Origin of the sequence: Micromonospora sp. NPDC048887 (assembly GCF_040649715.1) — a bacterium.
Classification (GTDB): domain Bacteria; phylum Actinomycetota; class Actinomycetes; order Mycobacteriales; family Micromonosporaceae; genus Micromonospora.
On the sequence record NZ_JBEZGA010000001.1, the window covers coordinates 169,236 to 226,195 of the forward strand.

Genomic DNA, 56,960 nt, shown 5'->3' on the forward strand with positions numbered 1-56,960 from the left:
CGCGCCGGCGGCCCGGCCACGCCGCGAGTCGCGGCTCTAGCGGACCCGGATCCGGTGCTCCGAGGCCGGCAGCAGCTCACCGATCACCGTGCCGCCCGGCACCTCACCGGCGACCAGCAGGCCACCGGAGGTCTGCGCGTCGGCCAGCAGCAGCCGCTCCCCCTCGTCGGCGCCGCCGAAGTCGGTCCACGGGGTGACCCATTCCAGGTTGCGCCGGGTGCCGCCGCTGACGAACCCGTCGCGCAGCGCCTCCCGCGCACCCGGCAGGTACGGCACCGCCGCCGCGTCGATCGCCACCGTCAGACGGCTCGCGCGGGCCAGCTTCGAGGCGTGCCCGAGCAGGCCGAAGCCGGTCACGTCGGTGCCGCAGCGGATGCCCGCGGCGATCGCCGCGCGGGCCGCGTCCCGGTTGAGGCTGGCCATCGAATCGACCGCCTCCGGGAAGCGCTGCCCGGTCTGCTTGTGCCGGGTGTTGAGCACGCCCACCCCGAGGGGCTTGGTCAGCGACAGCGGCAGGCCGGCCCGCCCGGCGTCGAGCGTGATCAGCTCGTCCGGCCGGACCACGCCGGTGACCGCCAGTCCGTACTTCGGGCCGTCGTCGTCCACGCTGTGCCCGCCAGCCAGGTGGCAGTCCGCCTCCCGGGCCACGTCCAGACCGCCGCGCAGCACCTCGCGGGCCATCTCCGGCGGCAGTACGCCGCGCGGCCAGCAGAGCAGGTTGAGCGCGACAAGCGGGGTGCCGCCCATCGCGTACACGTCGGAGAGCGCGTTCGCGGCGGCGATGCGCCCCCAGTCGTAGGCGTCGTCGACCACCGGGGTGAAGAAGTCGGCGGTGCTGACCAGGCCGGTCCGCTCGTCCAGCCGGACCACCGCGGCGTCGTCGCCGTTCTCCAGGCCGACCAGCAGGTCGGCCGAGCCGCCGGTGGCGCCGAGACCGGCGACCATCGCCTCCAGTTCGCCCGGTGGGATCTTGCAGGCGCAGCCGCCACCGCGGGCGTAGTCGGTCAGCCGGATCGCGTCGGTCATCGCCTCATGATCTCCCGCCTGCGGCGACGGCGCCAGTCGGCCCACCCGACGGTGACGAAATTCGGACGGGCCGGTACGCCGGTGATCGGTGTTACCGCTCCGTGACCATCTGAGTTGCGTTCTGCCACATCACGCCGCCTACAGTTGCCCAACCGGGGGTCGACCGACACCCGAATTCCGCCATGGACGACAGGGACGGTGGACGACGTGACGACGGGCGACCCGCTGATCGTGCTCGACGGGGTCAACAAGTGGTTCGGGCCGCTGCACGTGCTCGACGACGTGTCCCTCTCCGTCGAACGGGGCGAGGTGGTCGTGGTCATCGGCCCGTCCGGCTCGGGCAAGTCGACGCTCTGCCGCACCATCAACCGGCTGGAGCCGATCGACAACGGCACCATCACCTTCGACGGCCAGCCGCTGCCGGCCGAGGGCAAGCCCCTGGCCAAGCTGCGCAGCGAGGTCGGCATGGTGTTCCAGTCGTTCAACCTCTTCGCGCACAAGACCATCCTGGAGAACGTCACGCTGGGGCCGGTCAAGGTCCGCAAGGAGAAGCCGGCCGCGGCCCGTGAGCGCGGGCTGGCGCTGCTGGAGCGCGTCGGCATCGCGAACCAGGCCGACAAGTACCCCGCGCAGCTCTCCGGCGGCCAGCAGCAGCGGGCGGCGATCGCCCGCGCGCTGGCGATGCAGCCCAAGGCGATGCTGTTCGACGAGCCGACAAGCGCCCTGGACCCGGAGATGGTCGGCGAGGTGCTGGACGTGATGACGTCGCTGGCCCGCGAGGGCATGACCATGGTCGTGGTCACCCACGAGATGGGCTTCGCCCGGCACGCGGCCAACCGGGTCATCTTCATGGCCGACGGCAAGCTGGTCGAGGACGCGCCGCCGGCCGAGTTCTTCGCGAACCCGCGCAGCGAGCGGGCCAAGGACTTCCTCTCCAAGATCCTCACTCACTGAGCGCCCGTATGTGGAGCCGCCACGTCGGCCCCATCGAAGAAGGAGAATGAGTATGCGTTTCAAGCGCGTGGCGGCGGTGGCCATGATGGCTTCGCTCGCCCTGTCCGCGGCGGCCTGCGGCAAGGAGGGGGACCCCGCCCCCAGCGGCGGCGGCAACGCCAGCGGCGGCGCCCAGGGCGACAGCTGCAGCAGCTCGGGCGTGACCTTCACCCCCAAGGCGGACGCCAACGTCGCCGGCAGCCCGGCCTTCGAGAAGATCAAGTCGGCCGGCAAGGTCGTCATCGGCGTCAAGTTCGACCAGCCGAACCTCGGCTACAAGGACGCCCAGGGCAAGCGCTGCGGCTTCGACATCGAGATCGCCCAGTACGTCGCCAGCACGCTCGGCGTCGACCCGGCGAAGATCGAGTACAAGGAGATCGCCTCCGCCAACCGGGAGACCGCCATCAAGGGTGGCGAGATCGACTACTACGTCGGCACGTACTCGATCACCGACAAGCGCAAGAACGACGTCTCCTTCGCCGGCCCGTACTTCGTCGCCGGCCAGGACCTGCTGGTCCGCAAGGACGAGTCGTCGATCACCGGCAAGGACACCCTCAAGGGCAAGAAGGTCTGCTCGGTCACCGGCTCCACGCCGATCCAGAAGATCCGCGACGAGGGCCTGACCGAGGGCGAGAACATCGTCGAGTTCAAGACCTACTCCGAGTGCGTCTCGCAGCTGCTCGACAAGAAGGTCGACGCGGTGACCACCGACGACGCCATCCTCAAGGGCTACGCCGCGCAGAACCCGGACGAGCTCAAGGTCGTCGGCCAGCCGTTCAGCACCGAGAAGTACGGCATCGGCCTGCCCAAGGACGACAAGGCGCTGCGTGACTACGTGAACAACCAGATCGAGGCCGCGTTCACCGACGGCACCTGGAAGAAGATCTACGACGGCACGCTCGGCAAGTCCGGCTCGCCGGCCACCCCGCCGCAGCTCGAGCGGTACTGACGGTCCGCACCGACGTCGGGCCGGGCGGGGAGGTCGTCCTCCCCGCCCGGTCCCGTCTGGAGAGAGTGAGAGCGAGGTATGGGCGAGTTCTTCCGCGTCCTGACGGACAACGCGAGCCTGTTCCGCGACGGGTTCTACAACACAGTCAAGTTGTTCCTGATCGCCGGCGTGGGCAGTCTCGTCCTCGGCACACTGCTCGGCGCGATGCGGGTGTCCCCGGTCCCCGCGCTGCGCGCGTTCGGCGCCACGTACGTCAACCTGGTCCGCAACACCCCGCTGACGCTGGTGTTCGCGTTCCTCGTCTTCGCGGTGCCGAAGCTGGACGTGAACATCGACTACTTCAACAGCGCCTGCATCGCCCTGATCGCCTACACGTCGGCGTTCATCTGCGAGGTGATCCGCTCCGGCGTGAACACTGTGGCCACCGGGCAGGCCGAGGCCGCGCGGGCGCTGGGCATGACGTTCGGCCAGGTGCTCACGCTGATCGTGCTGCCGCAGGCGCTGCGGGCCATGGTCCCGCCGATGATGAGCGTGCTCATCGCCATGCTGAAGAACACCACGATCGCCGCCGGCTTCTCGGTGCTGGAAGCGGGCGCCATCCCGGCGTACATGTCGGAACGGGGTGAGCCGCAGTTCGTCGTGCTCACCTGGATCGTGATCGGCTTCCTCATCCTGATCCTCCCGCTGGTGGTGCTCCAGCGGTTCCTCGAGCGCAAGTGGGCGGTGGCCCGATGAGCAGCAGCAGCGTCCTCTACGACATCCCCGGCCCGAAGGCCCGGCTGCGCAACCGGATCCTCGGCATCGTCGCGATCGCCGCGATCGTCGCGCTGCTCGCCTTCGTGGTCTACAAGTTCGACCAGACCGGCCAGTTCGAGGCCCGCAAGTGGGAGCAGTTCCAGTACGCGGCCGTGCAGCGGGAACTACTCAACGGCCTCTGGGCGACGCTGAAGGTCGCCGCCGTCGCCACCGTGCTGGCGCTGCTGTTCGGCGCGTTCTTCGCCAGCGCCCGGCTCAGCGACAAGGTGTTGTTCCGCGCTCCGGCCACGTTCGTGGTGGAGCTGTTCCGCGCGATCCCGCTGCTGATCCTGATCTTCTTCGGCTACTACGTGCCGTTGCAGTACGGCTGGCCGATCGACAAGTTCTGGGCGCTGGTCATCGGGCTGACCCTCTACAACGGCTCGGTGCTGGCGGAGATCTTCCGCGCCGGCATCAACGCCGTGCCGTACGGGCAGTCCGAGGGCGCGTACGCGGTGGGCATGCGCAAGAACCAGGTGCTGCGGCTGATCCTGCTGCCGCAGGCGTTCCGGTCGATGCTCCCGGCGATCGTGAGCCAGCTCGTCGTGCTGCTCAAGGACACCGCGCTCGGCTTCATCATCACGTACCCGGAGCTGCTGTTCGTGGGCAAGCAGATCGGCGGCCGGCTGGCCTTCGGCCTGCCGTACGTGCCGACGTACCTCATCGTCGCGGCCATCTACATCAGCATCTGCGGCCTGCTGTCGGTGCTGGCCTGGTGGCTGCAGAAGCGGCTGACCCGGCTGCCGCGCAGCGCCGCCAAGCCGGTGGCGTCGACGCAGACCGACGGTGGGACCGGCGCCACGCGGCTGGTCTGAGCCGGCGGACGCGAAACGGGCGGGTGGGGTTCTTCCCCACCCGCCCGTTTCCCGTCCTGCCGCTGGATCAGCGGGCGATCTCGGTGACCCGCGACTCGCGCACCACTGTCACCCGGATCTGCCCCGGGTAGGTCAGCTCCTCCTCGATCTGCTTGGCCACGTCCCGCGCCAGCACCGCCGCGCCGATGTCGTCCACGTCGTCCGGCTTGACCATCACCCGGATCTCGCGGCCCGCCTGCATGGCGAAGACCTTCTCCACGCCCAGCTTGCCGGCCGCGATCTCCTCGATCCGCTCTAGCCGCTTGACGTACGCCTCAAGGCTCTCCCGCCGCGCCCCCGGCCGCCCGCCCGAGCAGGCGTCCGACGCCTGGGTCAGCACCGCCTCGATGGTCTGCGGCGGCACCTCGTTGTGGTGCGCCTCGATGGCGTGCACCACGTCCTCGCTCTCGCCGTACTTGCGGGCCGCGTCCGCGCCGATGATCGCGTGGCTGCCCTCCACCTCGTGGGTGAGCGCCTTGCCGATGTCGTGCAGGAACGCGCACCGCTTGATCGTCGGCACGTCCAGCCGCAGCTCGGCGGCCATCACCCCGGCGATGTGCGCGCTCTCCACCAGGTGCTTGAGCACGTTCTGCCCGTACGAGGTGCGGTAGCGCAACCGGCCCAGCAGGGTGACCAGCTCCGGGTGGATCTCGGTGATGCCCACCTCGACCAGCGCGTCCTGGGCGGCCCGGTGGCACAGCTCCTCCACCTCCTGCCGGGCCAGGTCGTACACCTCCTCGATCCGGTGCGGGTGGATCCGGCCGTCGAGGACCAGCTTCTCCAGCGTGACCCGGCCGACCTCCCGGCGTACCGGGTCGAAGCAGGACAGCAGCACGGCCTCGGGGGTGTCGTCGATGATCAGGTTGACGCCGGTGACCGACTCGAAGGCGCGGATGTTGCGCCCCTCCCGGCCGATGATGCGCCCCTTCATCTCGTCGCCGGGCAGGTGCAGGACGCTGACCACGCTCTCGGCGGTCTGCTCGCTGGCGACCCGCTGGATGGCGTCCACCACGATGTTGCGGGCGCGCTGCTCGGCGCTGCCCCGGGCGTCTGCCTCGATCTCCCGGACCAGCAGCGCGGCCTCCCGCTTCGCCTGCCCCTCGATCGACTCGACCAGCTCGGCGCGGGCCGCGTCGGCGGTCAGCCCGGCCACCCGCTCCAGCTCCCGGCGGCGCTGCTCCTCCACCTCGGTCAGCGCCCGCTCCCGCTCGGCCAGTGCGGCCTCCCGGACGGCCAGGGCCGCGGTGGCGGCGGTGAGCTGCCGCTCGCGCTCGGCGAGCCGTTCCACCTCCTCGGTGTGCAGCCGCTCCCGCTCGTCCATCCGGGCGGCGCGGCGTTCCACCTCGGCCGCCTGCTCCCGGGTGGTGGCGGCCAGCACCGCCACCTCCCGCTCGCCGCTACGCCGCGCTGCGGTACGCAACTGCTCGGCGTCCGCCTCGGCCTGCTTGTGCGCCCGCTCCAGCACCGTGTCGGCCTCGGCCCGGGCGTCGTCGAGCACCCGCCGCGCCTCGGCCCGGGCGGCCTTCGCCTCGGCCTTGGCGGCGGCCGCCTCGGCCCGGGCCGCGGAGGCGGCGGACTTCGCCACGTCGATCGTGCTGTTCACCTCGTCGGCGGCGGTCCGCAACGCCGCGAGGGACTGCTCCTGCCGGTCCTTCTCCGCGATGAAGGCCGGGTCCTCCGGCGCGGGTGCCAGGCTGAGCCGCTTGAGGGTACGCACGCCGAACAGCACGGCGCCGACCACCACCGCGACGAGCAGCAGCACGACCACGAGGAGGACGATGTCGAAGGCGCTCATCCGGCCGCTCCGAACCGGCACGCGGACACGCCCGCCCGCCGGGTGTCGCCCGCCCGCCGGGGCCCGGTGGCGGTACGGGGCGTGTCGCCCGTCGCGGAGGGGCCGTGTGGCAGTCCGCCGGTGAACCTGTGCCGCCCTGCCATGGCCGCCTCCCCCTGAACGTCGGCGCCGCAGCACGCGTGAAGGACACGCGCCTGCGGCTCTGGACGCCCGACCGGAGCGGCTGGCTGTGGGCAGCTTTCCGTCGGCGGTGTCCCCGTGAGGGCACCGCTGGCGGCCGGTTGCAGTTGTCGGAGGCTCCGAAGGGTCCGGAGCGCCCGTCAAGGGCCGGTGTAGCTGGCCAAAGTGATGCTGTTCTGTTACGAGATCTATGTTGTGCGCTTAGCCTGCGCTGGTCGGGCAAAGTGAGCCTGTATGGCGAGGCTAGGTCGCGAGGTGCCGTTCGGTCAAGGAGTCATGATCAAACCACCCGGACGGAGAGAAGTTGCCGCGTCACTCAGTGGTGTCCAGATGCCGGACACCCCCGGACAAACCTCACCCCTGACTCCCGCGACTTGACCTCCCGACCTGCCCATACCCTCCCATGCTCATGATCCACTCCCCTGCGCAGGCCGCCACTCCGCCCTCCCACCCCCGGTGATCAAGGAGTTGACGTCCACCCACGACCCCCCGAGCGACACAAACTCCTTGATCACCGCCCTGGCCGGGTGAATCAGCGGGCGGTGGTGGTCAGGGCGGTGGTCACCAGCGCGGCGTTGTCGGGAGCAGGGGTGCCGTCGGGCAACAGCAACGTGTCCTCCAGGCCGATCCGGGTGTGCAGGCCCCGCCGGACCGCCTCGGCGTACACCGGCCAGGTGGCGGGGCCCTCGCCGTGCAGCAGCACCGGCGGGTGCCCGCCGGGCAGCGCGGCCAGGATCGCCGCGGCGTCGGCGAGCGCCGTCTCGACCTGCTCGGCCATGCACTCCACGAGGATCCGTCCGGTGGGCGCGGACCAGCGGCGCCAGGCGTCGACAGCCGCCGGGGTCCAGAGACCGGCCTCGACCATCACGCCACGCTCACCCAGGGCGGCGGCGACCTCCGCCGCACCCGGTTCGTGGGCGTTCACCGAGGCGAAGTCGGGCAGCACCGTCCAGGCGCGGACGGCGGCGACCCGCTCGGCCGGGTCGGGGACGATCCAGGCGCCGGTGCTCACCCCGACCGGCAGGCCGGGCCGGGCGGCCCGGATGGCGGTGACGGCTGCGGCGATCACCGCCGGGCCGAGCGACTCGGCGCCGGTGTCGTCGCGCGGGTGCACATGCACCGCCGCCACCCCGGCGGCCGCGCAACGCACCGCGTCGGCGGCCAGTTCCGCCGGGGTGAGCGGCACGGCGGGGTGCTCGTCCCGCCGTCGTGTGCCGTTGAGACACGCCTTCAGCACTGGTGTGCCTCTCCTCGGGACGGCAGCCGCGACACGGGCAGCCAGTCGGTCAGTCGAGCCGGCGGGAGTCGAGGTCGTGTTCGGCGTCGGCCATCGCGTCGGCGTCGATGTGCTCGGCGAACTCGGCCGCCTCGGCGCTCTGCGCGGCCAGCGCGTCCTTCACCGCCCGGATCGCCACCCCGGGCGGGTAGCCCTTGCGCGCCAGCATCCCGACCAGGCGGCGGAACACCGCGTCCGGCTCGCCCCGGGCGCTGCGCAGCTTGCGCTCCACCAGGGCACGGGCGGTCTCCGCCTCGGTCTCCTCGTCCAGCCCGTCCAGGGCGGCGCCGGCGACCTCGCCGTCGACACCGCGCTGGCGCAGCTCGTTGGCGAGCGCCCGGCGGGCCAGCCCACGGCCGGCGTGCCGGCTGCTCACCCAGGCACGGGCGAAGGCGGCGTCGTCGACGATGCCCACCTCGTCGTAGCGGTCGAGGACCTGCTCGGCGACCTCCTCGGAGATGCCGCGACGGGCCAGCGCGCCGGCCAGCTCGGCCCGGGTACGCGGACGCACCGCGAGCTGCCGCAGGCAGATCTCCCGGGCCAGTTCGGCCTCGTCGCGCGGCGGAGCCGGAGCCTCCCCAGCATCGGGCTCCGCCGCGCGATCACGGCGCCCCCGGCGGGGCCGGGGCGTACCTGTGGCGTCGCCCGTACGGGGTGGGCCGGCATCCCAGCCCCGGCCCGTACGGGCGCGTCGTCCTGCCACGGGTCAGCGGATCAGAAGTCGACCGGCGGCAGTTCCGGGCCACCGGCGGCGTCGCCCGCACCACCGGTGCCGACGCCGAGCTTCTCCAGGATCTTCTTCTCGATCTCGGCCGCCACGTCCGGGTTCTCGCGGAGGAACTCGCGGGCCTTCTCCTTGCCCTGGCCGAGCTGGTCACCGTCGTAGGTGTACCAGGCGCCGGACTTGCGGATGATCGCCTGCTCCACGCCGACGTCGATCAGCGAGCCCTCGCGGGAGATGCCCTTGCCGTACATGATGTCGAACTCGGCCTGCTTGAACGGCGCGGCGACCTTGTTCTTCACGACCTTGACCCGGGTGCGGTTACCGACCACGTCGGTGCCGTCCTTGAGGCTCTCGATGCGGCGCACGTCGAGCCGGACCGAGGCGTAGAACTTCAGCGCGCGGCCACCGGTGGTGGTCTCCGGGCTGCCGAACATCACGCCGATCTTCTCGCGGAGCTGGTTGATGAAGATCGCGGTGGTGCCGGTGTTGTTGAGCACGCCGGTGATCTTCCGCAGCGCCTGGCTCATCAGCCGGGCCTGGAGACCGACGTGGCTGTCGCCCATCTCGCCCTCGATCTCGGCGCGCGGCACCAGGGCCGCCACCGAGTCGATCACGATGATGTCGATAGCGCCGGAGCGGACCAGCATGTCCGCGATCTCCAGCGCCTGCTCGCCGGTGTCCGGCTGCGAGACCAGCAGGGCGTCGGTGTCGACGCCGAGGGCCCGCGCGTACTCCGGGTCGAGCGCGTGCTCCGCGTCGATGAACGCGGCGATGCCGCCGGCCCGCTGGGCGTTGGCCACCGCGTGCAGCGCGACGGTGGTCTTACCGCTGGACTCCGGACCGTAGATCTCGACCACCCGGCCGCGGGGCAGACCGCCCACGCCGAGCGCCACGTCGAGCGCGATGGAGCCGGTCGGGATGACGGCCGTCTGCACGACGGGCCGCTCCCCCAGGCGCATCACCGAACCCTTGCCGAACTGCTTGTCGATCTGAGCGAGAGCAAGGTCGAGCGCCTTCTCCCGGTCAGGCCCTGCTGCCATCGTTGCCACCCCTGCCTTCGCCGGCGTCTTTCCTGAGCTTCGCGTCACGCGGGACACGCTAGGCGCTGGGTCCGACAGAAAACCAGCCGACGGGCCGTGAGCTGTGGACGAGCACCCCGCTGTGGACAATAGCCGAACAGGTGTACGACTGGGCAAGCGACACGCGGGATCGACGAAAAGGCTGCTCAGCGTAGCCGGGCGGGCACCCGGTCGGGATACGCGGCGACCACGGCGCGCCACACCACGTGCGTTTGCTCACCGGCGGCGAGGGCCTGCTCGATGGTCCGCCCGTCGAGCTGGGACAGCACCTGGTCCCTGGCGATGCTGGCCGCGTAGCCGGGCCCGAACGCCTCCTCCAGCCGCGTCCAGAAGTCGGTCAGCCGCACGTGTTCAGTCCTCCTCGTCGAGTGGTGCCGTGGCGGGACGGCGCAGCGCCAGCGCCACCAGCGGCACCACGGCGATCGCCGACAGCAGGGTGAGCGTCGGGTACCCCACGGCCCGCATGACGAACCCGCTCGCCGCCGCCGCGCCCGCCCCGGCCAGCCCCATGAGCAGGTCGGACAGGCCCTGCACGCCGGGCCGGTCGGCGGTCGGCACCGACTCCGACAGCAGCGTCGAGCCCGCCACCATCGTGCCCGACCAGCCCAGCCCGAGCAGCGTCAGCCCCACCGACAGCAGCGGTGTGTTGTGCCCGGCGGTGCCGGAGACCGCGCACGCGGCCAGCAGCAGCGCCACCCCGCCGAGGATCACCGGGCGCCGGCCGAACCGGTCGGTGAGCCACCCCACCACCGGCGACAGCGCGTACATGCCGGCGATGTGCAGGCTCAGCACCAGGCCGACCACCGGGAGCACGTCCTCGTCGGAGTGCCACTCGCCGAGGTGCACCGGGGTCATCGACATCACCGCGACCATCACCAGGTGACCCACCGCGACAGCGGCGATGCCGAGGCGCGCGGCCGGCCTGCGGCGTACCGTGCGCCACGCGGCGACCATGCCCCCGCGGCGGGTGGCCGCGGGCGCGGCGTCCGGCGCCGGCTCGGCCACCGCCAGCCGGCGCGCGGTGAGCAGCGGGTCCGGCCGGAGCAGGACCAGGATGACGACGGCGGCCAGCGTGAACGCGACGGCGCTGAAGGCGAACGGCCCGGACAGCGCCGGCAGACCCCAGCCCCGGGTGGTGTCGTCGGCGAGCGCGGCGAAGTTCGGCGCGGCCACCGCGCCGATGGTGGTGGCCCAGACCACCATCGAGAGCTGCCGCCCCCGGCGGTGCGGCTCGGCCAGGTCCACGGCCGTGTAGCGGGCCTGGAGGTTGGCTGCCGTGCCGCCGCCGAACAGCAGCATGCCGGCGAAGAGCAACGGCACCGCGCCGGTCACGGTGGCGACCACCACCAGCACGCCGCCCACCGCGCCGGCCAGGTACGCGAGGACCAGCCCCGGCCGCCGGCCGCGCGCGGCCATGAGCCGGGTGACCGGGATGGCCAGCAGTGCGCCGCCGACCACTCCGGCGCTCTGCGCCAGCCCGGCCAGCGCGGTGCCGGCGACCCGGGCGGCGAGCAGCGCGCCGACCGAGATGCCGATGGTGACGCCGATGCCGCCGATGATCTGGGTGAGGAACAGCAGCCGGACGGTACGCCGCTGGACGCGGGCGACATCCGACCGGGGCGGGGCCGGCGCGGTCAGGTCGACGGACATGCTGCGCTCCTGGTGGGGATGGGTGTCCCATCCTCCCGCACCGGTCCGGCCGACCGGCACCCGGTTCGGCTACAGGCCGAGACCCCGGCCGATGATCTCCTTCATGATCTCGGTGGTGCCGCCGTAGATGGTCTGCACCCGGCTGTCCAGCCACGCCTTCGCCACCGGGTACTCCGCCATGAAGCCGTAGCCGCCGTGCAACTGCACGCACCGGTCGGCGACCTTCGTCTGCAACTCGGTGGTCCACCACTTGGCCTTCGCCGCGTCGGTCACCGAGAGGCGGCCCGCGTTGAACTCGGTGACGCAGTGGTTGACGAACGTCCGCGCGATGGTGACCTCGGTGTCCAGCTCGGCCAGCAGGAACCGGTTGTGCTGGAACCGGCCGATCGGCCGCCCGAACGCCTCCCGGGAACGGGCGTACTCGATGGTGAGCGCGAGCAGCTTCTCGCACGCCGCCACCGCTGCCACGGCGATGCTCAGCCGCTCCCGGGGCAGGTTGGCCATCAGGTGGTAGAAGCCGTGGTTCTCGGTGCCGATCAGGTTCTCCGCCGGCACCCGGCAGTCGTCGAAGAACAGCTCGGCGGTGTCGTTGGCCTTCAGGCCGACCTTCGCCAGGCGGCGGCCCCGGCTGAAGCCGGGCGTGCCGCTCTCCACCACGACCAGGCTCACCCCGTGCGCGCCCTGGTCCGGCGCGGTCTTGGCCACCACGACCACCAGGTCGGCCATCTCACCGTTCGTGATGAACGTCTTCTGCCCGCTGAGGACCAGGCTGTCGCCGTCGCGGACCGCGGTGGTGCGGATGCCCGCCAGGTCGCTGCCCGCGCCCGGCTCGCTCATCGCGATGGCGGTGACCAGGTCGCCGGAGCAGAAGCCCGGCAACCACCGCTTGCGCTGGTCGCCGGTGGTCAGCTCGGTCAGGTACGGGGCGACCACGTCGTTGTGCAGCCCGAAGCCCAGACCGGTGCACCCGGCGGCGACGATCTCCTCGTCCAGCACCGCGTTGAACCGGAAGTCGCGCTGCCCGCCGCCGCCGTACTCCGGGTCGACGTCCGGGCCGAGCAGCCCGGCCGCGCCGGCGGCCCGCCACACCTGCCGGTCGACGATCCCGTCGGCCTCCCACTGCTCGTGGTGCGGCACCGCCTCCCGGGCGAGGAACCGGCGGCACAGGTCGCGGAACTCGTCGTGGACGGGCTCGTAGAGATGCTGCTCCATGGCGGCAAGTCTGACACCGCTCAGCCGCCCCGGACAGGGGCGAGCGCCGCTCGTAGCCGGCGCTCCCGGAGGCCGGTGCGGACGGCCTCGGCCAGGATCGCGACCAGGACGATCCCCAACCCGACGGCGGCGGATTCCCACCCGGTGCGGATCGCTAGCACGATCAGCGGGCCGAGCAGCAGGACGCCACCGGCGGCCCCGAACAGCGCTCCCCGGCGTACCGCCGGAAGGTTGTCCGCCACCGCCGCGCGTCCCGCCTCGTCGACGGGCGGCTCGCCCCGGCGCAGCCCGGTCTCGGTGACCGCCCAGGCGGCGGCCCGCTCCGCCTCGGCGGCGCCTGGTTTCTGAAACCAGTTCAGCATGAAGAACATGAGCCCGTAGATCACCCCGTGCAGACCGGCGTCGAGCACCGCTACCTGTACGGACTCGTCCCGATCCCAGAGCCGGATGGCCAGCCAGGCGACTCCGGCGAACGCCATGGAGATCACGTAGGGGCCGGGAGCGCCGAACCGGAGAAACGCCACGCGAGGTCGGGGTTCCGCCATGCCGGAGCCGTACCCTCGCGCGCCGTCCGATAATCCCCTGTGGATGGTGGCGGGCGGACGTGCGGCACGCCAGGATGGCCGGATGAGCACACTCACGGGGAAACAGGTCGCCGAGGCCGGGCTGGACGGGTGGACGTACCTGCTGGGGGCGTTGCAGACGCGCATCCGTACCCCCGATTTCGCGGCCGGGCTGGCGCTGGTGGCCGCGGTCGGCGCGGAGGCCGAGCGGGTCGATCACCATCCCGATCTGGACCTGCGCTACACCCACGTGGACGTGCGGCTCTGGTCGCACGACGCGGGCGGCGTGACCCAGCGTGACCTGCGGCTGGCCCGGACGATCTCGGGGCTGGCCGCGGACGCCGGGCTCACCCTGTCGGCGGCCGGGCTGGCCCGCCTGGAACTCGCGCTGGACACCCCGGCGCACGCGGCGGTGCTGCCGTTCTGGCGGGCGGTCCTGACCTGGCAGGCACCGGGCGGCCGGGGCCCGGACGACGACGAGGTACGCGACCCGGACGGCGTGCTGCCGACTGTCTGGTTCCAGCGCTCCGGCCGGGACGAGCCCCGGCAGCGGTGGCACCCGGATGTGTGGGTCGACCCGGCCGAGGTGGACGCGCGCATCGCCGCCGCGCTGGCGGCCGGCGGCACGCTGGTCAGCGACGCGGAGGCGCCGAGCTTCTGGGTGCTCGCCGACCCGGACGGCAACCGGGTCTGCCTCTGCACCTGGCAGCAGCGCTCCTGACTCAGCGCAGCGCCTTCGCGGCCACCTTCAGGTCGGCGACCAGGCCCTCGTAGGCCACGTCCTGGTTGTCGGCGCGCAGCACCGCCGACGGGTGGATGGTGGCGAGCAGCCGGGCCGCCGGGGCGTCGGCGACAGCGCCCGTCCGGTCGACCGGCACGCGCTCGAAGTCCTCCGGGTGCTGGGCGGCGGCGGGCCAGGGCAGCAGCTCACCTCGCTGCTTCGTCACCCGGAAGCTCGGGCCGAGCAGCGCCTTGGCGGCGGTGGCGCCGAGCACCACCACGATCTCCGGGCGCAGCCGGGCGAACTCGGCGACCAGCCACGGCCGGCAGGCGGTGACGTGCACGCGGTCCGGGGTCTGGTGGATGCGCCGCCGGCCGCGCAGCTCGAAGCGGAAGTGCTTGACGGCGTTGGTCAGGTAGATCTGGGCGGGGTCGAGCGCCGCGTCGTCGACGGCCTTGCGCAACAGCCGCCCGGCCGGGCCGACGAACGGCAGCCCCTTCTGGTCCTCGATGTCGCCCGGCTGCTCGCCGACGAATACCACGCGGGCGTGCTCGTCGCCGCGGCCGAAGACGGTCTGGGTGGCGTCCCGGTACAGCTCGCAGCCCCGGCAGTCGCCCGCCGCGGCGCGCAGCTCGTCGATGGTGTCCGCCGACGGCGGGATGAACTCCTGTGCGCCGGGTGCGCTCTCGGTCTCGGCCATGCCGATCGTTCTACCCCGTTCGGCGGCGCGCACGCGAGCGGCCCGCCGCGCTGTCCGGAGGTGTTAAGAAGGGGCCCTTCCTATACCGAATGCGTTAAGAGGGGGCCCTTCCTTACGGCGGTGAGCGCGTCGGCCAGCGCGGGGATGTCGGCCTCGTCCAGTGCGCTCACCGAGACGCGCACGGCGGGGTCGGCGGCGATCCGGTACAGGCCGCCGGGGGCGAGCGCCCACCCGGCGTCGCGCAGGGTCGTGACCGCCACCGTCTCGTCGGGCACCGGCACCCAGACGTTGATCCCGGTGCGCCCGTACGCGGTCACCCCACGCTCGGCCAGCGCCTCGACCAGCCCGTCGCGCCGCCTGTCGTAGCTGTCCGCCGCGCGCCGCACCAGACCGGCGGTGGCCGGGTCGCGCCAGAGCGACACGACCAGGCGTTGCAGCACTGTGGACACCCAGCCGGCGCCGACCCGCGCGCGCCCGGCCACCCGGGCCACAGTGGCCTCGTCGCCGGTCAGCACCGCGAGCCGCAGGTCGGGCCCGTAGGGCTTGCTCACCGACCGGACGAAGGCCCACGCCGGGGTCGCCCCGGCGAGCGGGTGCAGGGGTACGCGGGCCAGCTCGGCGGCGTGGTCGTCCTCGATCAGCAGCAGGTCGGCCCGGCCGGCGAGCAGAGTGCGCAGCGCGTCGGCACGGGCGGCGGAGACCGCGGCGCCGGTCGGGTTCTGCGCCCGGCTGGTCACCACGAGCGCCCGGACCCCGGCGGCGAGCGCCGCCCGGACGCCGCCCACTGTGGGGCCCTCGTCGTCCACCGGCACCCCGACGGTACGCAGGCCGAGCGCCGCGATCAGGTCGAGCAGGTTGGCCCAGCCCGGGTCCTCCACCGCCACCGCGTCGCCGGGGCGCAGGTGGGCGGCGAGCAGCCGTTCGATGCCGTCGAGCGCCCCGCCGGTGACTGTCAGCTCGCCGGCCGGCACGCGATCGGCGGCGAGCCGCTCCCGGGCCAGGGCGGCCAGGTCGGGCAGGACGGCGTCGGTCGCGTACCCGCCGGGGGGTCCGATCTCGGCGGCTAGCGCGGCGAGGTGCGGGCCGAGCGGCGGCAGCAGCCGGGGGTCGGGCTGGCCGGCGGAGAGGTCACGGCCGCCGGGCAGCGGTGGGGGCAGCAGGGCGGCGCGGCGGGCGGCGACCGGCGGGCGGGGGCGGACCCGGGTGCCGTGCCGGCCGGCGGTCGCGACCAGGCCGCGTTGCCGCAGTTCCTGGTACGCCTTCGCGACGGTGGCCGGGCTGACGTCCAGCTCGGCGGCGAGCGCGCGGACGGCGGGCAGGGCGTCGCCGGGGGCGAGGTCGCCGCTGCGGATGCCGGATTCGACGCTTGCCGAAATCGCGGCGGAGGTGGACCCGACGATCTGATAATGTGCTGCCACAGTTTAGCGATTGTACTAGAACAAAGGTGGGATGTCACGTGTACCCCCCGACCGCCCGCACCACCGCCACCCGCACCCGCGACCGGATGCACTACGACCGCGCCACCGCGCACGCGCTGCTGGACGAGGCGTACCACTGCGCGCTGTCGTTCACTGTTGACGGTGAGCCGCGCATCCTGCCGACCCTGCACGTGCGCGTCGGCGACACGCTCTACCTGCACGGGTCCACCGGCAGCCGGCCGCTGCTGGCCGCCCGGGGCGAGGCCGGTCTCCCGGTCTGCGTCGCCGTCACCCACCTCGACGGGCTGATCTACGCCCGCTCCCAGTTCCACCACAGCGCCAACTACCGGTCGGTGGTGGCGCACGGCACCGCCCGGCTGGTCGAGGACGCCGGCGAGAAGGCCGCGGTGATGACCGCGCTGGTGGAGAAGGTGGCCGCCGGCCGGTCCGCCGACAGCCGCCCGCCGAACCGGCGCGAGCTGGCCGAGACGGCGGTGCTGGCGCTGCCGCTGCGCGAGGTGTCGGTACGGATGCGCACCGGCGGCGTCAACGACGAGCCGGCCGACGAGGCGCTGCCGTACTGGGCCGGTGTGGTGCCGCTGCGGCTCACGCCGGGCCGCCCCGAACCGGCGCCCGGGGTGAGCGCGCCGGCGCCGGCGTACCTGCGGGCGGCCCGGTCGCCGTGGCACGAGCCGGCGGTGCTGCGCGGCGAGCACGTGGTGCTGGAGCCGCTCGACCTCGCCCACGCCGACGAGCTGTACGCCGTCACCGCCGACCCGCAGGTGTGGCGGCACCTGGGCGGCACGCAGCCGGCCGACGCCGCCGAGATGCGCCGGGTCGTCACCGACTACCTGGACGCGCAGGAACGCGGCGAGCAGGTGTGCTGGGCGCAGCGCTGCGCCACCACCGGCGCGGTGGTCGGCACGACCTCCTACTACGAGATCGACCCGGTACGCCGCTCGCTGGCGATCGGCTACACCTGGCTGGGCCGCCCGTGGTGGCGTACCGGCGTGAACACCGAGGCGAAGCTGCTGCTGCTCGGCCGGGCCTTCGACGAGCTGGACGCGGTCCGGGTGGTCTGGCACACCGACATCCGCAACGAACGCTCCCAGCGGGCCATCGAACGGCTCGGCGCGAGCCGGGAGGGCGTGCTGCGGCAGCACAAGCAGCGCGCCGACGGCTCCTGGCGGGACACCGTGCAGTACTCGATGCTCGCGCGGGAGTGGCCGACGGCACAGGTCAGCCTGCGGGAAAGGCTTCGCCCGACGGCGGGCGCGGCGTCATGATGTCCGGCGTGCTGGGGATCACCGACATCTGGACGTACGTGCTGGGCACCGTGGCGATCGTGCTGCTGCCCGGCCCGAACTCGCTCTTCGTGCTGGCCACCGCAGCCCGTCGCGGCGTGGCCACCGGTTACCGGGCCGCCGCCGGGGTGTTCGTCGGCGACGCGGTGCTGATGATCCTCTCCGCCGCCGGGGTGGCCTCGCTGCTCCAGGCGTATCCCCCGCTCTACCTGGTGATCAAGTACGCCGGCGCGGCGTACCTCGGTTATCTGGGGCTGGCCATGCTGCGCGGCGCGTGGCGGCGCTGGCGCGACCGCAACGACCCGGCCACGCCGCGCCTGATCGACGAGGTGGAGCCGGCCGGGCAGCGGGAGCCGTTCCGGAAGGCGCTGGTGATCAGCCTGCTCAACCCGAAGGCGATCCTGTTCTTCGTGTCGTTCTTCATCCAGTTCGTCGACCCCGGGTACGCCTGGCCGGCGCTGTCGTTCCTGCTGCTCGGGCTGATCGCCCAGGTCGCCAGCGCGCTCTACCTGACCGTGCTGATCTTCACCGGCACGTACCTGGCGGCCCAGTTCCGGCAGCGCCGCCGGCTCGCCGCGAGCGGCACCACAGCTGTCGCGGTGCTGTTCCTCGGCTTCAGCCTCAAGCTCGCCGCCGGCTGAGGTGTAAGGAAGGGGCCCCTATTAACACCTCCGGTAGAGGAAGGGCCCCTTCTTAACAAGGCACGCGCACACGCTCACGTGCCGTCGCCGCCTCCGCCACCACCGCCGATGCCCGCGCCGCCGGCCGTACCCCCGAGCCCGTAACCCGGCGCGACCGGGCGGTCGGGGCGGCGGCTGACGTGCGCCGACTCGCGGATCGTGGCCGACCAGTCGGCGTGTGAGGCGGCCGCCGCGTGCCTGTCGATGGCATGCCGCAGCCAGCCGTCCACTGTGGCCACCCAGTCCCGCTTGTCGGCGCCGGCGTGCCAGACCCGGAACCGGCTGATGCTCTGGTGGGTGATCCCGGCCAGGGAGAGCCGCCGGTCCAGCCAGAGCAGCACCTCCATGCCGGCCGAGTCGGTCAGCATGATCATTTCGAGTTCGGTCATCGGGCCGGCATAGAGCGGGGCGGCCCAGAACCCGTACCACTGCTGGAACGGCAGCGTCTGCTCCACCCCCGGCAGCCGCCCCTCCCGCAGGCCCGCCTGCCGGATCGCGAAGCCGAGCGTGTCCAGCGCGGCGAGCACGTGCTCCTGGGCGGGCAGCGGATGGATCAGCACCGGCACCATCGCGCCCTGATCCACCTCCGGATCCACCGACACCTCGGTGCGCAGGCCGGTACGCAGGCTCAACAGCGGCACCCCGCCGTACGTGGTCACCGGCGACTCCCACGGCAGCGGCACGGCGAAGTCGACAGCGCGCCGCCGCCCGGCCGGCACCACGAACCGCCCCGCGATCGTCCACGTCCGGAACTGCACCAGGCGGCGCGGCGCCTCCGGGTCCTCCGGTTCGACCTGGGTCACCAGCCCGAGCCGGATGTGCCGCACCGGCACGTCCGAGCCGCCCGCGCTCAGCGTCACCCGGCCGGGCAGGCGCAGGCCCGGCCGGGTGCTCGGGTTGGGCAGCGTGGTGCTCACCGACAGCCCGGTCCAGGCGGAGTCCCGCGACACGCCGGTCAACCGCATGCCGGGGCATTCCCGCTGCCCGCCCGGCCATGCCAGGCCGGAACGGACGCCGGCCCGGCGAGGTGTCCCCACCTCGCCGGGCCGGCCCGGATCACGACGCTCAGCGCATCCGGCGGCCTCGCGGCACCGGGTCGGTCTCGTCGTCGAACTCGCCGATGACCTCCTCCAGCAGGTCCTCCAGCGCGACGAACCCGATGGGCCGGGTCGGCCCACCGCCGTTGCTCACCAGCGCGAGCTGCGCCTGCTGCGCCCGCATGGAGGTCACCGCCTCGGTCACCGACGCCTCGGCCGGCAGCGTGAAGGCGCTGGTCATCAGCTCCTCCGCGGTCGCCGGACGGCCGGTGGTGACGGCGCGCACCGCCTCGCGTACGTGCACCAGGCCGCACACCTCGCCACCGGCGTCGACAACTGCCAGCCGGGACCGGCCGCTGTCGCGCGAGACGTGTTCGATCCGCTCGGCGGTCTCGCCCCGGCCCACTGTGACGATCTGGTCGAACGGCTCCATCACCTGGGCCACTGTGGTGCCCTGGAGCTCCAGCATGCTGGTCAGCAGCTGGTGCTGCTCGGCGCCGAGCAGCCCGTGCTCCCGGGACTGCTCCAGCAGGATGCGCAGCTCGTCCGGGCCGTGCACCTGGGCCAGCTGGTCCTGCTGCTGCACGCCGACCAGCCGCAGCATCGCGTTCGCCAGCCCGTTGAGCACCGACAGCACCGGCCGGGCGATCCGGGCGAACGCCCGGAACGGCAGCGCCAGCAGCATCGCCGAACGCTCGGCGTCGGTGATCGCCCACGACTTCGGGGCCATCTCGCCGACCACCAGGTGCAGGAACGTCACCAGCGACAACGCGAACACCAGCGCGACCACGTGGCTGGCCGCGGTGGGCAGGCCGACCGCGTGCAGCAACGGGCTGAGCAGGTGCTCGATGGCCGGCTCGGCCAGCGCACCCAGACCCAGCGTGCACAGCGTGATGCCGAGCTGTGCGCCGGCCAGCATCAGGCTCAGCTCGCGGACGCCGTCCAGCGCCGCGCGGGCCGCCCGGCCGCCACCGGCGGCCGCCTGCTCCAGGCGGTACCGCTTGGACGCGATGAGCGCGAACTCGGCGGCCACGAAGAATCCGTTCAGCGCCAGCAGCACCACGGAGAAGAACAACGCGAACCCGGGGCTCATGCGGCGCCCTCCCCGGACACGTCGGCGGTGGGCCGCAGCCGCACCGAGTCGGCCACGTGCCGGTCCACCGCCAGCACCTCGACCAGCACCCGGGGGCCGCCGGCCGGCTCGTCGCCGTCCGTGGCGACCGGGATCTCCAGCAGGTCACCGACCTCGGGCACCCGGCCCAGCTCCCGCATCACCAAGCCGGAGAGCGTGTCGTACTCGGGGCGCTCGGGCAGCTCGATGCCGGTGCTGTCGGCGACCTCGTCGATGCGCCAGCGCGCCGGGACCACCCAGGAGCCGTCCTCCTGCCGGGCCGCGGCCCGGTCCGGCGGGTCGTCCTCGTCGCGGATCGGCCCGACCAGCTCCTCGGCCAGGTCCTCCAGCGTGATCACGCCGGCGAAGCCGCCGTACTCGTCGACCACGCAGGCGAGCTGCCGGTGCCCGGACCGCAGGCGGTCCAGCACCGTCGGCAGCGGCAGCGTCTCGGGCACCAGCAACGGGGGTACGGCCACCGCGTCGACCCGGGTGGTCGCGCGCTGCGCCGGGGGCACCCCGAGCACGTCGGCGATGCCGACCACGCCGATCAGGTCGTCGACGCCCTCGGCGCCGCTCACCGGGAACCGGGAGTGGCCGGTGTCCAGCAGCTCGACGATCCGGCTGACCGGCTCGTCGGCCCGGATGGTGTGCACGTCGACGCGCGGCACCATCGCCTCCCCGGCGGTCAGTTCCCGGAAGTCCAGACCCCGGTCCAGCAGGTCGGACATCTCGGCGTCGAGGTGCCCCTCCTCCCGGGACTCGGCGATGATCTGTTCCAGGTCCTGCGGGGTGGCGCCGCTGGGCAGCTCCTCGATCGGCTCGATGCCGAGCCGGCGGAGCAGCCGTACGGCCGCCCTGTCGAAGAGCGTGATCAGCGGACCGGCGATCTTCAGGTAGATCAGGGTGGACCGCGCCAGCGCCCGGGCCAGCGGTTCGGCCCGCGCGATGGCCAGGTTCTTCGGCGCCAGCTCGCCGAGGACCATCTGCACCACTGTGGCGATGACCAGGGCGAGGGCCACCGACAGCGGCAGCGTGACCGCGCTGGACAGCCCGGCGAGGCCGAGCAGGTCGGCCAGCCCGGCACCCAGGAACGGCTCGGCGACGTAACCGACCAGCAGGGCGGTCACCGTGATGCCGAGCTGGGCGCCGGACAGCATGAAGGAGAGCCGCGCGGTCACCTCCAGGGCCCGGGCCGCGGCACGATCGCCACCGTCGGCGAGCTGCTTGAGCTTGCCCCGGTCCACGGCGACGTAACCGAACTCCTGGGCCACGAAGTAACCGGTGGCGGCGGTGAGGACGGTGATGAGAAGGAGACCGACGAGGATCAACACGGGAGGTTCAGTGCTCCCGGGGTCGTCGGGGAGGGAATTCGCCGGGTATTACCCGGCCGGCTACTGCTGCCCTCCGGGGCAGGAGAGTCGATCATGCGGCCCATTTTATCGGTACGCGCTGGACGTTCGCTGAGGGTGCCGGGAAGCCTCCCGCGCGTCCGGTTCACCGCCCGGCCAGCTCGTCGACGTCCAGCAGCGTCCGGTCGACCCGTCCGGAACGGTACGCGGCCCGGCCGATCATCTGCGCGGCCACCGGCGCGGTGGAGAGCTGGAAGATCGCCACCAGGACCAGCATGCCCAGGTCCGAGGGGGTACGCAGACGCAGCGCCAGCCCGGTCAGCAGCAACAGGACGCCCAGCACCTGCGGTTTGGTGGCCGCGTGCATCCGGTCCAGCACGTCCGGGAAGCGGACCAGCCCGATGCCGGCGACCAGGGCCAGCGCCGCCCCGACCAGCAGCAGCACCCCACCCACCCAGTCCGCGACGGCGCTCACGCTGAGCCTCCTTCCGTTCGCGACTGCGGGGCTCGCAACCCCGGCTCACTCCTCGCGCTCACCAGGAGCCTCCTTCCGTTCGCGACTGCGGGGCTCGCAACCCCGGCTCACTCCTCGCGCTCACGCTTCAGCCCGGACCGCGAAGCGCACCAGCGACACCGACCCGATGAAGCCGAGCAGCGAGAGCACCACCAGGACGGGCAGCGTCGTGGCGTGCCGGTTCACCGCGGCCTCCGCCCCCACCGCGGCGAGCATCGCCGACAGCAGCAGGTCGGCGCCGACGACCCGGTCGAGCAGGGACGGGCCGCGGTAGATCCGGGCCAGGGCGAGCAGCGCGGTGGCCGAGAGCAGCACGGTCAACGCGACGGCGAGCAGGACAGTCACTGGTGGTTCCTCCGTTCGGCGGGTTCGAGGTCGAGCCGGCGTACCTCGTCGGGAGATCCGATGGCGCGGACGATGCGCCCTTCGACGGCGAGCACCCGCTCGCGGCTGCCGGCCAGGTCCTCGGGTCCGCGCACGTCGAGCACGTGCACGTAGAGCACGCCCTCCGCCCGGTCGACGTCGAGGATCAGCGTGCCCGGCACCAGCGAGATCACCTCGGCGGTGAGCGTCAGGTTGAGGTCGGTGCGCACGCGCAGCGGCACCGCGATGATCGCGCCACGCGGGCGGTAGCCGAAGCGCAGCGCCACCGCTGCCACGTGGAGGCTGGCGCTGACCAGCTCCGCGACGAACGTGACAGCGAACACCAGCAGCGCGCGGGGGCGTACCCGGCCGCCGAACGTGACCGGCGGCAGCGGGAAGAACAGCAGCACCGCCACGCCGACCACCAGGCCGGCGACCAGGTTGCCCCAGGACACGTCGCCCCACAGCAGCATCCACGCGACGACCAGCCAGCCGAGCGCGACCGCCTGGTCCCGCCGCCGCCCGCCCCGGCCGACGGCCGACGCGGGGGCGTCCGGGACGGGCGCCGCCCGGGGTACGCCGGCGGGCTCCCCGGTCGGGCCCCCGCCCGGGGGCAGCTCGTCGGTCACGGCACGTCCCGGGGGAGGACCGCCCGCACGTACGGGGTGCGCTCGCGCAGGTCGGTGGCCGCGTCCGAGGTGACCTGGAACAGCGGCCCGGCCACCAGCGTGAACAGCACGCCCAGCGCCACCAGTGCGGTGGTCGCGCCGACCATCAGCCCGGGCAGCCGGGCCGGCGGGGTGGCGGTGGCCAGCCGGGGCTCCCGCCAGAACGCGATGTTCCACACCCGGGAGGCGGCGTAGAGGGTGAGCAGGCTGGTGAGCGTGCCGGCCGCGACGAGCACGGCGGGCAGCACGCCGCCGGCCGCCACGCCGGCCTGGAGCAGTCCGAGCTTGCCGAGGAAGCCGGAGAACGGCGGGATGCCGGCGAGGTTCATCGCGGGGACGAAGAAGAGCACGCCGAGGGTCGGGGCGACCCGTGCCAGGCCGCCGATGCGACGCAGGTCGGTGCTGCCCGCGCGTTCCTCGACCAGGCCGGCGACCAGGAACAGCGTGGTCTGGATGGTGATGTGGTGCACCACGTAGAAGATCGCCCCGGACAGGCCGGCGACGCTGCTCAGCGCCACCCCGAAGATCATGTAGCCGATGTGGCTGACCAGCGTGAACGACAGCAGCCGCTTCAGGTCCGACTGCGCCACCGCGCCCAGGATGCCGACCACCATGGTCAGCCCGGCCACCACCATCAGCAGCGTGGCGACCTGGCCGCCGGGGAACAGCAGCGTCTCGGCGCGGATGATCGCGTACACGCCGACCTTGGTGAGCAGGCCCGCGAAGACCGCTGTCACGGGGGCGGGCGCGGTCGGATAGCTGTCCGGCAGCCACGCCGACAGCGGGAACACCGCCGCCTTGATCCCGAACGCGAGCAGCAGCGTCAGTTGCAGGGTCAGGCGTACGCCCGACGGCAGCGCGTCCAGCCGGCCGGCGAGCTGCGCCATGTTCAGCGTGCCGGTGGCCGCGTACACCAGTCCCACCGCGGACAGGAACAGCAGCGACGACAGGATGCTGACCACCACGTACGTCGATCCGGTGCGCAACCGCGCCTCGGTGCCGCCCAGCGTGATCAGCACGAAGCTCGCGGCCAGCAGGATCTCGAAGCCGACGAAGAGGTTGAACAGGTCCCCGGCGAGGAAGGCGTTCGTGACACCGGCGGTCAGCACCAGGTACGTCGGGTGGTAGATGCTCACCGGCGCGGTCTCCCCGGTCTCGCCCCGGCCCTGGCCGATCGAGTAGAGCAGCACGCACAGCGTCACCGCCGAGGAGACGAGCACCATCAGCGCCGCCAGCTGGTCCGCCACCAGCACGATGCCCACCGGCGCCGGCCAGCCGCCCACGTGCACCACCACCGGCCCGGACCCGTACGCCCGCACCAGCAGCACCGCCGCCACCACGAGGACGCTGGACAGGCACAGCACGCTGATCCACCGCTGCAACCCGGGCCGGCCGGACAGCAGGAGGGTGAGCGCCGCGCCGAGCAGCGGCACCACCACCGGCAGCGGAACGAGCGCGGTCACGAGGCGTCCCCCCGATGCAGCCGCCGCCGGGCCGGCTCCGGGTCCACCTGCTCCGGGTCGTCGTCCGGGCCCTCGCCGCCGTGGTCCGCAGTGGACACCTCGTTGCTCTCGGCGAGCCGGACGATCTGCCGGTCCTCCAGGTCGTCCTGCACCTCGTCGTCACCGCTGGTGTACCAGCTCCGGTAGGCGACGGCGAGCAGGAACGCGGTCAGCCCGAACGTGATCACCACGGCGGTGAGCACCATTGCCTGCGGCAGCGCGTCGCTCATCTCGCCCCGCGAGGTGGAACCGACGAGCGGCGCGGCGCCGGACCGCCCGCCGAGCAGGATGAGCAGGTTCACGCCGTTGCCGAGCATGATGATGCCGAGCAGGATCCGGGTCAGGCTGCGTTCCAGCAACAGCATGACGCCGGCGGCGACGAGCACCCCGACGGCCAGCACCAGCACCAGCGTCGGCCCGGCCGCACCCCTGTTCACTGAGCCACCTCTGTTCGCGACTGCGGGGCTCGCAAACCCGGCTCACTCCTCGCGCTCACGAGGGACCCTCCCGCTGGACCACCAGCCCGTGCCCCGCATCGCCCGCGGCCTCCACGTGCCGGTCGACCTCGGCGCCCAGGCTGCGCAGGATGTCCAGGATCAGCCCGACCACCACGAGATAGACGCCGACGTCGAAGAACAGCGACGTGACCAGGTAGAAGTCGCCGACCACAGGCAGCCACAGGTTGACCTTCACGCTCTGCAGCACCTGGCCGGTGAGCGCCAGGCCGAGGACGCCGCTGCCGACCGAGATGCCCAGACCCGCGCCGAGCACCGTGCCGGCACCGACCGGCGCCGCCTCGGCCAGCTCGTACCGGCCGCCGGCCAGGTAACGCAGGGCCAGCGCCAGCCCGGCCACGAGCCCGCCGGCGAAACCGCCGCCGGGCGCGTTGTGCCCGGAGAACAGCAGGAACAACGAGAAGATCAGTACGGTGTGGAAGATCAGCCGGGTGACCACCTCGAAGACGATCGAGCGCCGCCGTTCCGGCAGCGTCTGCCCGCCGCGCAGCCACACCGTGCGCCGGTCCCCGGCACGCAGCGCGGCCGGTGGCGGGCGGCGAGGGCGCGGCCCGGTGCGGGAACGCTCGTAGATCAGGCTGGCCACGCCGGTGGCGGTCACCACGAGCACCGAGATCTCCCCCATCGTGTCCCAGGCGCGGATGTCCACGAGCGTCACGTTCACGACGTTGCGGCCGTACCCCTGCGTGAGGGCCAGGTCCGGGAAGGCCGCGGAGATCGACGGCGCCCGCCGCGCCCCGGCCGCGACGAGCGCCAGACCGGCCATCACCACGCCGGCGGCGACCCCGATGCCGCGCCGCACCCAGCGGCTGCGGCGCAGCGGGCGGGCCGAGAAGCGCTCCGGCAGCCGCCGCAGCACCAGCACGAACACCGCGATCGTGGCGGTCTCCACCAGGAACTGGGTCAGCGCCACGTCCGGGGCGCCGTAGAGGACGAACATCATCGCGGTGCCGTAGCCGGTCACGCCGACGAGCAGCATCGCGGTGAGCCGGCGCCGCGCGCCCACCGCGAGCAGCGCGGCGACCGCGATCACCACGCAGACCACGAGCTGGGCCGGGTTGTCCCAGACCGCCAGGTCGACCCGCCACGGCGCGGTGGCGATCATCGCTCCCCCCGGCACGAACACCAGCGCGAGCAGCACGGTGCCGAGGTACTGCGGCAGGGAGCCGCGCTGGGTGGCGCCGGTGACCTCGATGGCGAGCCGGTCGAAGCCGTGCGTCACCCACTCGTACCCCTGGTTGCCGCCCACCGGCGAACGCAGCCGGGCCAGCGCGGACGCCAGCGGGCCGCGGACCAGGTGCAGCACCACGCCGCCGGCCAGCACGAGGGCGGACAGGCCGAGCGCCGCCGTCGGTCCGTGCCACAGCGCCAGGTGCTCCTCGACCGGCCCGAACAGCTCGGCGTACGGCTCGAACAGGCCGCTCAGCCACCCGGCGGCCGGACCGGCGACGAGCCCGGCCACGGCGAGCAGCGCCGGAGGTACGAACATCGCGGCGGGCGGCCGGGCCCACTCGGTGTCCGGCACGCCGGGCCGGGTGCCGAACGCGCCCCAGAGGAACCGGATGCTGTACGCGACGGTGAGCGCGCTGCCCACCACCAGCACGATCAGGACCAGCGGATCGCCGGTGAACGCGGCGAGCGCCGCCTCCTTCCCGACGAACCCGAGCAGCGGCGGCACCCCGGCCATCGAGGCGGCGGCCAGCGTGGCGACTGTGGCCAGCACCGGCGCGGCCCGGCCCAGCCCGGACAGCTCCCGCAGGTCACGGGTGCCGGCCTCGTGGTCGACGATGCCGACGACCAGGAACAGCGCCGCCTTGAACAGGGCGTGTGCCGCCAGCATCGCCACCCCGGCCAGCGCCGCCTTCGGGGTACCCGCCCCGAACACCACTGTGAGCAGGCCGAGCTGGCTGACCGTGCCGTACGCCAGCAGCAGCTTCAGGTCGGTCTGGCGCAGCGCCGCCCACCCGCCGATGACGAGCGTGACCAGTCCGGCGACCACTGTGACCGGCCGCCACCCGTCGACCGGGGCGAGCACCGGGCCGAGCAGTCCGATGAGGAAGATGCCGGCCTTCACCATCGCCGCCGCGTGCAGGTACGCGCTCACCGGCGTCGGTGCGGCCATCGCCACCGGCAGCCAGGCGTTGAACGGGAACACGGCGGACTTCGCCAGCGCCCCGGCGAGGATGAGCAGCACCGCGACGGTGAGGTACCCGCCGCCGGGCAGCGGCGCGGCCGCCACCGCCGACCACCGGTAGCCGCCGGCGTGGTGGCCGAGCAGCAGGAACCCGACGAGCATGGCCAGCCCGCCCAGCGTGGTCACGGTGAGCGCCTGCGCGGCGGCCCACCGGCTGGACCGGCGTTCGGTGCTGTGCCCGATGAGCAGGTAGGAGAAGACGGTGGTCAGCTCCCAGAAGACGTAGAGCAGCAGGAGGTCGTCGGAGACGACGAGGCCGAGCATCGCCCCGGCGAAGGCGACCATGACGGCGGCGAACCGGGCCAGCCCGGTCGACCCGGGCGGGAAGTAGCGGGCGGAGTAGACCAGCACCAGCGCGCCGACGCCGCCGACGAGCAGCAGCATCAGCCAGGACAGCGTCGTGACCCGCAGCGCCACGTCGAGCTGGAGCTGCGAGATCCAGGGGTACGTCTCGACGACCGCGCCGCCGTCGCGTACCGCACCGGTGTGCGCCGCCGCCCAGACCGCTGTGGCGGCCGGGGCGAGCGCGAGCAGCAGGCAGGCGCGCGGACCCCACCGGCGGACCAGCAGCGGGGCGAGCAGGGCCGCCACCAGGTGCACGATCAGCAGGACGAGCACGCGTACTCCCGGTCGAGGTGACAGCGCGCGAACACGCTGGTGTCACAACCGATCACACGCCACAGAGGCACCGAACCGGGCCGTTTTCTCCAAAACCCACCCATATCCCCAGCCCTCACCGCCCGCCACAGGCTCCCCACCCACTCCTCCCCCCGGCGGTGATCAAGGAGTTTGTGTCCGTCGGCGCGCCTGATCCGCCTGCAAACTCCTTGATCACCGGAGTGGGGCGCGGGAGGGCCGGGGGTGGGGCGCGGGAGGGCGGCGGGGTGGGGTCAGGGGGTGGGGTTGGGGGTGGCCAGCTGGTGGGCGGCGCGGTCGACGGCGCGCTGGGCGGCGGCCAGGGAGCGCAGTGGCAGCCGGGCGTCGCGGCTCTCCCGGCGCTGGACGAAGTAGTGCACAGCGGCCCGGACCCGGGCCCGGTCGGCGGCGCTGGACCGGGCGGTGGCCAGGATCATCTCGCGCAGCCGTGCGGCCAGTTCCTCGGCCAGCTCCAGATCGGGGCCGTGCAGACCGGCGCGCAGCACGGCCAGGCGACTGTCGACCTTACGGATGAGCACGTCGGTTCCCGGCCCCAGGACTCGTTCCTCGACGGTCATCCACGCCTCCACCCCACGCCGCATCGCGAGTGAAGTTACTTTATGTTGCAGCCCACAAGCAAGCAGTTAAGTAAGACTTAACGGAATAATCGCCCATTCCATTCTTCGACCGCTGTGCGCGGGACGCAACGGTCCGGCGGCGGGCCGGATGTCACACCCGCGCGGCAGGATGGGTGCGTGGCGGACGAGGTGACCCCGTCAAGCAGGTCAGGCGGGTCAGGCAGGTCAGACGGGGTGCTGGCACAGTTCGGCGCGGCGACCCGGGAGTGGTTCACCGCGGCGTTCGCCGCGCCCACCCCGGCCCAGGAGGGCGCCTGGCGCTCGGTGGCCGCCGCACGCAACGCCCTTGTCGTCGCGCCGACCGGCTCCGGCAAGACGCTCGCGGCGTTCCTCTGGTCGCTCGACCGGCTCGCCAAGGAGCCGCCGCCGGCCGACCTCCGGCGCCGGTGCCGGGTGCTCTACGTCAGCCCGCTCAAGGCGCTCGCCGTCGACGTGGAACGCAACCTGCGCGCCCCGCTCACCGGCATCCGCCAGGCCGCCTCCCGGCTCGGCCTGGCCCCGCCGGACATCACCGTCGGGATGCGTACCGGCGACACCCCGGCCGACGAGCGCCGGGCCTTCGCCCGCACCCCGCCGGACATCCTCATCACCACGCCCGAGTCGCTGTTCCTGCTGCTCACCTCCGCCGCCCGCGACTCGCTGCGCGGCGTCGACACGGTGATCGTGGACGAGGTGCACGCGGTGGCCGGCACCAAGCGCGGCGCCCACCTGGCGCTGTCCCTGGAGCGGCTCGACGCGCTGCTGGAACGGCCCGCGCAACGGATCGGCCTGTCCGCCACCGTCCGGCCGATCGACGTGTGCGCCCGCTTCCTCGGCGGCGCGCGCCCGGTCGACGTGGTGCAGCCGCCGGCCGACAAGACCATCGAGGTCAGCGTCCAGGTCCCGGTGGAGGACATGACCCGCCTCGACGAGCAGGAGCCGCCGGAGGACGACCTGGGCGGCCTCGCCCCCCGCCGTGCCTCGATCTGGCCGGCCGTCGAGGAGCGGGTGTTCGCGCTGATCCGCGCGCACCGGTCCACCATCGTGTTCACCAACTCCCGGCGCAGCGCCGAACGGCTCTGCGCCCGGCTCAACGAGCTGGCCGCCGAGGAGATCGAGGCGGCGTCCGCCCCGGAGGGCAGCCGCGTGGCCCGGGGCGGGGAGCCGGTGCGCGTATCCGATCTGCTGCCCGGCGCCGACGGCCCGCCGCCCGGTGCCGGGCCCGGGCCGGTGCGGGCGCCTCGGCAGCCGGCGGAGGTGATGGCGCAGGCCGGCGCGGCGGCCGGTGCGCCGGCGGTGATCGCCCGGGCGCACCACGGCAGCGTCTCCCGGGAGGAGCGCAAGCAGATCGAGGAGGCGCTGAAATCCGGCCGGCTGCCCGCCGTGGTCGCCACGTCCAGTCTGGAGCTGGGCATCGACATGGGTGCCGTCGACCTGGTGGTGCAGATCGAGGCGCCGCCGAGTGTGGCCGCCGGGCTGCAACGGGTCGGGCGGGCCGGGCACCAGGTCGGCGCGGTCTCGCGCGGCGTCGTCTTCCCCAAGCACCGGGGCGACCTGCTCTCCTGCACAGTGGTGGCCGAGCGGATGGGTGCCGGGGCGATCGAGGAGCTGCACTACCCGCGCAACCCGCTCGACGTGCTGGCCCAGCAGATCGTCGCGATGGTGGCGCTGGAGCCGTGGCGGCTCGGCGACCTGGCGGTGCTGGTCCGGCGGGCGGCGCCGTTCGCGGAGCTGCCCGACTCGGCGCTGCACGCGGTGCTCGACATGCTCTCCGGGCGCTACCCGTCCACCGCGTTCGCCGAGTTGCGCCCGCGGCTGGTCTGGGACCGCGCCACCGACGTGCTGACCGGCCGGCCCGGCGCGCAGCGGCTCGCCGTGACCAGCGGCGGCACCATCCCCGACCGGGGCCTGTTCGGCGTCTTCCTGGCCGGCGCGGAGCGGGCGGCGCGGGTCGGTGAGCTGGACGAGGAAATGGTCTACGAGTCCCGGGTGGGTGACGTGTTCCTGCTCGGCTCGTCGTCCTGGCGGATCGAGGAGATCACCCCCGACCGGGTGCTCGTCTCCCCCGCACCCGGGCAGGCGGCCCGGATGCCGTTCTGGAAGGGCGACCAACTCGGCCGCCCGGTCGAGCTGGGGCGGGCGATCGGCGCCCGGGTCCGGGCGCTGCTGCGGCAGTCCGACGCCGACGCGGTGGCGGCGCTGCGGGCCGGCGGGCTCGACGACTGGGCCGCCGGCAACCTGATGAACTACCTGCGCGAGCAGAAGGCGGCCACCCGGTCGCTGCCGGACGACCGGACGGTGGTGGTCGAGCGGTTCCGCGACGAGCTGGGCGACTGGCGGCTCGCCGTGCACTCGGTCCTCGGCGCGCGCGTCAACGGGCCGTGGGCGCTGGCGATCGGCCGCCGGCTGGCCGAGCGGTACGGCGTGGACGCCCAGGTCATGCCCTCCGACGACGGCATCGTGGTGCGCCTGCCGGACACCGCGGACACACCACCCGGCGCCGACGTGGTCGTCTTCGAGCCGGACGAGATCACCCAGCTGGTCGAGGAGTCGGTGGGCACGTCGGCGCTGTTCGCGTCCCGGTTCCGCGAGTGCGCGGCCCGGTCGCTGCTGCTGCCCCGGCGCGACACCCGGCGGCGGCAGCCGCTGTGGCAGCAACGCCAGCGCGCCGCGCAGCTGCTCGACGTGGCCCGCGAGTACGCCGACTTCCCGGTCACGCTGGAGGCCGCCCGCGAGTGTCTTCAGGACGTCTTCGACCAGCCCGCCCTGGCCGGGCTGATGCGCGACCTGGCCTCCCGCAAGGTACGCCTGGTCGAGGTGGAGTCCGAGCGCCCGTCGCCGTTCGCGCGGTCGCTGCTGTTCGGGTACGTCGGCGCGTTCCTCTACGAGGGCGACGCCCCGCTGGCCGAGCGGCGGGCCGCCGCGCTGGCGCTCGACTCCGGCCTGCTCGGCGAGCTGCTCGGCCGGGTCGACCTGCGGGAACTGCTCGACCCGGAGGTGCTCGCCGAGACCGCGCGCCAACTGCGCTGGCGCACCGAGCAGCGGCGGCCCCGCGACCCGGAGGACGTGGTCGAGCTGCTGCGCGTGGTCGGCGACCTGAGCGGCGCCGAGCTAGCCGAGCGCGGCGTGCCGGAGTCGTGGACCGACGAGCTGGCGGCGGCCCGGCGGGTGCTGCGCGTCCGTATCGCCGGGGAGGATCGGTGGGTGGTGGTCGAGGACGCCGCCCGGCTGCGCGACGCGCTCGGGGTGGCGCTGCCCGTCGGCGTCGCCGAGGCATACCTCGCACCGGTGGCCGATCCGCTCGCCGACCTGGTCGCCCGGTACGCCCGCACGCACGGCCCGTTCGCGGCCGCCACCTGCGCGGCCCGGTTCGGGCTCGGCGTGTTCGTGGTGGAGCAGGCACTGCGGCGGCTCGCCGCGACCGGCCGGGTGGTCTCCGGCGAGTTCGCCCCGGACACGGTGGGCACCCAGTGGTGCGACGCCGAGGTGCTGCGCCTGCTGCGCCGCCGCTCGCTCGCCGCCCTGCGCCGGGAGATCGAACCGGTGCCGCCGCGCGCGCTCGCCGCGTTCCTGCCCCGCTGGCAGCAGGTCGGCTCGTCGGCCCGGGGCGTCGAGGCGGTCGCCGCCACCGTCGAGCAGTTGCAGGGCGTGAGCGTGCCGGCGTCCGCCCTGGAACGCCTGGTGCTGCCCGCCCGGGTGGCCGACTACTCCCCCGCCCAGCTCGACGAGCTGTGCGCCGGCGGGGAGGTGGTGTGGGCCGGCGCGGGCGCGATCTCCGGCGGCGACGGGTGGGTGGCGCTCGCGTACGCCGACGTCGCGCCGCTGCTGCTCCCGCCGCCGGACGAGGCACTGACGCTCACCCCGCTGCACGAGTCGGTGCTCGACGCGCTCGCCGACGGGCAGGCGCTGTTCTTCCGCTCGCTGTCCGACCGCATCGGCGCCACCGACGACGCCGCCCTGTCCGGCGCGGTGTGGGATCTGGTGTGGGCCGGTCACCTCACGAACGACACGCTCGCACCGCTGCGGGCCGCGCTGGGCGCGGGCGGGGCGCACCGCTCCCGGCCCTCGGCGCCGCGCACCCGCTACCGCCGTCCCGGCCGGGTGGCGCTGCCCAGCCGGAGCGGTCCGCCCACGATGGCCGGGCGCTGGTCCCGGCTGCCCGAACGCGACAGCGACCCCACCCGCCGCGCCGCCGCCCTGGCCGACCTGCTGCTGGAACGGCACGGCGTGGTGACCCGGGGCGCGGTCGTGGCCGAGCAGGTCACCGGCGGTTTCGCCGGGGTCTACCCGGTGCTGTCCGCGATGGAGGAACGCGGGGCGGCCCGGCGCGGCTACTTCGTCGAAGGGCTCGGCGCGGCGCAGTTCGCGGTGCCGGGCGCGGTGGACCGCATCCGGGCGCTCGCCGACGACACCCAGGGCCGGGGCGGGCCGACGGTAGTGCTCGCGGCCACCGACCCGGCGAACCCGTACGGCGCGGCGCTGCCCTGGCCGGAACGAGTCGTCGACTCCGGCGACGGCGCGGCACCGGCCACCGGCCACCGGGCCGGGCGCAAGGCGGGCGCGCTCGTCGTGCTCGTCGGCGGCGACCTGGTGCTCTACGTCGAGCGGGGCGGCCGGACGATCCTGTCCTTCACCGACGACACCGACACGCTCGGCGCGGCCGGCAAGGCACTCGCCGACGCGGTGCACTCCGGTGCGCTCGGCGCGATCTCGGTGGAACGCGCCGACGGCGAGGCCGTGCACGCGTCCCCGCTGCGCGACGCGCTGACCGCCGCCGGTTTCCGCGCCACCCCGCGCGGCCTGCGCCTGCGCGGCTGACCGCCGGTGGTTCCGGGGAGCGGGAACGTAGGGTGTGCCGGTGGCCTCGATCTCGCTGACCACCGACTACGGGCTCTCCGACGGGTTCGTGGCGGCGTGCCATGGCGTGCTGGCCCGGCTCGCCCCGGCCGTCCGGGTGATCGACGTGACGCACCTGATCCCACCGGCCGACGTACGCCGGGGCGCGGCGGTGCTCGCGCAGACAGTGCCGTACCTGCCGTGGGGCGTGCACGTGGCGGTGGTCGATCCGGGTGTCGGCACGACGCGGCGCGGGATCGCGCTCGCCGCGCCCGGCGGGCTGCTGGTCGGGCCGGACAACGGGCTGCTGATCCCGGCCGCGGAGGCGCTCGGCGGGGTGACCGACGCGGTGGAGCTGACCAATCCGGACTGGCTCGGCCCGGTCGTGTCCCGCACGTTCCACGGGCGGGACGTGTTCGCGCCGGTGGCCGCTCGGCTGGCGCTCGGCGCGTCGCCGGCCGAGGCGGGACCGGCAGTCCACCCGGGCACGCTGGTCCGGCTGCCGGACCCAGTGGTACGCGCGGAGCCCGGCGGCTTCAGCGCCGAGGTGCTGACCGTCGACCACTTCGGCAACGTCCAGCTCGCCGCGCCGGGCACGCTGCTCGACGGCCTGCCGTCCCGGGTGCTGGTGAACGGCCACGAGGCGGTCCACGGCCGCACGTTCGGCGACGCTGACCCCGGCGCCCTGGTGGTCTACGTCGACTCGGCCGGCCAGGTCGCGGTAGCGGTGAACACCGGCCGAGCCGCCGACACCCTCCACGCCACCCCAGGCGCCCTGGTCACCATCACCCGTCTCCCCCGCGATCTTGCAGTTGGTGCCCCGGCATAACGGGCGAATGCCCCCGGGGCAGGGCCGAAACTGCAAGATCGCGGAGGAAAGCCCTCGGGAGGGCGCCGCTCAGCAGCGGGGGACTGTGCCGCCGTAGATCGAGGACAGGTACGCGTGGCTGACGTAGTTGCCGCCGACCAGGCGGTACCACCTCGTCGTCGTGCGGTACGTGCCGGCGATGCGCTGCCCGGTCACGTAGCACTGCACCGGCACGTGGGCGTACGTGGCGGCCAGCCCCCGGCTCGCGTACGAGGTGCTCGCCCCGGCGCGCAGGTTCAGCGGCCCGGAGCCGACCACCGCCCGCGCCCCGCCGCCGGTCCACAGCAGCGTCACGTCCACCCACGCGTTGTCGGTGAGCCGCAGCCCGTCCCAGAACGTGCCGTCGGCCAGGTCCAGCCCGGCCGGGTTGCGGACGGTACGGCCGAACTGGTCGCGCCCGCCGTTGTAGCCGTTCTGGTACGCCGCCTGCGCCTCCGGCAACCCGCGCGGCAGGTCCTTCCAGTTCTCCCGGATCGACGCCGGGTTCCACCAGTCGTCCCGGGTGTACCAGGGCCCGACGTCCCAGACCGGGGCGTACTCGCAGCGGCTGCCGCTCGTCGTGCAGACCTTTACCGTGTAGTCACCGGTGTTTCGCGGGGACAGGCCGCGCCGGGTTGGCAGCGCCGCGAAGTGGTCCCGGGTGGCCACTGTGTGCCCGTTGGCGGTGGTGCCGCCGACCAGGCCGATCCGGGTGGCGTACACCCGGTAGGTGAGCGCGGCGGCCGGCTGGACCGCTGTGGTGGTGACCCGGTCGGCGGCCAGGGTCAGACCGGTCACTGTGGCGTCCGACGCGGCGTCGCGGGTGGTCAGCACGACGCGCGCCTGGACCCGGCTGACCGGCTGGTCGAAGACCGCCTCGGCGCCGTCGCGCCACTCGGTCCAGCCACGGGCACGCCAGCCGCGCACCTGGGCCACCGCCGTACCCCCGTCGCCGGTGCGGGCGGCGAGCTGTGCGCGTACCCGGGTCGCGGGTTTCTCCAGGGCGCGCGGCGCGGAGAGCAGGATGCCCTCGGCGAGCGGTCCGGCGACGGCGGCCGGGCGGGTGCGGACGGTGGGCCGCGGGTCGGCCAGCCGCAGGCGGCCGGACCGCCAGGCGACGTTGACGTCGTCGCCGCCGGCCACGGCGAGGTCGACGGACCAGCGTTCGGGACCGGCGGCGCGGGACGGCGCGGCGGTGGGCGGGGGCGCGGCCGGCGCGGGCGTGCCGGGCAGTCCGGCGGCCACGGTGAGCAGGGCGGTCAGGGCGGTCAGGGCGACGACGGTACGACGTCGTGAATGTGCCATGGGCATCTCCTCAGAACCCCCTGATCCTGGCGTTTCCGCAGATCAAGTGGAACCTCAGTACAAATAGCGACACATGCGAATTCCGCTCGGTAGGGGACAATGGCGGGGTGCCCGAAGGCGACACCGTCTGGAACACCGCGCGCGTCCTGCAACGCGCGCTGGCCGGGGCCCGGCTCACCGGGTCCGACTTCCGTGTGCCACAGCTCGCCACCACCGACCTGACCGGCTGGACCGTGCGCGAGTCGGCGAGCCGGGGCAAGCACCTGCTGCTGCGCCTGACCGGCACCGACGCCGAGCCCTGGACGCTGCACTCGCATCTGCGGATGGACGGCGCCTGGCGGGCGTACGCCCCGGGTGAGCGCTGGACCGCGCGGCCGGCGCACCTGATCCGGGTGGTGCTCCGCTCCCCCGCCGCGGTCGCCGTCGGCTACCACCTGCACGAGCTGGCGCTGGTGCCGACCGCCGACGAGGAGTCGCTCGTCGGCCACCTCGGCCCGGACCTGCTCGGCCCGGACTGGGACGCCGACGAGGCGGTCCGCCGGCTCGCCGCCGACCCCGACCGCACCATCGGCGAGGCGCTGCTCGACCAGCGCAACCTGGCTGGGGTGGGCAACCTCTACAAGTGCGAGGTGCTGTTCCTGCGCGGCGTGTCGCCGTGGACGCCGGTCGGCGCGGTGCCGGACCTGCCCGGCACCGTCGCGCTGGCCCAGCGGCTGCTCGCGGCCAACCGGGGCCGGTGGACGCAGAGCACCACAGGCGTGTTGCACCGGGGCGGCACCAGCTACGTCTACGGCCGCCGGACCCAGCCGTGCCGCCGCTGCGGGACCGCCATCCGCAAGGAGGAACTGGGCGAACGGGTCACCTACTGGTGTCCGTCCTGCCAGCCCGGCGTGGAACTTCCACGAAACGCCGAAGATCAGTCGAGATAGGGACGATTGGGTACTTCCCCCTCACCCCTCTGACATCGCATGCTGCGGTGGACCGCTCACGGATCGTCAGCAGCGCGTACGCCCGCCACGCCGGGGTGTCGGCCGGCGCGCCCCGACCCCGGGGAGAGCCATGGTGCTGTTCCGCCGCAGCCGGCCCGGACGCCCGGACCACGCCGCCGCCGTCGTCGTCGCCGAGGAGACCGCGCCGGCCGGTCCCGTCGCGCCCACCGTTCCCCCCGCTCGCGGGCACGACGAAGCCGCTCGCGGGCACGACGAGGAACCGACCGGCGGGCCGGCGCCGGCGCGCCTGGACCCGGCCGACGTCCCGCGCCTGTTCGGCCCGGTGCCGAACACCGCCGCCAGCCCGCTGCCCACGCTCGACCCGGACGGCCGCCCGGTACCAGGCACCGGCATCCGCAAGTTCGTCGACCCGCTGCCGCTACCAGGGCAGCCGGCCACCGCCGGGCTCGGCGCCCGCCTGCCGGTCGCCGTCCCGGACACCATCACCTGGCCGGGCTGCGACTACTACGAGATCGGCCTCCAGGAGTACGCGCAGCGTCTGCACCGCGACCTGCCCGCCACCCGGCTGCGCGGCTACCGCCAGCTCAACCTGGGCACCGACACCTCCGGGCACAACACGGTCAGCCCGCCCGGCCGCCCCTGGCACCTCGGCCCGATGATCGTGGCCCGGCGGGGCCGCCCGGTCCGGATCAAGTTCATCAACCAGCTTCCCACCGGCCGGGCCGGGGAGCTGTTCCTGCCTGTCGACGAGACGGTCGACGGCGCCGGCGCCGGGCCGCTCGACGGTCCCGCGCCGTACCCGCAGAACCGGGCCGTACCGCACCTGTCCGGCGCGCAGACCGGGTGGATCAGCGCCGGCAACCCGTGGCAGTGGGTCACCCCGGCCGGCGAGATCACCCCGTACCCGGTGGGTGTGGGTGTGACGCCGGTGCCGGACATGCCGCCGCCCGGTGCGGGCGCCACCACGCTGTACTTCCCGAACGAGCAGAGCGGCCGGCTGATGTGGCTGCACGACAACACGCTCGGCCTGTCCCGGCTCACCGTCTACTCCGGGCAGATCGCGCTCTACCTGCTCACCGACCCGGCCGAGGAACGGCTCGTCGAGGACGGCGTGCTGCCCGCCGAGCAGTTCCCGCTGGTGATCGAGGACAAGACGTTCGTACCGGACGACGCGCAGCTCGCCGCCCAGGACCCCACCTGGGACCGGGACCGCTGGGGCGCCAAGGGCAGCCTCTGGCACCCGCACGTCTACCAGCCCCGGCAGAACCCGTACCGGCTCACCGGCACCAACCCGACCGGGCGCTGGGACTACGGGCCGTGGACCCACGACCCGGACGGTGGCGCCAGCCCGTGGGTCGCCCCGGTGCCGAACCCGCACCACGACCCGGACACCGACACCGACGAGCCGCCGCTGGCACCCGGTGTGCCGCACCCGTCGGCGGTCCCCGAGGCGTACGGGGACACCCCGCTCGTCAACGGCGTGGCCTACCCGTACCTGGAGGTCGCGCCGCGGGCGTACCGGTTCCGGATCCTCAACGCCTGCGCGGACCGGGCGCTCAACCTCCAGCTCTACCGGGCCGCCTCCGACGCGCCGATGTGGGGCGAGGACGGCAGCCCCGGCGACCCGGGCGCCGGTGAGGTGCCGATGGTCGAGGCGGTACACGCACCGGGACGGCCGGCGTACTGGCCGGCCGACGGGCGCGACGGCGGCGTACCCGACCCGGCCGCCGCCGGACCCGAGATGATCCAGATCGGCAACGAGGGCGGCCTGCTCCCCGCCCCCGTCGTGCTGACCAACCGGCCGGTGGACTACCGGTACGACAGGCAGGACCCGACGGTGCTCAACGTGGACGGCCACACGCTGCTGCTCGCCCCCGGCGAGCGGGCCGACGTGGTGGTGGACTTCTCCACGGTGCCGCCGGGCAGCACGCTGATCCTCTACAACGACTGCCCCGCGCCGCTGCCCCGGTTCGATCCGCGCCACGACCACCACACCGGCGCGCCGGACCGGACCGCCGCCGGTGGCCTGCCCCCGACCCGGCCCGGGTACGGCCCGAACACCCGTACACTGCTCCAGATCCGGGTCACCGGCACCCCGGCGCAGCCGTACGACACGCGCCGCCTGGCCGACCGGCTCCCGGGGGCGTACGCGCGCAGCCAGCCGCCGCCGATCGTGCCGCAACCGGCGTACGACACCGCGATCGGCACCTCCACCCCGCGCCCGACGCTCGTCCCGGCGCGGGCCGCCTCGGTCACGTTCACCCCGGCCGGCGCGACCGCCCCGGTCACGTTGCCGCTGGCGGTGAAGTCGGTCGGGCAGGTGTTCGAGCCCCGGCACGGTCGCGCGGTGGGACGGCTCGGCGTCGGCCACCCGGTCAGCGGACCGCTCGCGCCGGCCACCCTGCCGCTGGGACCGGCCGACCCGGCCACCGAGGTGCTGCACGCCACCGACCCGGCAGTGGCGGTCGGTGCGCCCGGTGACGGCACGCAGCTCTGGCGGATCGTCGGTGACGCCCCGCGCACCCATCCCGTGCACATCGAGGGCTGCGACGTGCAGGTGGTCAACCGGGTCGGCTGGGACGGCACGGTCCGCCCGCCGGACCCCGGCGAGCTGGGCTGGAAGGACACCGTCCGGGTCAACCCCCGGGAGGACGTCGTGGTGGCGCTGCGTCCCGTACCGCCCGCCCTGCCGTTCAAGATCGGCGACAGCGTACGGCTGCTCGACCCGACCCGCCCGGCCGGCGTACGGCTCGACGCCGGCCCGGTCAGCCCGGTCGACGGCCGCCCCGCGGTGGTGGTCAACCAGATGGTCAACCTCGGCTGGGAGTACCGCTGGCAGACCCGCTCGGCCGGACTACGCGACCAGGGCATGAGCCGCCCGCTGGTCCTGCGCGTCGCGCCCAAGGCACCGACCGGGCTCGGCGCCACCCCGGCGCCCGGCGGCGCCACCGCGCTGCCCGCCATCGCGCTGACCTGGACCGGCAACGGCAGCCGGCCCGTGCCCACCAGCCACCGGCTGCAACGCGCCACCGACAACGCCTTCACCGCCGGGCTGACCGAGATCACCGTGGCCGCCACCGCCACCCGCTACACCGACGCCACAGTCACCCCCGGCGTCACCTACCACTACCGGATCCGGGCCGAGAACGCGGTGAGCTGCTCGTCCTGGTCGAACGCCGTACCGGCGGCGGTGCACCTGGCCGCGCCGACCCGGCTGACCGCGGTGCTGCCGCCGAACGCGCCACTGCGGGTGGCGCTGCGCTGGGCCAACCACTCCTTCGCGACGGGGGTGGACGTGCAGCGGGCCACCAACCCCACGTTCACCAGCGGCCCGGGCACCACTGCCATCGCCGTGGGCGAGGCCCACGTGGACCCGGCGGTCGCACCGGACACCACGTACTACTACCGGATACGCACGACGTACCTGGGTGCCGCCTCCCCCTGGTCGACGGTGGCCGCGGTGACCACCCCGGCCCGGCCGGCCGCACCGACCGGGGTGAGCGTCACCACGAGCGCGTCCGGGCCGGACACGGCCACCGTGACGGTGAGCTGGTCGGCGCAGACGCCGGCCGGACCGGGTGCCGGGTTCATCGTGCAGCGCGCCACCGACGCCGCCTTCACGCGCGAACCGGCGACCTTCCACGTCACCGGCCGAGGCTTCACGAACACCGGCCTCGCGCGCGGGGTCACCTACCACTACCGGGTACGCGCGACGAACGTCGTGGGCACGTCCCCGTGGACTCCCCCCACCACCAAAACCACCCCCACCTGACCCCGCGCCTTCAGGGTCGATCATGAAGTTGGGGAGGTTCCAGAGGGGCGGGGCGGGACTCGCCGTCAGGGGGCTCGGAGGGGGGTTCTGAGTTCGGCCAGGGCGGAGGCTACGCCGTGCAGCAGGTCGGTGGCCTCGGTCAGGCGCGCGGCGGACGGGTGCTCGGTGTTCGGACGGGCGTCCTCGGCCACGTAACCGGCCGCTGCCACCACCAGGCGCTCGTACGCGGCCACCCCGTCCTCCAACTGCGCCACCAGCGAGGCGTGCACCTCGTTCAGCGGGCTCTGCGGGGTCAGCTTCGCCGCGCGTTCCACGCCCGCCACCCGGTTCGCCAGCTCGCGCAGGGACCGGTCCGCCTCGGCCGCCTCCCGTACCGCCGGCTCGGCCAGCCCGGTCAGCCGCCCGGCCAGCCCGGCCAGGGTGAGCGCGGCCCGGTCCAGCCGGGCCCACGGCTCGGCCGCGGCGGTGCCGCGCAACGCGAGGCGGGAGCGGACCCGGCGTGCCTCGGCCAGGACGCCCGGCCCGACGGGCAGCCGCTCGACGGCGGCGACCAGCCGGGCGCGAGAGCGGGCCGCGGCCTCGGCCGGGTCGAGTGCGGGCGGGGCTGGCACGGCGGCCAGCGCGCGGTGGTCGGCCCAACGCCAGACGGCCACCGCAATCGCGCTGCCCGCGGCGCCGGCCCAGGCCGCGTCCGGCAGGCCCAGTCCGGCGTACGGGGTCAGCACCGCGGCGGCACCGCCGAGCCCTCCGGCCAGCACGCTCCACCGTCGCGCCGAGTTGCGCAGTCTGCGCAGCCTACGGAAGTGCCGGGCCCGTTCGTCCGCCATGGTGTCCGCCCCTTCCGTCAGCTGGTCGTGGTCTCCCCGGTGCCACGATCCCGGCTCATGCTGGCCCGGATCTCGTCGAGCCGGGCGGTGGCGGCCGGGTCGGTCGGCTGTCCCACCGCCGGGGTCTCGTGCCGGGCACCGAGCTGCTCGCCGGCCATGCTCGACCGGATCTGCTCCAGTCTCGCCGATCCGGACGAGTCGAGGGTCGCCTTCTGGATCTCCAGCATCCGGCCCTCGACCGAGTTGCCGGCCAGCTCGGCCCGGCCCATGGCGGTGGCGTAGCGGCGCTCGATCCGATCGCGGACCTCGTCCAGCGACGGGGTGCTGGCGGGCGCGGTGAGCGACGACATCGACTCCAGCGAGCGGGCCACGCTCTCCTGCATCTTGGCCTGCTCCAGCTGGCTGAGCAGCTTGGTGCGCTCGGCCAGCTTCTGCTGGAGGATCATCGAGTTGTTCTCGACCGCCTTGCGGGCCTGCGCGGCCGCGCCCAGCGCCTGGTCGTGCAGCGTCTTGAGGTCTTCCAGCGCCTGCTCGGCGGAGACCAGCTGGGTGGCGAGCATCTGGGCGGACTGCTCGTAGCGCCCCGCCTCGGTCTCGTCTCCCTTGCCGCGGGCCTGGTCGGCCAGCACCAGCGCCTGCCGCGCGTTGCCCTGGAGCTGTTCCACCTCGGTCATCTGCCGGGACAGCTTCATCTCCAGCTGGCGCTGGTTGCCGATCACCGCCGCCGCCTGCTGGACCAGCGCCTGGTGCTGGCGCTGCGCCTCCTCGACGGCCTGCTGGATCTGCACCTTCGGATCCGCGTGCTCGTCGATCTTCGCGCCGAAGAGCGCCATCAGGTACTTCCAACCCTTGACGAACGGGTTAGCCATCTCCGCCTCGTCCCCTCAGTAGCGTCGCGTCTACATCGTTCCAGCCGGACGCCACTCCGGCACCCGTACGCTCCTGATCAACAGTACGACGCGGACGCCAGCACTGCCCACGGCGCGGCAGCCGGGTCAGGCGGCGCAGACCACGTCCCGCTCGGCGGGGCGTACCCGGGTGCTGCGCAGCGTGGCCTTGAGTGGCGAGTCCTGCCGGACCTGGACGGCCACGGCGCCGTCGGAGGTGACCTGCCGGACCCCACGGTTGGTGGTCTTGCGCACGGCGGGCCCGGCCACCGCTGCCGGCTCGACCCGCTCGTCGGCCACCGGCACCAGCACGCCGGGCATCTGCTCGGCCAGGGCGACCGTGTCGCTCACCTCGCGCAGCAGCTCGGACAGGCGGGCGCCGAGCGCGTCGCAGATCGCCGCCAGCAGCTCGCTGGAGGGTTCCTTCTGGCCGCGTTCGATCTCGGAGAGGTAGCCGAGGCTGACGTTGGCGGCGGAGGAGACCTCGCGGAGGGTGCGGTGCTGCCCTTGCCTGCGCGCCCGCAGCGCGTCACCGATCACCCGGCGTAGCAGGACCATCGCACCTCCCCCTGAACGGGACCACCATGCCCGGCGACCGTGCCGGGCCGGACGCGGCGGACCGCTCCGGCGCCGACGGCGACCGCCGAAGCCTTCCCGCAACCGTACCCGTTGGTCGCCACGACGACATCCCACCCCGCCTCTGAAATCCGGGCGGACCGGCCCGCCCGGCGGTCCCGCCGCCGGGTGTGTCGGCACCTCGCCGGCTCACCGGCGGCCGGCCCCCGCCGCCTGCGCGGCGTCGGTGCCCTCGGGGAGGTCGATACGGTCGGCGAGCAGGCGCAGCGCCTCGATCACCGCGGCCGAGCGGATGTGGTCGCGGCCGCCGTCGATGTCGAGCCGGCGCACCTCGGTGCCGTCCGGCCCGGCGACCGCCACGTAGACCAGGCCGACCGGCTTGCCGTCCTGCGGCTCAGGCCCGGCCACACCGGTGGTGGCCAGGCCCCAGTCCGCACCGCACCGCCGCCGTCCGCCCTCGGCGAGGGCCACCGCCACGTCCGGGTCGACCGGGCCGCGGTCGGCCAGCAGGTCCTCCGGTACGCCGGCGAGCGTCGCCTTGAGTTCGGTGGCGTAGACCACCATGCCGCCCCGGTAGATCGAGCTGACGCCGGCGATCTCCACGATCGCGGCGGCCAGCAGCCCGCCGGTCAGCGACTCGACGGTGGCCAGGGTCTGGCCGCACTCGTGCAGGCGGTGCACCACGGCGGCCGCCGGGCTGCCGGCGGGCCGCTGGTCTCTCGCGTCGGTGTCCATGCCCGCCCCCATTTCCCGCCCCACGCCGGCTTACTCGCCCGCCGCCCGGATCGACGGATCGGTCACCCGGATCGACGGATCCGCCGACCGGTTCGAACGGATCAACGGGCCGGGCGACGCAGCCGCAACGCCTGGGCGATGTAGTCGAACCCGGTGACCACGGTGACCACCACCGCCGCTCCCATGATCCACGGCCCGATCGCGGCCGCCGCCTCCGGCATCGGCCAGAGGTACCAGGTGATGGCCAGGATCTGCAGCGCGGTCTTGACCTTGCCGCCCCGGCTGGCCGCGATCACCCCGTGCCGGATCACCCAGAACCGCAGGCCGGTGATGCCCAGCTCGCGGGCCAGGATCACCACAGTCACCCACCACGGCAGCCGGTCGTAGAAGGAGAGCAGCACCAGCGCGGCGCCGGTGAGCGCCTTGTCGGCGATCGGGTCGGCGACCTTGCCCAGCGAGGTGACCAGGTCGTACCGGCGGGCGATCCAGCCGTCGACCAGGTCGGTCGCGGAGGCCACCACGAAGATCAGGCAGGCCGTCATTCGCCAGCCCGCGTGACTCATGCCGGAGGCGATCACGGTGGCCGTGAAGACCGGCACCAGCATCAGTCGCGCGCCGGTGAGCACGTTCGCCGCGTTGAGCAGCGGTACGGGGGCAGCCGCCGTCGACTCCGCCCCCGTCATGTCCCGCATCGCCCCACGTGGCTTCCCCGCTCCATCAGGGCCCGCCGTCACCGTACCGCGCCGGGCGCCGCCGAGATCATCTCATCCGGCACGGCGACCAGGTCGACGCCCTCGGTCGCCGTCACCGTGGCACGGACCAGGTCACCGGGGCGCAGCGCGGCCAGATCGACGCCGCCGCCGACCGGCGCGACGAGCGTGGTCGAGCCGTCGACCTCGGGCGCCTGGTGGGCGGCCCGGCCCTCCACCACGCCGTCGGCGGTGGAGTCGACGAGCACCTCCACCGTCGCGCCGAGGCGCTCCTCGGCGCGCTGCGAGCAGAGTTCGTCGGCCAGGGCGCTGAGCTTGTCGTACCGCCGTTTGATCGTGGCGGCGGAGACCTTGCCGGTCAGCCCGGCGGCCTCGGTGCCGTCCTCGTCGCTGTAGTCGAACATGCCGATCGCGTCCAGCCGCGCCTCGGTCAGGAACCGGACCAGCTCGGCCACGTCCGGCTTGGTCTCGCCGGGGAACCCGACGATGAAGTTGCTGCGCGCGCCCGCGTCCGGCGCCAGCGCGCGGGCCGAGGCCAGCAGCTCCAGGAACCGGTCGGTGGAGCCGAAACGCCGCATCCGGCGCAACACCGGCTCGCTGGAGTGCTGGAACGACAGGTCGAAGTACGCGGCCACGCCGGGCGTGGTGGCGATCACCTCGACCAGGCCGGGCCGGGTCTCGGCGGGCTGGAGGTAGCTGGCCCGCACCCGCACGATCCCGTCGATCGCGGCGAGCTGCGGCAGCAGCTTCTCCAGCGCGCGGGGGTCACCCAGGTCCTTGCCGTACGAGGTGGAGTTCTCGCTGACCAGCACCAGCTCCCGTACGCCGGTCTTGGCCAGCCACTCGGCCTCGGCGAGCAGCTCGTCCGGGGTACGCGAGACGAACGCCCCACGGAACGCCGGGATGGCGCAGAACGCGCACCGCCTGTCGCAGCCGCTGGCGAGCTTCAGCGAGGCCACCGGGCCGGTGTCGAGCCGGTGCCGCAGCACCTGCCGCAGGTGCGCCGGGGTGTGCGCGTCGGTCTCCGGTGCGACCCGGGCCGGGGTGCCGTGCCCGGGTAGCGACACCGCCGCGTCGCGGCGCTTCACCGGGGTCAGCGGCAGCAGTTCCCGCCGGTCGCGCGGGGTGTGCGCGCCGATCGCCTCACCGGCGAGCACCGAGTCGAGCCGGGACGCGATGTCCGGGTAGTCGTCGAAGCTGAGCACGGCCTGCGCCTCGGGGAGACTGTCGGCCAGCTCACGGCCGTACCGCTCGGCCATGCACCCGGCGGCGACCACCTTGGCGCCGGTGTCGGCGGCGGCCAGCAGCGTCTGGATCGAGTCCTGCTTGGCCTTCTCGACGAACCCGCAGGTGTTCACCACCACCACGTCGGCACCCTCGCCGTCGGTGGTGACCTGCCAGCCGTCGGCGTGCAGCCGGGCGGCCAGCTCCTCCGAGTCGACCTCGTTGCGGGCGCAGCCGAGGGTCAGCAGGGCGACGCGGCGCCCGTCGGATCGCGGGGTGGAGGAGGAGGCAGACACCATCCGAGGGTACCGGGCCGGTTCCGGTCCGCCGCGCACCCGTCCGGCCGGGTCAGCGAGCGGGAACCGCCACCCGGGCCAGCCGGTCCAGGAGGAACACCTCGGTGCCGGCCAGGCCGGTGGAGCAGAAGACCGAGATCTGGTCCGCGGTGGTCCGGCCGGGGACCGCGCCGGCCAGCACCGCGCCCAGGTCGCGCAACCGCCCGGCGTACGGCTCGACGGCGGCGAGCATCGGCGGCACGTACGCGGTGGCCTGGCCGGGTGAGTCGGTGACCAGCAGGTCGGCGGCGTCGAGCAGGTCGGGCCCGAACTCGTGCCGGTCGACCTGCTTGAAGCCGACTGTGTTGACGTGGGTGCCGGGGGCCAGGTCGGCGGCGTCGACCACCGGGACGGTGCTGGTGGTGGCGAGCACCACGACGTCCCGGTCGCGTACCGCGGCGGCGGCCGAGCCGACCGCGCGGGCGGGCACGCCCAGCTCGGCGCGGACCCGTGTGGCGAACGCCTCCCGCCGGGCCGCCGAGCGGCTGTACACGGTCACCTCGCGCAGCGGCCGGACCGCCGCCGCGGCCCAGACCTGGGTCCACGCCTGCCGCCCGGACCCCACCACGCCGACGGTGGCGGCGTCCGCGCGGGCCAGGGCGTCCACCGCCACGCCGCCCAGTCCTCCGGTACGCCGGGAGCCCAGCTCCTCGCCGACGGCGATGGCGCGTACCGCACCGGTGGTGGCGTCGTGCAGCACGACGAGCTGACCGCTCTCCGGGTGGCCGAACGTGTCGTACGAGCGGAAGCCGTACCACTGCCCGGTGAGGTGCCCGGCGGTCAGCACCATCCGGCCTCCGCCCAGCGGCGCGGACGCCCGGGGCGGGGCGATGAGCCGCCCGGCGTGCGCGGCCAGCAGCGCGTTCCGCATGGCCGCCACGGTGAGCGGGGCGTCCACGGCGGCCGCGACGTCGTCGTCGGAGAAGAGCAGGGTCATGCCCTCAATCGTGCAACCTGAAGTTGACGTCAACTCCACTCATGGTGGGCTTTCTCACCCCGCCGCCGGTCCGGCCCGCCCGGTGCTACCGTCGGCCACGACGGCCCGCGGGCCGTCCCGGACGAGTGGTGGGCGTACCCGGTCAGGCCAAGACGCCCCGCGTGACCCGACCGTCGCCCGGCCCGCTGCGCGCCGGGCCCGCCCGTCAGAGGTGATTCACCATGGCCTGGATCGTGCTGGTGCTCTCCGGACTGCTGGAGACCGCGTGGGCGATCGCGCTCGATCGCAGCGCCGGCTTCACCCGTCCCCTCCCCTCCGCCGTCTTCGCCGTCACGCTCGTCGGGAGCATGGCCGGCCTGGCGTACGCGCTGCGCGACATCCCGGTCGGCACCGGCTACGCGGTGTGGGTCGGCATCGGCGCGGTCGGCACCGCGCTGGTCGGGATGCTGGCGCTCGGCGAACCGGTCAACCTCCCGCGCGTGGCCTGCCTGCTGCTGGTGGTGGCCGGCGTGATCGGCCTGAAGTTGTTCGCCTGATCGATACCGCATCCGGTTTGGACGGTGTGGCGGCGGGGGTACCGAATCCTCCGTAGCCACACAGCGAGACCACTCACGGAGGAACCCCATGGCCAACATGCACGCCACCGCCCGCCCGCGCACCAACGCCGCCCGCATCTGCACCATCGTCGCGTTCGTGTTCGCGGCCCTCGCGATCTTCGTGTCCCCGCTGATCTTCGGGGTCCTCGGCCTGGTCCTCGGCATCGTCGGCGCCGTCCTCGGTGACAAGCCGCTGGGCTGGTACGCCGCCGCCGCCAGCGTGGTCGGCGCGATCATCGGCGCCGTGCTCGTCGCCGCGCTGCTCAACTGACCCGGAACCGCCGACGGCGGCCGCCACCCGAGGGTGGTGGCCGCCGTCGTCGTCGTGGGCCCCCGTCGTCCGTGGCGCGGGCCGTCAGTCCTCGCCGCCGCGCAGGCCGGCCAGGACCTCCTCCAGCTCGTCCGGCTTGACCAGCACGTCGCGGGCCTTGGAGCCCTCGGACGGGCCGACCACGCCCCGGGTCTCCATCAGGTCCATCAGCCGGCCCGCCTTGGCGAAGCCGACCCGCAGCTTGCGCTGAAGCATCGAGGTCGACCCGAACTGCGAGGTGACCACCAGCTCGACCGCCTGCACGAGCAGGTCCAGGTCGTCGCCGATGTCCTCGTCGATCTTCTTCTTGCTGTCCTGCGCCGGGGCGAGCACGTCCGGCCGGAACTCCGGCTCCCGCTGGTCCTTGCAGAACTTCACCACGTCGGCGATCTCGCGCTCGGTCACCCAGGCGCCCTGGATGCGCTGCGGCTTCGACGCGCCCATCGGCAGGAACAGGCCGTCGCCGCGGCCGAGCAGCTTCTCCGCGCCGGGCTGGTCCAGGATGACCCGCGAGTCGGCGAGCGACGAGGTGGCGAACGCGAGCCGGGACGGCACGTTCGCCTTGATCAGGCCGGTGACCACGTCCACCGAGGGCCGCTGCGTCGCGAGCACCAGGTGGATGCCGGCGGCCCGGGCGAGCTGGGTGATCCGGACGATGGAGTCCTCCACGTCGCGCGGCGCGACCATCATCAGGTCGGCCAGCTCGTCCACGATCACCAGCAGGTACGGGTACGGCCGCATCTCCCGCTCGCTGCCCGGCGGCGCCTTGATCTCGCCGTTGCGCACCTTGCGGTTGAAGTCGTCGATGTGCCGGACCCCGTTGGCCGCGAGGTCGTCGTACCGCATGTCCATCTCACGGACGACCCACTCCAGCGAGTCGGCCGCCTTCTTGGGGTTGGTCACGATCGGCGTGACCAGGTGCGGGATGCCCTCGTAGCCGGTCATCTCGACGCGCTTCGGGTCGATCAGCAGCAGCCGCACCTCGTCCGGCGTGGCCCTGGTCAGGATGGACACCAGCAGCGAATTGAGGCAGGAGGACTTGCCCGCACCGGTGGCCCCCGCAATGAGAATGTGAGGCATCTTCGCGAGGTTGGCCACCACGTAGCCGCCCTCGATGTCCTTGCCGAGCGCCACCACCATCGGGTGGTGGTCGCTCGTCGCCTCGCGGGAGCGCAGCACGTCGCCGAGCGACACGTTCTCCGGGTCGGTGTTCGGGATCTCCACACCGACCGCGCTCTTGCCCGGGATCGGGCTGAGGATGCGGACGTCCGGCGACTTCACCGCGTACGCGATGTTGCGGGACAGCTGGGTGATCCGCTCGACCTTGACGCCCGGGCCCAGCTCCACCTCGTACCGGGTGACTGTCGGGCCGCGGGTGAAGCCGGTGACCGCGGCGTCCACGTCGAACTGCTCGAAGACGCCGGTCAGCGCCGCGATCACCTCGTCGTTGGCCTTGCTGCGGCTCTTCGGCTTGGCGCCGGTGCCGAGCAGGTTCGCGGGTGGCAGCGTGTAGTCGCCGGCCAGCCCGGTGAGCGCGAGCTGCTCGGCGCGGGTGGGCAGCGGCGAGTGCTCCGGCGGCTCCACCGGCTTGCGGTTGGCCGGCACCTTCGGCGGCTTGCGCGGCAGCACCAGGGTCTCCTGGAGGTCCACGCCGGCGAGCTCGTCGTCCGGGTCCAGCGGCTCCAGCGGCGGCGGCATCCGCTTCGCCGGCCGCTTGCGGGCCGGTTTCACCGGCGCCTCGTCCTCGGCGAACTCCTCGTCGTCGTCCACCCCGGCCGGATCCGCGCGCAGGCCGAGCCGCTCCGGGATCTTGTTGATCGGCGTCGCGGTGACCACGAGCAGGCCGAACACCAGCAGCAGAAGCAGCAGCGGCATGGCCACCCAGGCGGTCACCGCCGACTTCAGCAGGTCGCCGACGCCCGCGCCGATGAGGCCACCGGCGAAGTCGCGCTGGACCTCGTCGACCGGGTTCTGCCCGATGTGCAGCATCGAGGCGGTGGCCAGCATCATCGAACCCCAGCCGACCAGGCCGCGACCGCGATGCTCGGGGTCGGCCGGAGTCCGCATCAGCCGCCACGCGCCGACCATGAACAGCACCGGCAGGATTATCGAGATGGCGCCGACGAAGAGGCGTACGGTGTCGGCCAGGTGCCGGCCCACCGGCCCGGCGCCGCCGCCCCAGATGCCCACCGCGCTGAGGATGGCCAGGCCGAACAGCAGCAGCCCCGCACCGTCGCGGCGGTGCTCCGGATCCAGCTCCCGGGTGGACGCGGCCTGCCGCCCGGCGGCCCGGAACGTCCAGCCGACAGTGTGGGCCAGCCCCATCCAGACAGCACCCACCGCCCGGCCGACGAACGCAGCCGGGCTCGGCCCGGGGGCCGGTCGCCGCCGTGCCGGTTTCCGCGCCGCCGCCTTCTTCGCCGGCTGACGGGCGCGGTTGTTCGTGTTGCCACGCGGCGACGCGCCGCGCCGCCGGCTCGCCTGAGAGGTACGGCCCGCCATAGAGTCACGGTAACGGCGGTACCCGGTGGATCGCCGCTTTTCCGGGTCGTGTCCGCGCGTCGCAGCACGGGTCGGACCGTCGTTTGTGTTATTCGCCTCAGAAGGGATGCCCGATGGCGTCGCCGGAGATCGAGGACGGTCCGGACGGTCCGCTGACCGGACACCCGCAGGAACTGCGCCCGCTGACCGGCGAGCTGATCGCCGCCGTGCTCGGCCACCGGGGGTACGCGGTGGCCGAGGAGCCGGACGGCGCGCTCGTGGGCCGCTGGGAGCGGAACCTGATCTGGTTCCACCGCCGGGGCGAGGCCGGGGAGCTGCTTCAGGTACGCACCGTCGTGGCGCACCACTTCGGCATCGAGCGGGTGCCCGAGCTGCACGCCTTCTGCAACGCCTGGAACCACGACCGGCTCTGGCCGAAGGCGTACGTGCACGTCGCCGACGACGGCTCGGCTCAGGTGTGCGGCGAGGTCACCGCCGACCTGGAGCGCGGGGTGACACCGCACCAGCTCGATCGGCTCGTCGACTGTGGCGTGACCACCGGGTGCCAGCTCGCCGCCGCCGTCGACGAGCTGGCCGGCGGGGCGCTGCGGTGACCACGGCACGCGACAGGGGGCTCGCCGCCGCGCTCGACGACGCCCGGGACCGGCCCGACGGCGCGGAGCGCCGCGCCGAGCTGGAGCGGATCGCGTCGCGGGCGGACGCCACAGGTGATCCGCGTACCGCCCTGTCGGCGCGCTTCGCGCTGGTCGAGGCGTACCTGCACCGGGGCGAGCGGTGGCGCGCGGTGGAGCCGGTCCGGCGGATGCGGGCCACGCTGGCCCGGCACCCCGGGCTGCTGGACGCCCGCCCGGACGAGCTGACCCGGTTGCGCCGGCACCAGCGGCACGCGGTGGAGGCGTCGTTCGGCACGCCCCGGGTGGGCCTGGACCAGTCCCGGTCCCTGTTGGACGCGCTCGCCGACGAGCTGGGCGAGGACGCCGCGCCGGTGGCGGAGCTGCGCTGCCGGCTCGCCGACCACCTCGGCGACGAGCCGGCGGCCCGCCGCGCGTACGAGCGCTGGTCGGCGGCGGACGCCACGGACCCGGTGGGCGGCTGTCCGGGATGCGCACCGGCCCGGCGGGCCGACCTGCTGGCCGGCTGGGGCGAGCCGGAGGCGGCGCTGGCCGCGCTGGCGCCGGCGCTGGCCGGCTGGGTCGAGCCACAGACGCCACCGACCCGGCGGGGCGAGCGGCAGGCGGCCACGGCGGGCGCGGCGGCCTGCACCGACCAGCCCGAACGGGCGCTCGCCGTGGGGCTGCTGCCGTGGCTGCGTACCGGGGCGGTGACGCGGGCGGCCCGGGCACACGTACGCGCGTACCGCCGGCACCGGGGCGAGCGGAGCGCGTTCCCGCTGCTCGCCGCGCATCTGCGCTTCTGCGCGCTGGGCGGCTACCCGCATCGCGGGCTGGAGATCCTGACCGAGCAACTGCCCGAGCTGGACCGGCCGGCCGACGACCTGTCCGCGATGGAGTTCGCCGCGGCGGGCGCGCTGCTGTGCGGCCTGGCCGCCGAAGCCGGGCTGGGCGGGCGGCGGATCCACCGCCCCGGGCACGGCTCCCGGCCCGCCGCCGAGGTGGACGTGGCGACGCTGGGTACGCAGTTGCAGGCGCTGGCGACGGCGCTGGCCGGCAGCTTCGACGCCCGCAACGGCACCGGGCACCAGTCCGGCCGGATCGCCTCCTGGCTCGCCGAGCGGCCACTCGCCGCGCCGGTGTCGCTGGCCGCCGAGAGCGAGTTCGACGAGGAGCCCGACGCCGATCCGGCCGAGCCCGGCCCGCCCGGCCCGGAGGAACCGGCCCCGCTGGACGCGACGCTGCTCGCCGCCGCGCTCGACGCCCGGGGCGAGCCGTACACGCCTGAGCCGGACGGCACGCTCGCCGGGCGGTGGGGCGAGGCCACGATCCAGTTCCGCCGGCTGGGGCGGCGGGGTGACGTGCTGCACGCCCGGGTGGTGGCGGAGCGGCGGCTGCCGGCCGAGCGGCGCGCGGAGGCGTACGCGTTCTGCAACGCCTGGAACCACGACCGGCTGCTGCCCGCCGCGTACGTGCACGAGCCCGGCGACGGAACGCTGGTGCTGGCCGCCGGTGTCTCCACCGACCTGTCCTGCGGGGTGGCCCCGGCTCAGCTCGCCGTGCTGGTGGCAGCCGCGATCCGCACCGGCACCGCGTACGCCGAAGCGGTCGCCGCGCTGCCCTGAGCCTGCCGCAGACGCGGCGCGGCCCCCGACCACAGGGCGGTGGTGGGCGGGGGCCGCGGTCTGGGTGCGGCGGTCAGCGGGCGGAGAACGCCAGCGTGTACTCGCCGGAGCCGGACAACCCGACGACGCGGTACCGGTAGGCGCCGGCAGGGGTCTCGGCGGTCAGCCGGGCCGCGCCGTCGGCGGTGGCCGCGCGGGCCACGGTGCGGAACGCGCCGCCGGTGAAGCGTTGCAGTTCCAGCGCCACCCGGGCGCCGTCCGGCGCGGCCAGGCACGCCTCCTGGGTGCCGGCTGACACCCGGAAGAAGCGCCCGTCCGGCTGGATCTGGGTCCGTCCGGCGGCGATCCGGCCGGTCCGGCTGACCTGGCCGGAGCAGTCGGTGTCGCCGGCCGGCGGGGTGGGCTCGGCGGTCACCGGCGGGGTGGTCTCGCCGCCGCCCGCCGGCGGCTGTGTGGGCGCGGGCTGGTCACCGGCGGTGACCAGGGTCAGGTTGTTGCGCTGGAGGATCTCGTTGACCGGCTGGAAGAACGTGGTGCCGCCCCGGGTGCAGTCGCCGGAGCCGCCGGAGGTGACGCCCTGCGCCTGGTCACCGGAGAGCCACGCACCGCCCGAGTCACCCGGCTCGGCGCAGACGTTCGTACGGGTCAGCCCGGTGACAGTCCCCTGGGGGTAGTTGACTGTGGCGTTCTTCGCCTGGATCAGGCCGCAACGGGTGCCGGTGGTGGAGCCGGACCGGCAGATCGACGCGCCGACCGGCGCCTCGGTGGAGCCGTTCACCGCCACCGTGCCGCCGTCGTTGAAGTCGGTCACCACGCCCTGCGGCGTCCAGTCGGCGTTGACGCGGACGAACGCCCAGTCGTCACCGGGGAACGAGGAGGCGGCGAACGTGCCCTGGGCGACCCGGTTGGACCCGGTGGTGCGGTCCCCCGGCTGCCCGCAGTGCCCGGCGGTGACGAACCCGCCGACCACGGAGAAGCCGACCGAGCAGCGGCCCGCGTTGTTGATCAGGTAGGCGTCGCCGCCGCGCACGTCGAACAGCGGACGCGGGGCCTCGTCAGCGGTACGCACCCGGACCATGGCGGCCTTCGATCCGGCGGCGGCGGCGAACCGGCGACCGTCGGCCTCCGCGCCCGGCCGGGCGATCACCACCACCGCGTTGTCGGTGACGTCGACGTACCAGCCGGCCACGTCGGGGCTGGCGTCGTCGCCCGCCGCGTCCAGCCGGGTCTTCACCGCGTCCAGCTCGGCGACCCCCCGGGCGACCCGCTTCGGGACCGCGCCCGCGGCCCGTACCCGCGCCTCGCCGGCCGCGTCGGCCACCGCCACGGTGAGCGTGGCGCCGTCCGCGCTGAGCCAGCTCCCGCCGTACCCGGCGCCGAGTTCCCCGCGCAGCCGGGTGACGGTGCCGGCCGCCCACCGCTCGGTCCGCAGCCGCTTCACCGCCTGGTCGCGGGTCAGCGCGAGGTCGCGGCCCATCGCGTCCAGGACCTCCGGCGCGACGCCGTCGGCCGCCGGGGTGGCCCGCCGGGGTTCCTCACCGGCGAACGAGGGCAGGGTCACCGCCGCCGTCAACCCGGCCGCCGCCACCACTACGCCGATGGCTGTCATCCGTCTGCGGTCCATCCGCCACGCTCCTCCCGACCGGCGCAGGGGCACGCCGGCCGTCGGGAGGTACGGAGACGGACGCCGATCGGATGAGGGTTACCGGAGGGTTTCGACGCGCCGTGTCGGGGCGTACCCGGAAAGCGACGGCGCCGGCCCACCGCGAAGGGTGGACCGGCGCGCGGCGCGGTCGGGTCAGACCTCGACGACGGTCGGGACGATCATGGGCCGACGGCGGTACGCGTCGTTGACCCAGCGTCCCACGGTGCGGCGGACGATCTGCTGGAGCTGGTGCGGGTCGGTGATGCCGTCCGCGGCGGCCCGGTTCAGCGCCTCTGTGACAAGCGGGACCACCGGGTTGAACGCGGCCGGGTCCTCGGAGAAGCCCTTCGCCGAGACGGTCGGCCCGGCGACCACCTTGCCGGTGACCGAGTCGACCACGACAGTCGCGGCGATGAACCCGCCGTCGCCGAGAATCCGGCGCTCGGTGAGCAGCGACTCGCTGACGTCGCCGACGGCGAGACCGTCGACGTAGACGTACCGGCTCTTCACCCGCCCGACCAGGCTGGCGCGGCCCTCGACCAGGTCGACCACGTCGCCGTCCTCGCAGAGCACGACCCGGTCCGGCGCGACGCCGGACTCGATGCCGAGCCGGGCGTGCGCCCGCAGGTGCCGCCACTCGCCGTGCACCGGCATCAGGTTGCTCGGGCGTACGACGTTCAGCAGGTAGAGCAGCTCACCGGCCGGGGCGTGCCCGGAGACGTGCACCTTCGCCACGTCCTTGTGCACCACCACGGCGCCGGCCCGGGCCAGCCGGTTGATCACCCGGTAGACCGAGGTCTCGTTGCCGGGGACCAGCGAGGACGCCAGCACCACGGTGTCGCCGGGCGCGATGGTGATGTGCCGGTGGTCGCCGCTGGCCATCCGGCCCAGCGCGCTCATCGGCTCGCCCTGCGAACCGGTGGACATCAGCACGATCTGCTCGGGCGGCAGGTTCGTGGCCTCCTCGATCCCGACCACCAGGCCGGGCGGGATGTTCAGCAGGCCCAGGTCGCGGGCGATGCCCATGTTGCGGACCATGGACCGGCCGATCAGCGCCACCTTACGGCCGTGCTCGACGGCCGAGTCGAAGACCTGCTGCACCCGGTGCACGTGCGAGGCGAACGAGGCGACGATGATCCGCCCCTTGGCCTTCGCGAAGATCGAGTCGAGGACCGGGCCGATCTCCCGCTCCGGCGTGACGAACCCGGGGATCTCCGCGTTCGTCGAGTCGGACAGCAGCAGGTCGACGCCCTCGGCGCCGAGCCGGGCGAACCCGGCCAGGTCGGTGATCCGTCCGTCCAGCGGAAGCTGGTCCATCTTGAAGTCGCCGGTGTGCAGCACCAGGCCGGCCGGGGTACGGATGGCCACCGCGAGCGCGTCCGGGATCGAGTGGTTCACCGCGAAGAACTCGCACTCGAACGGGCCCAGCCGTTCCCGGCCGCCCTCCCGCACGGTCAGCGTGTACGGCTGGATCCGCCGCTCGGCCAGCTTCGCCTCGACCAGCGCGAGCGTGAACTGGGAACCGACCAGCGGGATGTCCGGCTTGTGGGCGAGCAGGTACGGCACCGCGCCGATGTGGTCCTCGTGGCCGTGCGTGAGCACGATCGCCTGCACGTCGGCCAGCCGGTCCAGGATCGGGCCGAAGTCGGGCAGGATCAGGTCCACGCCCGGCTGCTCGACGTCGGGGAACAGCACCCCGCAGTCGACGATGAGCAGCTTGCCATCGTACTCGAAGACGGTCATGTTCCGGCCGATGGCGCCGAGTCCGCCGAGCGGGATGATCCGCAGGCCGCCCTCGGGCAGCGGCGGGGGCAGCTCACCCTCGATGTGCGCCTCGGTCACGCGTCACCTCATTCTGCGACGCCGTCGCGCGGCGTCCGTCGTGTCGTTTGTTCATTCGGGCAGGGGCAGGCCCGCGGCGGCGCAGTCGGCGCGCAGCTGGGCCAGTTCGTCACCGGTGGCGTCGACGAGCGGCGACCGCACCGGACCGGCCGGGCGGCCCTGCGCCGCCAGGCCCGCCTTGACCAGGATCGTGCCCTGGGTGCGGAAGATGCCGGTGTAGAGCGGCAGCAACTGCCGGTGCAGGGTGAGCGCCCGGGCGTTGTCGCCCGCCTCGAACGCCTCGATCATCTGCTTGGTCAGCGCGCCGGTGAAGTGGGTGGAGGTGCCGACCACGCCGACCGCGCCGACCGACAGCATCGGCAGGGTCAGCGCGTCCTCGCCGCTGTAGTAGGCCAGGTCCGTGCGGCTGAGCACCTCCGAGGTGGCGAACAGGTCGCCCTTGGCGTCCTTCACCGCGACGATCCGGCCGTGCTCGGCCAGCTTCACCAGCGTCTCGGTGGCGATCGCCACACCCGCGCGGTGCGGGATGTCGTAGAGCATGACCGGCAGGCCGGTGGCGTCCGCGACGGTGGTGAAGTGACTCAGCAGCCCGGCCTGCGGCGGCTTGTTGTAGTACGGCGTGACCACCAGCAGGCCGTGCGCGCCGGCCTTCTCGGCCTGCGCGGCCAGCTCGACCGTGTGCCTGGTGTCGTTGGTGCCCACCCCGGCGACGATCCGGGCCCGGTCACCGACCGCCTCGACCACCGCGCGGATCAGCGACTCCTTCTCCGCCTCCGTGGTGGTCGGCGACTCGCCGGTGGTGCCGTTCAGGACCAGCGCGTCGTTGCCCTGCTCGTCGACGAGGTATTCGGCCAGCCGGGCGGCGCCGTCGAGATCCAGGCCGCCGTCCGGCGTGAACGGGGTCACCATGGCCGTCATCACTCGCCCGAACGGGCGCGACGCGCCCCGGCTCGGGGCGGCGGAGTGGTCGTGCGTCATGCTCACAACCTAGCGGACGGCCGCCGGTGGCCCGGCGGCGAAGGGCGACGAGTCACTCGGCGTGCGGCGACGCTGCCACCTCGGTGCCGTCGGGCAGGGTGGAGATCTCGAAGTCGGCGAAGACGTTCGGCGCGACACCCTTGAGCTGGCGCAGGCACTCCACGGCCAGCTCGCGGATCTCCACGTCGGCGTGCTCGGTGGCGCGCATCTTCACGAAGTGCCGCCAGGCCCGGTAGTTGCCGGTCACCACGATCCGCGTCTCGGTGGCGTTCGGCAGCACCGCCCGGGCCGCCTGGCGGGCCTGCTTGCGGCGCAGCGTCGGGTTGGGCTCGTCGGTGAAGCGGGCCTCCAGCCCCTCCAGCAACTCGGTGTACGCCCGCACCGCCGCGTCGGTGGCCTCGACGAACCTCTTGTGCAGCTCCGGGTCGTCGGCGATCACCGACGGCTCGACCATCGCCGCGTCCCGCTCGGGCACGTAGCGC

General features: G+C 73.9%; 49 protein-coding genes and 1 riboswitch (1 of these 50 only partly in view). Of the genes, 15 read left to right on the forward strand and 34 right to left on the reverse strand.

Going from position 1 to position 56,960, the window contains the following annotated elements; genetic code table 11:
- Positions 1–36: 36 nt before the first annotated feature.
- Entirely contained in the window at positions 37–1,026 is a 990-nt protein-coding gene (selD, locus tag AB0C17_RS00790) for a selenide, water dikinase SelD (RefSeq protein WP_357467411.1), read from the reverse strand.
- A 198-nt stretch (positions 1,027–1,224) separates the two neighbouring features.
- Between selD and AB0C17_RS00795 the strand changes: the two genes are divergently transcribed.
- From AB0C17_RS00795 to AB0C17_RS00810, 4 genes are all read left to right on the forward strand, one after another.
- Positions 1,225–1,980 (forward strand): amino acid ABC transporter ATP-binding protein, encoded by a 756-nt coding sequence (locus AB0C17_RS00795; RefSeq protein ID WP_357382577.1) that lies wholly within the window; start codon positions 1,225–1,227, stop codon positions 1,978–1,980.
- Between the two features lie 52 nt (positions 1,981–2,032).
- Entirely contained in the window at positions 2,033–2,968 is a 936-nt protein-coding gene (locus AB0C17_RS00800; protein WP_357476162.1) for a glutamate ABC transporter substrate-binding protein, read from the forward strand.
- Positions 2,969–3,046: 78 nt separating this feature from the next.
- On the forward strand, positions 3,047–3,703 hold the full coding sequence (locus tag AB0C17_RS00805; RefSeq protein WP_357382574.1) for an amino acid ABC transporter permease: 657 nt from the start codon (positions 3,047–3,049) through the stop codon (positions 3,701–3,703).
- On the forward strand, positions 3,700–4,578 hold the full coding sequence (locus tag AB0C17_RS00810; RefSeq protein ID WP_357382572.1) for an amino acid ABC transporter permease: 879 nt from the start codon (positions 3,700–3,702) through the stop codon (positions 4,576–4,578). The genes AB0C17_RS00805 and AB0C17_RS00810 overlap by 4 nt, the downstream gene beginning before the upstream one ends.
- Before the next feature lie 67 nt (positions 4,579–4,645).
- On the opposite strand, the gene rny is transcribed toward AB0C17_RS00810, so the two are convergent.
- The 8 genes from rny to AB0C17_RS00850 all read right to left on the reverse strand — a co-directional run bounded on the left by rny (position 4,646) and on the right by AB0C17_RS00850 (position 13,012).
- Complete coding sequence (gene rny / locus AB0C17_RS00815; RefSeq protein WP_357476164.1) at positions 4,646–6,412, reverse strand: ribonuclease Y; 1,767 nt, start codon at positions 6,410–6,412, stop codon at positions 4,646–4,648.
- Positions 6,413–7,124: 712 nt separating this feature from the next.
- Positions 7,125–7,829 carry a 3-keto-5-aminohexanoate cleavage protein gene (locus AB0C17_RS00820; RefSeq protein ID WP_357476166.1) on the reverse strand — a complete coding sequence of 235 codons (705 nt, stop codon included), beginning with the start codon at positions 7,827–7,829 and terminating at the stop codon, positions 7,125–7,127.
- 49 nt (positions 7,830–7,878) lie between these two features.
- A complete protein-coding gene (locus tag AB0C17_RS00825) occupies positions 7,879–8,571 on the reverse strand; it encodes a regulatory protein RecX (protein WP_357382566.1) in 693 nt (230 codons plus the stop codon).
- 11 nt (positions 8,572–8,582) lie between these two features.
- Positions 8,583–9,632 carry a recombinase RecA gene (gene recA / locus AB0C17_RS00830; RefSeq protein ID WP_013284729.1) on the reverse strand — a complete coding sequence of 350 codons (1,050 nt, stop codon included), beginning with the start codon at positions 9,630–9,632 and terminating at the stop codon, positions 8,583–8,585.
- 185 nt (positions 9,633–9,817) lie between these two features.
- Positions 9,818–10,018, reverse strand: coding sequence for a DUF3046 domain-containing protein (locus AB0C17_RS00835; RefSeq protein ID WP_073830228.1), 201 nt, complete (start codon positions 10,016–10,018; stop codon positions 9,818–9,820).
- Positions 10,019–10,022: 4 nt separating this feature from the next.
- A complete protein-coding gene (locus tag AB0C17_RS00840; protein ID WP_357476168.1) occupies positions 10,023–11,321 on the reverse strand; it encodes an MFS transporter in 1,299 nt (432 codons plus the stop codon).
- Positions 11,322–11,390: 69 nt separating this feature from the next.
- A complete protein-coding gene (locus AB0C17_RS00845; protein ID WP_357476170.1) occupies positions 11,391–12,533 on the reverse strand; it encodes an acyl-CoA dehydrogenase family protein in 1,143 nt (380 codons plus the stop codon).
- 20 nt (positions 12,534–12,553) lie between these two features.
- Positions 12,554–13,012 (reverse strand): hypothetical protein, encoded by a 459-nt coding sequence (locus tag AB0C17_RS00850; protein WP_357476172.1) that lies wholly within the window; start codon positions 13,010–13,012, stop codon positions 12,554–12,556.
- Between the two features lie 148 nt (positions 13,013–13,160).
- On the opposite strand from AB0C17_RS00850, the gene AB0C17_RS00855 reads away from it, so the two are divergent.
- On the forward strand, positions 13,161–13,817 hold the full coding sequence (locus AB0C17_RS00855) for a 4a-hydroxytetrahydrobiopterin dehydratase (protein WP_357476174.1): 657 nt from the start codon (positions 13,161–13,163) through the stop codon (positions 13,815–13,817).
- A 1-nt stretch (position 13,818) separates the two neighbouring features.
- Here the strand turns inward: AB0C17_RS00855 and AB0C17_RS00860 are convergent, their stop codons facing one another.
- The gene (locus AB0C17_RS00860; protein WP_135238902.1) at positions 13,819–14,517 is read right to left on the reverse strand and encodes a UdgX family uracil-DNA binding protein; all 699 of its coding nucleotides are present in this window, start codon (positions 14,515–14,517) and stop codon (positions 13,819–13,821) included.
- Positions 14,518–14,597: 80 nt separating this feature from the next.
- Positions 14,598–15,935 (reverse strand): aminotransferase class I/II-fold pyridoxal phosphate-dependent enzyme, encoded by a 1,338-nt coding sequence (locus AB0C17_RS00865; protein WP_357476177.1) that lies wholly within the window; start codon positions 15,933–15,935, stop codon positions 14,598–14,600.
- Between the two features lie 38 nt (positions 15,936–15,973).
- Between AB0C17_RS00865 and AB0C17_RS00870 the strand changes: the two genes are divergently transcribed.
- Together AB0C17_RS00870 and leuE are read left to right on the forward strand one after the other, a co-directional pair.
- Complete coding sequence (locus AB0C17_RS00870) at positions 15,974–17,221, forward strand: bifunctional pyridoxamine 5'-phosphate oxidase family protein/GNAT family N-acetyltransferase (protein ID WP_357476179.1); 1,248 nt, start codon at positions 15,974–15,976, stop codon at positions 17,219–17,221.
- Positions 17,218–17,880, forward strand: a complete 663-nt coding sequence (leuE, locus tag AB0C17_RS00875) for a leucine efflux protein LeuE (RefSeq protein WP_357382549.1) — start codon at positions 17,218–17,220, stop codon at positions 17,878–17,880. Before AB0C17_RS00870 ends, leuE begins: the two co-directional genes overlap by 4 nt.
- A gap of 74 nt (positions 17,881–17,954) precedes the next feature.
- Here the strand turns inward: leuE and AB0C17_RS00880 are convergent, their stop codons facing one another.
- The 10 genes from AB0C17_RS00880 to AB0C17_RS00925 all read right to left on the reverse strand — a co-directional run bounded on the left by AB0C17_RS00880 (position 17,955) and on the right by AB0C17_RS00925 (position 28,389).
- Entirely contained in the window at positions 17,955–18,884 is a 930-nt protein-coding gene (locus AB0C17_RS00880) for a sporulation protein (RefSeq protein WP_357467407.1), read from the reverse strand.
- Positions 18,885–18,984: 100 nt separating this feature from the next.
- Entirely contained in the window at positions 18,985–20,049 is a 1,065-nt protein-coding gene (locus tag AB0C17_RS00885; RefSeq protein WP_357467404.1) for a hemolysin family protein, read from the reverse strand.
- Positions 20,046–21,401, reverse strand: a complete 1,356-nt coding sequence (locus tag AB0C17_RS00890) for a hemolysin family protein (protein WP_357476181.1) — start codon at positions 21,399–21,401, stop codon at positions 20,046–20,048. The genes AB0C17_RS00885 and AB0C17_RS00890 overlap by 4 nt, the downstream gene beginning before the upstream one ends.
- Before the next feature lie 163 nt (positions 21,402–21,564).
- On the reverse strand, positions 21,565–21,894 hold the full coding sequence (mnhG, locus tag AB0C17_RS00895) for a monovalent cation/H(+) antiporter subunit G (protein WP_357476183.1): 330 nt from the start codon (positions 21,892–21,894) through the stop codon (positions 21,565–21,567).
- A gap of 120 nt (positions 21,895–22,014) precedes the next feature.
- Positions 22,015–22,278, reverse strand: a complete 264-nt coding sequence (locus AB0C17_RS00900) for a monovalent cation/H+ antiporter complex subunit F (RefSeq protein WP_013284715.1) — start codon at positions 22,276–22,278, stop codon at positions 22,015–22,017.
- Positions 22,275–22,925, reverse strand: a complete 651-nt coding sequence (locus AB0C17_RS00905) for a Na+/H+ antiporter subunit E (RefSeq protein WP_357476185.1) — start codon at positions 22,923–22,925, stop codon at positions 22,275–22,277. Before AB0C17_RS00905 ends, AB0C17_RS00900 begins: the two co-directional genes overlap by 4 nt.
- A complete protein-coding gene (locus AB0C17_RS00910) occupies positions 22,922–24,427 on the reverse strand; it encodes a Na+/H+ antiporter subunit D (protein WP_357382535.1) in 1,506 nt (501 codons plus the stop codon). Before AB0C17_RS00910 ends, AB0C17_RS00905 begins: the two co-directional genes overlap by 4 nt.
- Complete coding sequence (locus AB0C17_RS00915; protein WP_357382533.1) at positions 24,424–24,903, reverse strand: Na(+)/H(+) antiporter subunit C; 480 nt, start codon at positions 24,901–24,903, stop codon at positions 24,424–24,426. Before AB0C17_RS00915 ends, AB0C17_RS00910 begins: the two co-directional genes overlap by 4 nt.
- A 55-nt stretch (positions 24,904–24,958) precedes the next feature.
- A complete protein-coding gene (locus AB0C17_RS00920) occupies positions 24,959–27,793 on the reverse strand; it encodes a Na+/H+ antiporter subunit A (protein WP_357476187.1) in 2,835 nt (944 codons plus the stop codon).
- A gap of 272 nt (positions 27,794–28,065) precedes the next feature.
- Positions 28,066–28,389: a hypothetical protein gene (locus AB0C17_RS00925; protein ID WP_357382774.1), complete on the reverse strand. Its 324-nt coding sequence runs from the start codon at positions 28,387–28,389 to the stop codon at positions 28,066–28,068.
- Positions 28,390–28,578: 189 nt separating this feature from the next.
- On the opposite strand from AB0C17_RS00925, the gene AB0C17_RS00930 reads away from it, so the two are divergent.
- Both AB0C17_RS00930 and AB0C17_RS00935 read left to right on the forward strand, forming a co-directional pair.
- The gene (locus AB0C17_RS00930) at positions 28,579–33,246 is read left to right on the forward strand and encodes a DEAD/DEAH box helicase (protein ID WP_357476408.1); all 4,668 of its coding nucleotides are present in this window, start codon (positions 28,579–28,581) and stop codon (positions 33,244–33,246) included.
- A 40-nt stretch (positions 33,247–33,286) separates the two neighbouring features.
- Positions 33,287–34,093, forward strand: coding sequence for an SAM-dependent chlorinase/fluorinase (locus AB0C17_RS00935; protein WP_357382529.1), 807 nt, complete (start codon positions 33,287–33,289; stop codon positions 34,091–34,093).
- A 69-nt stretch (positions 34,094–34,162) separates the two neighbouring features.
- On the opposite strand, the gene AB0C17_RS00940 is transcribed toward AB0C17_RS00935, so the two are convergent.
- Positions 34,163–35,416: a hypothetical protein gene (locus AB0C17_RS00940; protein ID WP_357476189.1), complete on the reverse strand. Its 1,254-nt coding sequence runs from the start codon at positions 35,414–35,416 to the stop codon at positions 34,163–34,165.
- A 107-nt stretch (positions 35,417–35,523) separates the two neighbouring features.
- Between AB0C17_RS00940 and AB0C17_RS00945 the strand changes: the two genes are divergently transcribed.
- Both AB0C17_RS00945 and AB0C17_RS00950 read left to right on the forward strand, forming a co-directional pair.
- The gene (locus AB0C17_RS00945; RefSeq protein WP_357382525.1) at positions 35,524–36,345 is read left to right on the forward strand and encodes a DNA-formamidopyrimidine glycosylase family protein; all 822 of its coding nucleotides are present in this window, start codon (positions 35,524–35,526) and stop codon (positions 36,343–36,345) included.
- A gap of 130 nt (positions 36,346–36,475) precedes the next feature.
- Complete coding sequence (locus AB0C17_RS00950; RefSeq protein ID WP_357476191.1) at positions 36,476–40,138, forward strand: fibronectin type III domain-containing protein; 3,663 nt, start codon at positions 36,476–36,478, stop codon at positions 40,136–40,138.
- 65 nt (positions 40,139–40,203) lie between these two features.
- Here the strand turns inward: AB0C17_RS00950 and AB0C17_RS00955 are convergent, their stop codons facing one another.
- The 7 genes from AB0C17_RS00955 to AB0C17_RS00985 all read right to left on the reverse strand — a co-directional run bounded on the left by AB0C17_RS00955 (position 40,204) and on the right by AB0C17_RS00985 (position 46,369).
- Positions 40,204–40,965: a hypothetical protein gene (locus AB0C17_RS00955; protein WP_357382521.1), complete on the reverse strand. Its 762-nt coding sequence runs from the start codon at positions 40,963–40,965 to the stop codon at positions 40,204–40,206.
- A 17-nt stretch (positions 40,966–40,982) separates the two neighbouring features.
- A complete protein-coding gene (locus AB0C17_RS00960) occupies positions 40,983–41,834 on the reverse strand; it encodes a PspA/IM30 family protein (protein WP_357382519.1) in 852 nt (283 codons plus the stop codon).
- Positions 41,835–41,960: 126 nt separating this feature from the next.
- Positions 41,961–42,410 carry a helix-turn-helix transcriptional regulator gene (locus AB0C17_RS00965; RefSeq protein WP_357382517.1) on the reverse strand — a complete coding sequence of 150 codons (450 nt, stop codon included), beginning with the start codon at positions 42,408–42,410 and terminating at the stop codon, positions 41,961–41,963.
- A 207-nt stretch (positions 42,411–42,617) separates the two neighbouring features.
- The gene (locus tag AB0C17_RS00970) at positions 42,618–43,163 is read right to left on the reverse strand and encodes a CinA family protein (RefSeq protein WP_357382515.1); all 546 of its coding nucleotides are present in this window, start codon (positions 43,161–43,163) and stop codon (positions 42,618–42,620) included.
- A gap of 101 nt (positions 43,164–43,264) precedes the next feature.
- On the reverse strand, positions 43,265–43,846 hold the full coding sequence (gene pgsA / locus AB0C17_RS00975; protein ID WP_357382770.1) for a CDP-diacylglycerol--glycerol-3-phosphate 3-phosphatidyltransferase: 582 nt from the start codon (positions 43,844–43,846) through the stop codon (positions 43,265–43,267).
- A 47-nt stretch (positions 43,847–43,893) separates the two neighbouring features.
- The gene (gene rimO / locus AB0C17_RS00980) at positions 43,894–45,396 is read right to left on the reverse strand and encodes a 30S ribosomal protein S12 methylthiotransferase RimO (protein WP_357467392.1); all 1,503 of its coding nucleotides are present in this window, start codon (positions 45,394–45,396) and stop codon (positions 43,894–43,896) included.
- Positions 45,397–45,445: 49 nt separating this feature from the next.
- Positions 45,446–46,369 (reverse strand): ornithine cyclodeaminase family protein, encoded by a 924-nt coding sequence (locus tag AB0C17_RS00985; RefSeq protein ID WP_357476194.1) that lies wholly within the window; start codon positions 46,367–46,369, stop codon positions 45,446–45,448.
- A gap of 96 nt (positions 46,370–46,465) precedes the next feature.
- Positions 46,466–46,531: riboswitch (guanidine-III (ykkC-III) riboswitch) on the forward strand.
- A 59-nt stretch (positions 46,532–46,590) separates the two neighbouring features.
- Here AB0C17_RS00985 and AB0C17_RS00990 point away from each other — a divergent pair.
- On the forward strand, positions 46,591–46,905 hold the full coding sequence (locus tag AB0C17_RS00990) for a multidrug efflux SMR transporter (protein WP_357382509.1): 315 nt from the start codon (positions 46,591–46,593) through the stop codon (positions 46,903–46,905).
- Positions 46,906–46,993: 88 nt separating this feature from the next.
- On the forward strand, positions 46,994–47,236 hold the full coding sequence (locus tag AB0C17_RS00995) for a hypothetical protein (protein ID WP_357382507.1): 243 nt from the start codon (positions 46,994–46,996) through the stop codon (positions 47,234–47,236).
- A gap of 84 nt (positions 47,237–47,320) precedes the next feature.
- Here the strand turns inward: AB0C17_RS00995 and AB0C17_RS01000 are convergent, their stop codons facing one another.
- Entirely contained in the window at positions 47,321–49,777 is a 2,457-nt protein-coding gene (locus tag AB0C17_RS01000) for a DNA translocase FtsK 4TM domain-containing protein (RefSeq protein WP_357476196.1), read from the reverse strand.
- A 113-nt stretch (positions 49,778–49,890) separates the two neighbouring features.
- On the opposite strand from AB0C17_RS01000, the gene AB0C17_RS01005 reads away from it, so the two are divergent.
- Positions 49,891–50,370: a YbjN domain-containing protein gene (locus AB0C17_RS01005; protein WP_357467386.1), complete on the forward strand. Its 480-nt coding sequence runs from the start codon at positions 49,891–49,893 to the stop codon at positions 50,368–50,370.
- Entirely contained in the window at positions 50,367–52,013 is a 1,647-nt protein-coding gene (locus AB0C17_RS01010; protein WP_357382502.1) for a YbjN domain-containing protein, read from the forward strand. Before AB0C17_RS01005 ends, AB0C17_RS01010 begins: the two co-directional genes overlap by 4 nt.
- Positions 52,014–52,086: 73 nt before the next feature.
- Here AB0C17_RS01010 and AB0C17_RS01015 read toward each other — a convergent pair whose 3' ends face one another.
- From AB0C17_RS01015 to thyX, 4 genes are all read right to left on the reverse strand, one after another.
- Positions 52,087–53,637, reverse strand: a complete 1,551-nt coding sequence (locus tag AB0C17_RS01015) for a S1 family peptidase (protein WP_357476198.1) — start codon at positions 53,635–53,637, stop codon at positions 52,087–52,089.
- 174 nt (positions 53,638–53,811) lie between these two features.
- The gene (locus tag AB0C17_RS01020) at positions 53,812–55,500 is read right to left on the reverse strand and encodes a ribonuclease J (protein ID WP_120571099.1); all 1,689 of its coding nucleotides are present in this window, start codon (positions 55,498–55,500) and stop codon (positions 53,812–53,814) included.
- A gap of 51 nt (positions 55,501–55,551) precedes the next feature.
- Positions 55,552–56,478 carry a 4-hydroxy-tetrahydrodipicolinate synthase gene (dapA, locus tag AB0C17_RS01025; RefSeq protein ID WP_357382496.1) on the reverse strand — a complete coding sequence of 309 codons (927 nt, stop codon included), beginning with the start codon at positions 56,476–56,478 and terminating at the stop codon, positions 55,552–55,554.
- Between the two features lie 52 nt (positions 56,479–56,530).
- Positions 56,531–56,960, reverse strand: partial view of an FAD-dependent thymidylate synthase gene (thyX, locus tag AB0C17_RS01030; RefSeq protein WP_357382768.1) — the 3' portion only. 308 nt of this gene lie beyond the right edge of the window; the window shows 430 of its 738 coding nt (coding positions 309–738); its start codon lies off the right edge, out of view; its stop codon occupies positions 56,531–56,533.

What these genes read in the sequence shown, in the direction of transcription:
- AB0C17_RS00955 (WP_357382521.1), bottom strand. Translation starts at nt 40,965, where the DNA reads ATGGCGGACGAACGGGCCCGGCACTTCCGTAGGCTGCGCAGACTGCGC.
- AB0C17_RS00880 (WP_357467407.1), bottom strand. Translation starts at nt 18,884, where the DNA reads ATGCGGTTGACCGGCGTGTCGCGGGACTCCGCCTGGACCGGGCTGTCG.
- AB0C17_RS00845 (WP_357476170.1), bottom strand. Translation starts at nt 12,533, where the DNA reads ATGGAGCAGCATCTCTACGAGCCCGTCCACGACGAGTTCCGCGACCTG.
- AB0C17_RS00990 (WP_357382509.1), top strand. Translation starts at nt 46,591, where the DNA reads ATGGCCTGGATCGTGCTGGTGCTCTCCGGACTGCTGGAGACCGCGTGG.
- rny (WP_357476164.1), bottom strand. Translation starts at nt 6,412, where the DNA reads ATGAGCGCCTTCGACATCGTCCTCCTCGTGGTCGTGCTGCTGCTCGTC.
- AB0C17_RS01000 (WP_357476196.1), bottom strand. Translation starts at nt 49,777, where the DNA reads ATGGCGGGCCGTACCTCTCAGGCGAGCCGGCGGCGCGGCGCGTCGCCG.
- AB0C17_RS00950 (WP_357476191.1), top strand. Translation starts at nt 36,476, where the DNA reads ATGGTGCTGTTCCGCCGCAGCCGGCCCGGACGCCCGGACCACGCCGCC.
- dapA (WP_357382496.1), bottom strand. Translation starts at nt 56,478, where the DNA reads ATGACGCACGACCACTCCGCCGCCCCGAGCCGGGGCGCGTCGCGCCCG.
- AB0C17_RS00925 (WP_357382774.1), bottom strand. Translation starts at nt 28,389, where the DNA reads ATGACCGTCGAGGAACGAGTCCTGGGGCCGGGAACCGACGTGCTCATC.
- AB0C17_RS00810 (WP_357382572.1), top strand. Translation starts at nt 3,700, where the DNA reads ATGAGCAGCAGCAGCGTCCTCTACGACATCCCCGGCCCGAAGGCCCGG.
- leuE (WP_357382549.1), top strand. Translation starts at nt 17,218, where the DNA reads ATGATGTCCGGCGTGCTGGGGATCACCGACATCTGGACGTACGTGCTG.
- AB0C17_RS00840 (WP_357476168.1), bottom strand. Translation starts at nt 11,321, where the DNA reads ATGTCCGTCGACCTGACCGCGCCGGCCCCGCCCCGGTCGGATGTCGCC.
- AB0C17_RS00960 (WP_357382519.1), bottom strand. Translation starts at nt 41,834, where the DNA reads ATGGCTAACCCGTTCGTCAAGGGTTGGAAGTACCTGATGGCGCTCTTC.
- AB0C17_RS01015 (WP_357476198.1), bottom strand. Translation starts at nt 53,637, where the DNA reads ATGGACCGCAGACGGATGACAGCCATCGGCGTAGTGGTGGCGGCGGCC.
- AB0C17_RS00940 (WP_357476189.1), bottom strand. Translation starts at nt 35,416, where the DNA reads ATGGCACATTCACGACGTCGTACCGTCGTCGCCCTGACCGCCCTGACC.
- AB0C17_RS01005 (WP_357467386.1), top strand. Translation starts at nt 49,891, where the DNA reads ATGGCGTCGCCGGAGATCGAGGACGGTCCGGACGGTCCGCTGACCGGA.
- AB0C17_RS00855 (WP_357476174.1), top strand. Translation starts at nt 13,161, where the DNA reads ATGAGCACACTCACGGGGAAACAGGTCGCCGAGGCCGGGCTGGACGGG.
- AB0C17_RS00995 (WP_357382507.1), top strand. Translation starts at nt 46,994, where the DNA reads ATGGCCAACATGCACGCCACCGCCCGCCCGCGCACCAACGCCGCCCGC.
- recA (WP_013284729.1), bottom strand. Translation starts at nt 9,632, where the DNA reads ATGGCAGCAGGGCCTGACCGGGAGAAGGCGCTCGACCTTGCTCTCGCT.
- AB0C17_RS00970 (WP_357382515.1), bottom strand. Translation starts at nt 43,163, where the DNA reads ATGGACACCGACGCGAGAGACCAGCGGCCCGCCGGCAGCCCGGCGGCC.
- AB0C17_RS00965 (WP_357382517.1), bottom strand. Translation starts at nt 42,410, where the DNA reads ATGGTCCTGCTACGCCGGGTGATCGGTGACGCGCTGCGGGCGCGCAGG.
- selD (WP_357467411.1), bottom strand. Translation starts at nt 1,026, where the DNA reads ATGACCGACGCGATCCGGCTGACCGACTACGCCCGCGGTGGCGGCTGC.
- AB0C17_RS00805 (WP_357382574.1), top strand. Translation starts at nt 3,047, where the DNA reads ATGGGCGAGTTCTTCCGCGTCCTGACGGACAACGCGAGCCTGTTCCGC.
- pgsA (WP_357382770.1), bottom strand. Translation starts at nt 43,846, where the DNA reads ATGACGGGGGCGGAGTCGACGGCGGCTGCCCCCGTACCGCTGCTCAAC.
- rimO (WP_357467392.1), bottom strand. Translation starts at nt 45,396, where the DNA reads ATGGTGTCTGCCTCCTCCTCCACCCCGCGATCCGACGGGCGCCGCGTC.
- AB0C17_RS00985 (WP_357476194.1), bottom strand. Translation starts at nt 46,369, where the DNA reads ATGACCCTGCTCTTCTCCGACGACGACGTCGCGGCCGCCGTGGACGCC.
- AB0C17_RS00850 (WP_357476172.1), bottom strand. Translation starts at nt 13,012, where the DNA reads ATGGCGTTCGCCGGAGTCGCCTGGCTGGCCATCCGGCTCTGGGATCGG.
- AB0C17_RS00860 (WP_135238902.1), bottom strand. Translation starts at nt 14,517, where the DNA reads ATGGCCGAGACCGAGAGCGCACCCGGCGCACAGGAGTTCATCCCGCCG.
- AB0C17_RS00800 (WP_357476162.1), top strand. Translation starts at nt 2,033, where the DNA reads ATGCGTTTCAAGCGCGTGGCGGCGGTGGCCATGATGGCTTCGCTCGCC.
- AB0C17_RS00885 (WP_357467404.1), bottom strand. Translation starts at nt 20,049, where the DNA reads ATGAGCCCCGGGTTCGCGTTGTTCTTCTCCGTGGTGCTGCTGGCGCTG.